At 54.2% G+C, this 57,671-nt stretch carries 54 protein-coding genes (2 of these 54 cut by a window edge); 22 read left to right on the top strand and 32 right to left on the bottom strand.

Features of this window, described 5'->3' with window-relative positions:
- The 17 genes from ispG to trmJ all read right to left on the bottom strand — a co-directional run.
- Positions 1–609, bottom strand: partial view of a flavodoxin-dependent (E)-4-hydroxy-3-methylbut-2-enyl-diphosphate synthase gene (ispG, locus tag ACQ66Q_RS13370; RefSeq protein WP_430457261.1) — the 5' portion only. Its footprint begins 504 nt before the window's first position; only the first 609 of its 1,113 coding nucleotides appear in the window; the start codon lies at positions 607–609; its stop codon lies beyond the left edge, outside the window.
- 1 nt (position 610) lies between these two features.
- Positions 611–1,663, bottom strand: a complete 1,053-nt coding sequence (locus ACQ66Q_RS13365) for a RodZ domain-containing protein (protein WP_430457260.1) — start codon at positions 1,661–1,663, stop codon at positions 611–613.
- The gene (gene pilW / locus ACQ66Q_RS13360) at positions 1,660–3,087 is read right to left on the bottom strand and encodes a type IV pilus biogenesis/stability protein PilW (RefSeq protein ID WP_430457259.1); all 1,428 of its coding nucleotides are present in this window, start codon (positions 3,085–3,087) and stop codon (positions 1,660–1,662) included. The genes ACQ66Q_RS13365 and pilW overlap by 4 nt, the downstream gene beginning before the upstream one ends.
- 24 nt (positions 3,088–3,111) lie before the next feature.
- Positions 3,112–4,239 carry a bifunctional tRNA (adenosine(37)-C2)-methyltransferase TrmG/ribosomal RNA large subunit methyltransferase RlmN gene (locus tag ACQ66Q_RS13355; RefSeq protein ID WP_430457258.1) on the bottom strand — a complete coding sequence of 376 codons (1,128 nt, stop codon included), beginning with the start codon at positions 4,237–4,239 and terminating at the stop codon, positions 3,112–3,114.
- Positions 4,240–4,454: 215 nt separating this feature from the next.
- Positions 4,455–4,886, bottom strand: a complete 432-nt coding sequence (gene ndk / locus ACQ66Q_RS13350; RefSeq protein WP_208931762.1) for a nucleoside-diphosphate kinase — start codon at positions 4,884–4,886, stop codon at positions 4,455–4,457.
- A gap of 155 nt (positions 4,887–5,041) precedes the next feature.
- Complete coding sequence (locus tag ACQ66Q_RS13345) at positions 5,042–5,455, bottom strand: phosphate ABC transporter substrate-binding protein (RefSeq protein WP_430457257.1); 414 nt, start codon at positions 5,453–5,455, stop codon at positions 5,042–5,044.
- 14 nt (positions 5,456–5,469) lie between these two features.
- Positions 5,470–6,543: a porin gene (locus ACQ66Q_RS13340; RefSeq protein WP_430457256.1), complete on the bottom strand. Its 1,074-nt coding sequence runs from the start codon at positions 6,541–6,543 to the stop codon at positions 5,470–5,472.
- A 47-nt stretch (positions 6,544–6,590) separates the two neighbouring features.
- Positions 6,591–7,718, bottom strand: a complete 1,128-nt coding sequence (locus tag ACQ66Q_RS13335) for a porin (RefSeq protein ID WP_430457255.1) — start codon at positions 7,716–7,718, stop codon at positions 6,591–6,593.
- A gap of 227 nt (positions 7,719–7,945) precedes the next feature.
- Positions 7,946–8,284, bottom strand: a complete 339-nt coding sequence (gene fdx, locus ACQ66Q_RS13330; RefSeq protein ID WP_430457254.1) for an ISC system 2Fe-2S type ferredoxin — start codon at positions 8,282–8,284, stop codon at positions 7,946–7,948.
- 1 nt (position 8,285) lies between these two features.
- Entirely contained in the window at positions 8,286–10,142 is a 1,857-nt protein-coding gene (hscA, locus tag ACQ66Q_RS13325; protein WP_430457253.1) for a Fe-S protein assembly chaperone HscA, read from the bottom strand.
- A gap of 5 nt (positions 10,143–10,147) precedes the next feature.
- Entirely contained in the window at positions 10,148–10,672 is a 525-nt protein-coding gene (gene hscB, locus ACQ66Q_RS13320; protein WP_430457252.1) for a co-chaperone HscB, read from the bottom strand.
- A 12-nt stretch (positions 10,673–10,684) separates the two neighbouring features.
- Positions 10,685–11,008: an iron-sulfur cluster assembly protein IscA gene (iscA, locus tag ACQ66Q_RS13315; RefSeq protein WP_208931769.1), complete on the bottom strand. Its 324-nt coding sequence runs from the start codon at positions 11,006–11,008 to the stop codon at positions 10,685–10,687.
- 5 nt (positions 11,009–11,013) lie between these two features.
- Positions 11,014–11,397, bottom strand: coding sequence for a Fe-S cluster assembly scaffold IscU (gene iscU / locus ACQ66Q_RS13310; RefSeq protein ID WP_377244026.1), 384 nt, complete (start codon positions 11,395–11,397; stop codon positions 11,014–11,016).
- A gap of 43 nt (positions 11,398–11,440) precedes the next feature.
- Positions 11,441–12,655 (bottom strand): IscS subfamily cysteine desulfurase, encoded by a 1,215-nt coding sequence (locus tag ACQ66Q_RS13305; protein ID WP_430457251.1) that lies wholly within the window; start codon positions 12,653–12,655, stop codon positions 11,441–11,443.
- A 19-nt stretch (positions 12,656–12,674) separates the two neighbouring features.
- Positions 12,675–13,157, bottom strand: coding sequence for a Fe-S cluster assembly transcriptional regulator IscR (gene iscR, locus ACQ66Q_RS13300; protein ID WP_377244032.1), 483 nt, complete (start codon positions 13,155–13,157; stop codon positions 12,675–12,677).
- A gap of 118 nt (positions 13,158–13,275) precedes the next feature.
- The gene (gene cysE, locus ACQ66Q_RS13295) at positions 13,276–14,085 is read right to left on the bottom strand and encodes a serine O-acetyltransferase (protein ID WP_430457250.1); all 810 of its coding nucleotides are present in this window, start codon (positions 14,083–14,085) and stop codon (positions 13,276–13,278) included.
- A gap of 15 nt (positions 14,086–14,100) precedes the next feature.
- Complete coding sequence (trmJ, locus tag ACQ66Q_RS13290; RefSeq protein ID WP_430457249.1) at positions 14,101–14,838, bottom strand: tRNA (cytosine(32)/uridine(32)-2'-O)-methyltransferase TrmJ; 738 nt, start codon at positions 14,836–14,838, stop codon at positions 14,101–14,103.
- 222 nt (positions 14,839–15,060) lie between these two features.
- Between trmJ and ACQ66Q_RS13285 the strand changes: the two genes are divergently transcribed.
- The 3 genes from ACQ66Q_RS13285 to ACQ66Q_RS13275 all read left to right on the top strand — a co-directional run bounded on the left by ACQ66Q_RS13285 (position 15,061) and on the right by ACQ66Q_RS13275 (position 19,050).
- Positions 15,061–15,885, top strand: a complete 825-nt coding sequence (locus ACQ66Q_RS13285) for a class I SAM-dependent methyltransferase (RefSeq protein WP_430457248.1) — start codon at positions 15,061–15,063, stop codon at positions 15,883–15,885.
- Positions 15,886–15,897: 12 nt separating this feature from the next.
- Entirely contained in the window at positions 15,898–17,187 is a 1,290-nt protein-coding gene (gene purD / locus ACQ66Q_RS13280; protein ID WP_430457247.1) for a phosphoribosylamine--glycine ligase, read from the top strand.
- A 90-nt stretch (positions 17,188–17,277) separates the two neighbouring features.
- The gene (locus ACQ66Q_RS13275) at positions 17,278–19,050 is read left to right on the top strand and encodes an ExeM/NucH family extracellular endonuclease (protein WP_430457246.1); all 1,773 of its coding nucleotides are present in this window, start codon (positions 17,278–17,280) and stop codon (positions 19,048–19,050) included.
- Positions 19,051–19,095: 45 nt separating this feature from the next.
- On the opposite strand, the gene ACQ66Q_RS13270 is transcribed toward ACQ66Q_RS13275, so the two are convergent.
- Positions 19,096–19,488 (bottom strand): MAPEG family protein, encoded by a 393-nt coding sequence (locus tag ACQ66Q_RS13270; protein ID WP_377244050.1) that lies wholly within the window; start codon positions 19,486–19,488, stop codon positions 19,096–19,098.
- Positions 19,488–20,372: a hypothetical protein gene (locus ACQ66Q_RS13265; protein WP_430457245.1), complete on the bottom strand. Its 885-nt coding sequence runs from the start codon at positions 20,370–20,372 to the stop codon at positions 19,488–19,490. Before ACQ66Q_RS13265 ends, ACQ66Q_RS13270 begins: the two co-directional genes overlap by 1 nt.
- 104 nt (positions 20,373–20,476) lie before the next feature.
- Between ACQ66Q_RS13265 and ACQ66Q_RS13260 the strand changes: the two genes are divergently transcribed.
- Positions 20,477–21,370, top strand: a complete 894-nt coding sequence (locus ACQ66Q_RS13260; RefSeq protein WP_430457244.1) for a phosphoribulokinase — start codon at positions 20,477–20,479, stop codon at positions 21,368–21,370.
- Positions 21,371–21,416: 46 nt separating this feature from the next.
- Here the strand turns inward: ACQ66Q_RS13260 and ACQ66Q_RS13255 are convergent, their stop codons facing one another.
- The 9 genes from ACQ66Q_RS13255 to ACQ66Q_RS13215 all read right to left on the bottom strand — a co-directional run bounded on the left by ACQ66Q_RS13255 (position 21,417) and on the right by ACQ66Q_RS13215 (position 29,977).
- The gene (locus ACQ66Q_RS13255) at positions 21,417–21,911 is read right to left on the bottom strand and encodes an arsinothricin resistance N-acetyltransferase ArsN1 family B (protein ID WP_430457243.1); all 495 of its coding nucleotides are present in this window, start codon (positions 21,909–21,911) and stop codon (positions 21,417–21,419) included.
- Positions 21,912–21,956: 45 nt separating this feature from the next.
- A complete protein-coding gene (gene speD / locus ACQ66Q_RS13250) occupies positions 21,957–22,748 on the bottom strand; it encodes an adenosylmethionine decarboxylase (protein ID WP_430457242.1) in 792 nt (263 codons plus the stop codon).
- A 67-nt stretch (positions 22,749–22,815) separates the two neighbouring features.
- The gene (locus ACQ66Q_RS13245) at positions 22,816–23,259 is read right to left on the bottom strand and encodes an OsmC family protein (RefSeq protein ID WP_430457241.1); all 444 of its coding nucleotides are present in this window, start codon (positions 23,257–23,259) and stop codon (positions 22,816–22,818) included.
- 86 nt (positions 23,260–23,345) lie between these two features.
- Entirely contained in the window at positions 23,346–23,696 is a 351-nt protein-coding gene (locus tag ACQ66Q_RS13240; protein WP_430457240.1) for a DUF3802 family protein, read from the bottom strand.
- 167 nt (positions 23,697–23,863) lie between these two features.
- Positions 23,864–25,333, bottom strand: coding sequence for a succinylglutamate-semialdehyde dehydrogenase (gene astD, locus ACQ66Q_RS13235; protein WP_430457239.1), 1,470 nt, complete (start codon positions 25,331–25,333; stop codon positions 23,864–23,866).
- A 23-nt stretch (positions 25,334–25,356) separates the two neighbouring features.
- Positions 25,357–26,373: an arginine N-succinyltransferase gene (gene astA / locus ACQ66Q_RS13230; RefSeq protein WP_430457238.1), complete on the bottom strand. Its 1,017-nt coding sequence runs from the start codon at positions 26,371–26,373 to the stop codon at positions 25,357–25,359.
- 260 nt (positions 26,374–26,633) lie between these two features.
- A complete protein-coding gene (locus ACQ66Q_RS13225; RefSeq protein ID WP_430457237.1) occupies positions 26,634–27,851 on the bottom strand; it encodes an aspartate aminotransferase family protein in 1,218 nt (405 codons plus the stop codon).
- 316 nt (positions 27,852–28,167) lie between these two features.
- Positions 28,168–29,313 carry an HDOD domain-containing protein gene (locus tag ACQ66Q_RS13220; RefSeq protein ID WP_377244080.1) on the bottom strand — a complete coding sequence of 382 codons (1,146 nt, stop codon included), beginning with the start codon at positions 29,311–29,313 and terminating at the stop codon, positions 28,168–28,170.
- Positions 29,314–29,389: 76 nt separating this feature from the next.
- Positions 29,390–29,977: an anthranilate synthase component II gene (locus ACQ66Q_RS13215; protein WP_377244083.1), complete on the bottom strand. Its 588-nt coding sequence runs from the start codon at positions 29,975–29,977 to the stop codon at positions 29,390–29,392.
- A gap of 196 nt (positions 29,978–30,173) precedes the next feature.
- On the opposite strand from ACQ66Q_RS13215, the gene ACQ66Q_RS13210 reads away from it, so the two are divergent.
- Genes ACQ66Q_RS13210 through ACQ66Q_RS13195 form a run of 4 tightly spaced genes read left to right on the top strand, consistent with a single transcriptional unit; the run spans position 30,174 to position 34,763 of the window.
- Positions 30,174–31,445, top strand: coding sequence for an efflux RND transporter periplasmic adaptor subunit (locus tag ACQ66Q_RS13210; RefSeq protein ID WP_430457236.1), 1,272 nt, complete (start codon positions 30,174–30,176; stop codon positions 31,443–31,445).
- A gap of 59 nt (positions 31,446–31,504) precedes the next feature.
- A complete protein-coding gene (locus ACQ66Q_RS13205) occupies positions 31,505–32,215 on the top strand; it encodes an ABC transporter ATP-binding protein (protein WP_430457235.1) in 711 nt (236 codons plus the stop codon).
- Between the two features lie 9 nt (positions 32,216–32,224).
- Positions 32,225–33,535, top strand: coding sequence for an ABC transporter permease (locus tag ACQ66Q_RS13200; protein ID WP_430457234.1), 1,311 nt, complete (start codon positions 32,225–32,227; stop codon positions 33,533–33,535).
- A 10-nt stretch (positions 33,536–33,545) separates the two neighbouring features.
- Positions 33,546–34,763, top strand: coding sequence for an ABC transporter permease (locus tag ACQ66Q_RS13195; RefSeq protein ID WP_430457233.1), 1,218 nt, complete (start codon positions 33,546–33,548; stop codon positions 34,761–34,763).
- 226 nt (positions 34,764–34,989) lie between these two features.
- Here the strand turns inward: ACQ66Q_RS13195 and ACQ66Q_RS13190 are convergent, their stop codons facing one another.
- A complete protein-coding gene (locus ACQ66Q_RS13190) occupies positions 34,990–35,859 on the bottom strand; it encodes a LysR family transcriptional regulator (protein ID WP_430457232.1) in 870 nt (289 codons plus the stop codon).
- A gap of 164 nt (positions 35,860–36,023) precedes the next feature.
- On the opposite strand from ACQ66Q_RS13190, the gene ACQ66Q_RS13185 reads away from it, so the two are divergent.
- The 9 genes from ACQ66Q_RS13185 to ACQ66Q_RS13145 all read left to right on the top strand — a co-directional run bounded on the left by ACQ66Q_RS13185 (position 36,024) and on the right by ACQ66Q_RS13145 (position 47,796).
- Positions 36,024–37,133, top strand: a complete 1,110-nt coding sequence (locus ACQ66Q_RS13185; protein ID WP_430458557.1) for an S-(hydroxymethyl)glutathione dehydrogenase/class III alcohol dehydrogenase — start codon at positions 36,024–36,026, stop codon at positions 37,131–37,133.
- Between the two features lie 64 nt (positions 37,134–37,197).
- Positions 37,198–38,034, top strand: a complete 837-nt coding sequence (gene fghA, locus ACQ66Q_RS13180; protein ID WP_430457231.1) for an S-formylglutathione hydrolase — start codon at positions 37,198–37,200, stop codon at positions 38,032–38,034.
- Between the two features lie 160 nt (positions 38,035–38,194).
- Positions 38,195–38,368 carry a hypothetical protein gene (locus tag ACQ66Q_RS13175; protein WP_430457230.1) on the top strand — a complete coding sequence of 58 codons (174 nt, stop codon included), beginning with the start codon at positions 38,195–38,197 and terminating at the stop codon, positions 38,366–38,368.
- Positions 38,369–38,793: 425 nt separating this feature from the next.
- Positions 38,794–39,255, top strand: coding sequence for a helix-turn-helix domain-containing protein (locus tag ACQ66Q_RS13170; protein ID WP_430457229.1), 462 nt, complete (start codon positions 38,794–38,796; stop codon positions 39,253–39,255).
- 503 nt (positions 39,256–39,758) lie between these two features.
- Entirely contained in the window at positions 39,759–42,167 is a 2,409-nt protein-coding gene (locus tag ACQ66Q_RS13165) for a zinc-dependent metalloprotease (protein ID WP_430457228.1), read from the top strand.
- A 177-nt stretch (positions 42,168–42,344) separates the two neighbouring features.
- Positions 42,345–43,049 (top strand): alpha/beta fold hydrolase, encoded by a 705-nt coding sequence (locus tag ACQ66Q_RS13160; protein ID WP_430457227.1) that lies wholly within the window; start codon positions 42,345–42,347, stop codon positions 43,047–43,049.
- A 140-nt stretch (positions 43,050–43,189) separates the two neighbouring features.
- Positions 43,190–44,710, top strand: coding sequence for an acetaldehyde dehydrogenase ExaC (gene exaC, locus ACQ66Q_RS13155; protein WP_377245710.1), 1,521 nt, complete (start codon positions 43,190–43,192; stop codon positions 44,708–44,710).
- A 105-nt stretch (positions 44,711–44,815) separates the two neighbouring features.
- Positions 44,816–45,964: a nitric oxide-sensing protein NosP gene (gene nosP / locus ACQ66Q_RS13150; RefSeq protein ID WP_430457226.1), complete on the top strand. Its 1,149-nt coding sequence runs from the start codon at positions 44,816–44,818 to the stop codon at positions 45,962–45,964.
- A 2-nt stretch (positions 45,965–45,966) separates the two neighbouring features.
- Complete coding sequence (locus tag ACQ66Q_RS13145) at positions 45,967–47,796, top strand: ATP-binding response regulator (RefSeq protein WP_430457225.1); 1,830 nt, start codon at positions 45,967–45,969, stop codon at positions 47,794–47,796.
- Here the strand turns inward: ACQ66Q_RS13145 and ACQ66Q_RS13140 are convergent.
- Entirely contained in the window at positions 47,793–48,446 is a 654-nt protein-coding gene (locus ACQ66Q_RS13140) for a response regulator (protein ID WP_430457224.1), read from the bottom strand. The genes ACQ66Q_RS13145 and ACQ66Q_RS13140 overlap by 4 nt on opposite strands.
- Before the next feature lie 138 nt (positions 48,447–48,584).
- On the bottom strand, positions 48,585–49,037 hold the full coding sequence (locus ACQ66Q_RS13135) for a DUF4826 family protein (protein WP_377244125.1): 453 nt from the start codon (positions 49,035–49,037) through the stop codon (positions 48,585–48,587).
- A gap of 248 nt (positions 49,038–49,285) precedes the next feature.
- Between ACQ66Q_RS13135 and ACQ66Q_RS13130 the strand changes: the two genes are divergently transcribed.
- From ACQ66Q_RS13130 to ACQ66Q_RS13110, 5 genes are all read left to right on the top strand, one after another.
- A complete protein-coding gene (locus tag ACQ66Q_RS13130; protein ID WP_430457223.1) occupies positions 49,286–50,362 on the top strand; it encodes an HlyD family secretion protein in 1,077 nt (358 codons plus the stop codon).
- Positions 50,363–50,365: 3 nt separating this feature from the next.
- Positions 50,366–53,122 carry a ribosome-associated ATPase/putative transporter RbbA gene (rbbA, locus tag ACQ66Q_RS13125; protein ID WP_430457222.1) on the top strand — a complete coding sequence of 919 codons (2,757 nt, stop codon included), beginning with the start codon at positions 50,366–50,368 and terminating at the stop codon, positions 53,120–53,122.
- Complete coding sequence (locus ACQ66Q_RS13120; protein ID WP_430457221.1) at positions 53,119–54,246, top strand: ABC transporter permease; 1,128 nt, start codon at positions 53,119–53,121, stop codon at positions 54,244–54,246. Before rbbA ends, ACQ66Q_RS13120 begins: the two co-directional genes overlap by 4 nt.
- Positions 54,247–54,327: 81 nt before the next feature.
- Complete coding sequence (locus ACQ66Q_RS13115; RefSeq protein WP_430457220.1) at positions 54,328–57,177, top strand: diguanylate cyclase; 2,850 nt, start codon at positions 54,328–54,330, stop codon at positions 57,175–57,177.
- Positions 57,178–57,204: 27 nt separating this feature from the next.
- The gene (locus ACQ66Q_RS13110; protein ID WP_430457219.1) at positions 57,205–57,363 is read left to right on the top strand and encodes a hypothetical protein; all 159 of its coding nucleotides are present in this window, start codon (positions 57,205–57,207) and stop codon (positions 57,361–57,363) included.
- A 3-nt stretch (positions 57,364–57,366) separates the two neighbouring features.
- Here ACQ66Q_RS13110 and ACQ66Q_RS13105 read toward each other — a convergent pair whose 3' ends face one another.
- A protein-coding gene (locus ACQ66Q_RS13105; protein WP_430457218.1) for a PepSY-associated TM helix domain-containing protein crosses the window boundary here: on the bottom strand, positions 57,367–57,671 show its final stretch. The gene runs 1,141 nt beyond the window's last position; only the last 305 of its 1,446 coding nucleotides appear in the window; its start codon lies off the right edge, out of view — the gene reads right to left on this strand; the stop codon is at positions 57,367–57,369.

The following is a 57,671-nucleotide window of genomic DNA, read 5'->3' as shown; positions in this document are numbered from 1 at the left end:
CAACGGTTGCTCGATTTGTTTGGCCAATAACCGATAGGCGCCGACGGCCAGAAAAACGTCGGACGCTTTGACGCTGACTTTAAACTGATCAAAGTTCAGCCGATCCAGAATGTCGACATGGCGCATCGCCGATTCGACTAACGCGGCTGGGTTAGGCTCGCCATATTTTTCCTGAATGTCAGCTTCCAGCGAGCCGCCGTTCACGCCGATACGGATTGGAATATTGTGAAAACGGGCGGCATCTACCACCGCGCGGATCCGATCTTCCCGACCGATATTGCCTGGGTTAATCCGCAAACAATCAGCGCCGTATTCTGCGACCTGCAACGCAATGCGGTAATCAAAATGGATATCAGCCACCAGCGGGATTGGCGATTGTTGCTTAATCAGCTTAAAAGCTTCAGCGGCGTCCATCGTCGGCACCGATACCCGGACCAAATCAGCTCCGGCCGCTGCGATGGCCCGAATTTGTGCCACTGTGGCGTCAACGTCGGTAGTTCGGGTGTTGGTCATCGACTGCACCGCAATCGGGGCATCGCCGCCGATCAGCACAGTGCCAACACGAATTTGTTTGGAGACACGACGGATAATTGGATTTTCAGCGTACATCTTATTCGGATCCGGTTAGGGTCAGGCGCGCGACCTGACCTTGCTTATAGCCTGATAAATCAATTGGTTTGCCAGCAAGGCTGGCAGTCACTGCCGCGGGATCGCCCAGCGTGACCTTTAATGGTCCGATGCCGGTTAATGTCAGCGTCTGACCACTGTTTTGCATGTTATACGCCAGGCGTTTGCCGTTGGCGTCAATCACCGCGACCCAACACTGTGCACTAAACTGCAATTGCAGTTGTAACTCACCTGCGGTGGGCGCTGCTGGTGTGATGTCAGTGGCTACCGGTGTTGGCGTGGCGGCCAAAGTGGCGGTGGCAGGATCTGCTGCTGCCGTCTGTGGCGCTTCAGTACCGGCAACGGCCGTTTCAACAGGTGCAACAGGACTGCTCTGAGCGGTGGCCGTTAATGCGGCAGTCACTGCGGCCGAAACCGGGGCTTCTGTCACTGCAGCGTCTGTAACCGCAACCTCTGTAACCGTGCTTGTTGCGCCTGCCTCCACTGGTAATATTTCGGGTTCCTTGACCGTATCACTGATTGTTTCAGCGCTCGGTTCGGCGACCACCGTCAATGCCGGCATTGTCGACACAGCAGGCGTTTTCGCGCCAGGTGCAGTCGCGGTTTCCAGTTCAGGCATCATCGATACCGGCTGGTCATTGAGCATATGCGTTTGCCAGAACCAGACCAGAAACAAACCAATCAGCAATACCAGCAAAAAATACGTCGCCAGCATAAACCGGCTTTCAGCGGCATCCCGGCTGGTTTTTTTCGAAAAGCTGTGCATCGGCGTTGGCTGTGGCATTGCACTGATCAACTGGTCAAATTGTGCCAGGACGTCGGTCTCATCAAGTTTGAGCAACCGGGCATAGTGGCGCAAATAGCCACGGATAAAAGTCGGCGCTACCCGGGCGTCCCATTGCTGCGACTCAAGCTGATGGATCACTGCAGCTTTCAGGTTCAGTTGCGCGGCGGCCTGTTCTAGACTCATGCCGAGTGTTTCCCGCCGCTGTTTCAGCATGGCGCCGGGGCCGGAGGTGGCAACAGACATCGTCATAGTGCTGGCTCCATCGGGTCATGCAACAGGATAGTCTGGCCATTGCTGAGTGCCGCATCAGTCGCCAGCTGATTCCAGCCAGCCAGTTGTGCCAGCGCCAGATTAAATTTGTACGCGATGCTGAACAGCGTATCGCCATCCTGCACTTGGTATTCACGTGGCAGCGCGGACGCTTCGGATAGCTTCAGCACCTGCCCGGCTCTGAGGTCGGCCGGATCAGTCAGCTGATTCAGCCGTTGCAGCTCAGATACACTCAGCCGGTATTTGCTGGCGATGCGAAATAAGGTTTCTCCGTACAGCACTTTATGTGTGCCAGGTTGCGACGGGACGGATGTAGCGGTGACAGGATCTGTCGATGGCGCGCTACCTGGCGTGATTGCCGGAGCAACAATCGCCTCAGCCGGCGGCAAATCCTGTGGCGTAACAGCTGGCTCTGGCGTGACAGCCGGCTCTGTGGCGGTCGTTTCCATTCGTGGCAGACTGCGGTCAGTGGTCAAGCCATAGGCCTGTGATTCAGGTTCAACGCCGGTTTTGCGTTTCACAATTTTGATTTTTGGGCTGCTGGTGGGTGCGCCAGCCAAAACCGCTGGATCTACACCAAGCAGGCTGGCTTTATATTGCTGTCGTAATTTTTCCGGCTCTGAGGAACTGAAATCCGCTGACAACATCCAGGCCGTTTCCGGACTGGTCTGGTATACCGACAACATAAATTTTTCAGCGGCCTGTTGTTCAGTTTTATCATCAAGCTGGTAGGCAATCATATAACGCAACAGAGTCGCCTGCGGCGACACTTGCCCCAACTCTTGCAGGCGTTTTTGCCAGATCCGGGCTTTTTCCATATCACCCTTGGCGTAATTCAGCACCGACAGGTTGTAAACGATGGAGTGTTTCACGCCGTTGTGGCGTAGTGCTTGTTCCAGATATTGTTGATATTTATCAAAATCTTTGCGGCCTAGCGCACAAAAAGCCAAATTTTCGTAGCTCTCGGCCACCCGGATGTAGCCCGGGCGTTTCACCGCAGCTTGCAGCAGTTGTTCAGCTTCGTCGAACTTGTTGATTTGGCACAGAAAGGCGCCGAAGTTATTGTAGGTATCGGCGTTATCATTGTCTTTACGCAGGGCATCGCGGTAGGCGTCTTCAGCCTGATCAAACTCGCCAACCTGTTGATAGTAATAGGCCATGGCGTTGGATACTTCCGGCAGTTCCGGCGCTAGTTCGCGGGCTTTTTCCAGATTAAACCGGGCTTGAGACGTTTCACCGCGTTGCAGGTAATTCAGCCCCAGCGACAGGCGGGTCCGGGCGATCTGTTTGTTATCGGTCTGACGTTCACCCTGCCGCTTGCTGTCGACAATAGTCGACTCGGATACGCAACCGAATAGCAGCGCACTGCAAAGCCCAACGCCAGCAAGCCAACTCAAACGCATAACTGATTGCCTGTCCTTGTCTTTTCAGACCATTTTTACTGAAATTTCCTCACCTTTCATCTGTTTTTTTACCAGACGTTTGGTGCGGTCGATTACGTCACCGACCAGCTGCCCGCAAGCGGCATCAATATCATCACCACGGGTCTTGCGCACTATGACAGTAAAGCCATATTCCTGCAGAACTTTATTAAAACGATCGATACGTGAATTGCTGGATCTTTTATATGGCGAGCCCGGATAAGGGTTAAACGGGATCAAATTGATCTTGGATGGGGTGTTTTTCAGCGCCTCAGCCAGTTCATGCGCCTGATCAGTGCTGTCGTTGATCCCTTCCAGCATGACATATTCTACGGTCACCTTATCATTGGCGCGGGAACCATCGACATAACGTTTGGCCGCAGCGAGGAATTCTTCCATCGGATATTTTTTGTTTACAGGAACCAGCTCGTCGCGCAGCGTGTTATTTGGCGCGTGCAGGGAAATCGCCAACGCCACATCGATTTTGTCTTTCAACAGGTCCAGTGCCGGCACCACGCCAGAGGTAGATAAAGTCACGCGACGCTTGGACAGACCAAAGCCATAGTCTTCCATCATCAGTTCCATTGCCGGAACGACGTTATTGAGATTCAGCAAAGGCTCGCCCATGCCCATCATCACGACGTTGGTCACCGGTTTTTCGCCGGTATCACCATAACTGCCAATGATCTGGCCGACTCGCCAGACCTGACCGATGATTTCAGAGACTGTCAGATTGCGGTTAAAACCCTGTTGCGCAGTAGAACAGAATGAACAATCCAGCGCACAACCAACCTGTGAGGACACACATAAAGTACGACGGTCTTTTTCCGGGATCCAGACTGTTTCAACTTCCTGGCCGCCTTTGAGTCCCATCACAAATTTGATAGTGCCGTCAGCGCTGTCCTGCCGGGTTACAACCACAGGCGCGTCAATCACGGCATGGCGTTTAAGCTTCTCGCGCAACACTTTGTTGATATTGGTCATTTTGTCGAAGTCATCGACACAGAAGTGATAAATCCATTTCATCAGCTGATCAGCCCGGAAGGCTTTTTCGCCAAGCGACACCAAAAATTCTTTCATCTGCTCACGGGTCAGATCAAGTAAGTTGATTTTCTGTTCAGGGCTGGTGGTCATGATTCACTCCGATGGCAGCAGGGCTGCAATCTAACTTGCTGGATTGGTGCGGCGATTTTGTCTGGTATATCGGTCCGGCATGCTGATGCAGTGGCCGAAAGATATGACAGAAAAAATCGTCTCTGGTTCAAGACAAGAAAGGGGCCAAGGCCCCTTTCTGTCCGTATCCTGATGATGTGGCTGGCGTGAAAAGCCATCCCTTCATCTGTAACGGATTAACGCGTACGGCCACACAGTTCAGCATCGCTGAAGAAGAATGCGATTTCACGGGCAGCTGATGCAGCAGCATCAGAACCGTGTACTGCGTTTTCATCGATGCTAGCCGCGTAGTCAGCACGTAAAGTACCGGCTGTTGCGTCTTTTGGATTAGTAGCACCCATGATTTCACGGTTCTTACGCACAGCGTCTTCACCTTCCAGCACCTGGATCATTACCGGGCCTGAAGTCATGAAAGAAACCAGTGCATTGAAGAATGGACGCTCTTTGTGTTCGCCGTAGAAACCTTCAGCTTGTTCACGGCTCAGGTGCAGCATTTTCGCTGCAACGATACGCAGGCCTGCAGATTCAAAACGGTTGTAGATAGCGCCGATCACGTTTTTGGCAACTGCATCTGGTTTGATGATGGAAAAAGTACGTTCTAAAGCCATGTCAGACTCCCTTTAAAATAACGGTTGAAAATTTAGCGGTCGCGAATTATACGCTATCGCGCTTTGCTTGCCTATGTTTTCTGTTTGTGCTGACAGCCTGATGACATCCCCATAAAAAAACCCGGCAACAGCCGGGTTTTTCCAAGGATCATACTTCAGAACTTGCCAACCACTTTGACCGTAGCATCGACTGATGCAGCATCAATATAGCCAATCGCCCCAGGGTCTGCCGCCACTGCAGCTTTCACGTCAGCATCTGTTGCCAGCTCTTTTGGCGGCGTGCCTTTGCCGGTAAATACCAGCTTTGACCAGTACGCTTTCATTTGGCTGGACGACTTTCCTAACACTTTCGTGTCAAATTCGGCCCGCGCCGGTGCTGATTCGGCCAGATTTAACGGTGTGGCTTTGCTACCGTTGTTAAAAGCACTGCCACGCCCGGTAAACAATCGGCTGATCTCAGCCTGATCCAGGCTGGCAGCATTAGACGGGTGCACGACCACTGCGACTTCAGCGGAGGCTGCTGTCGCTGATAAAACCAATGGAATAGCTACAAATTTCAACCAGTTCATGGTTTTCTCCACACTTAGAATACTAAATCAATGCCAAACGTAATGGCTTTACTGTCACCCGCAACCATTTGGCCATTTATGCCGTCATCGGTGACATCGTCGTATTGCACTTTAAATGCTGCTGAACTATGGAAATCCCAGCGCGCGCCAATACTGCTGGTGCTGTGCATCTCAGATTCCGAGTCAAAATCAGCGAAGGAAACAAAAGGTGTCCACTGCCCAACACGATACCCCGCCGACAATAGATAGGTATCAAAATCGCCGCCATCGAGGGTCAGCCGGTTAAATTCGGTCAACACCACCCAATTGTTGTAATCGATGTTGGCCGACAAACCGGCAAACTTACCGCGACGCGAATCATCCCCATCCCAGGTGACTTTCACGCCGTTGCGATAACGTTCATTCTGGTAGGTCATGTAGGTAAAGCGTAAATCCAGCCAGTCACGGTTCAGACTCAGCACGCCACCAACAATATTTTTCCAGATTTCGCGGATTGGCTGCGAACCAAAAAACTCTGATAACAGCTTGTTCTCGGTGTCATCTTCGCGGCCGGTATAGATATTGCCGCTGACGGTCCAATCATTAACCTGATAGTTAAACTGCGCATTCACGCCGTTGTAGTTAAAGATCTGCCAGGTGTAGTTATCCGCCGCCGGGCGGATCCACAGATAGGCGTAGCTGACATCAAAAAAATCAGAATAATAATACAGCGGCAGGCGCTTTTTACCGGCTTGCAGGGTCCAGTGTTCATTCAGCGTGTATGACAAATAAGCCCATTCGAATTCGGCATTAAAATCATCCGCACCGCGGCCAACCACCTGAGCCGTTGCTGTCAGACCTTCCGTCAGGTCCGCGCTGATTTGCAAACCGTACTTCGAATCTGGCTTGAAACTCCAGTCTTCTTCATAAAAACCGACGATTGGATAGTTGGCCAGAAAAGTAGGCTCAAGGCCAAACTCCGGCACCCCTTCCCCACTGAGAACCTTGCCACCGACTACGGATGCAAAACCAGAGATATCAACATCGGCATACACACTGCCGCTGACCATACTTGCAGCCAGTGCGGCTGCAATCAGGGATGTTTTCATCACAAAACTCCTCTCATATTTTCTGCTGCTCCCCTGCCGGGGCTTCATTAAAATACCAGATCAACACCCATCGTCAGCAGACGATCTTTTTCCAGCGTGTAATTGTCCTTTGCTGAGCTTAATTGCACTTTAAAGGCTGCGGACGGGTGGAAGTCATAGCGCATACCAAAACTCCAGGTGTCGCGGTCAGCACGCTGGCTTTCCACTACTGCAGCGACAGTCGCTAACAGTGGCACTTGTGGCGGAATAGCTTTGTAAATGGCTGATTTGCTTACGTCGTCATCTTTTTCATAAGAGATGTATGGGGTGATGCTGTCAAAACGACGACCAACTGAAACGAAATAAGCATCGCGATCAGCCATGTAGGAGTTTTTCACTTTGACGTTGGTATATTCGGTAACAGCAACCCAATTGTTCCGGTCGTAACTCAGACCAAAACCAAAGAAAGTACCTTCATCTTCATTGAAGTCTATCTCTCGGGCTACAGCACCAAAACCAAAAGTGTTTAATGCGCTGAGTAAAGGCGTAAAGGCTGTCGCATTGATCGTCACGTCAGCCATAAAATAGGCGACACGGGCACTAAGCCAGTCATTCGATAACTCCCAGGAGCCACCGGTAACATCCTGTACTTTGCTGCGAGATAATGCGCCGCTCACAGAAATATCCCCTTCATAAGCACCGTATACAAGCTGGATGTTTGACGTCATATCGGCGATTGAGGTGGAGTGATAGAATGAAATACCATCCATAGTGTCGAACTCAACGTCATACACCGCACGTGGCGTGCGGGCCCAGTCAAAGGCATAACCAACGTCGAGGTAATCAGAATATTTGTAGAATGGGATACGGAAACGGCCGGCATTTAACCGCCAATTATCACTGAGCTGATAACTGAGAAATGCCCAGGCAAACTTGGCATCGTAGTCATTGGCACCTTTTGCCATTAGCTGGGCAGTGACCGATAACTTTTCCCCGAGATCAGATGAAAGTTGTACTGCAAACAGCGATTCTTCTTTAAATTCAAGGTCATTGGTATAACCATATAAAGTGTCATCTTTGCCTGTGGTCATGCCACCTTTAATTGAGGCAAAACCATTGATATTTACTTCAGCCAATGCGGTATTTGACGTCACACAGGCTGCAGTCACCACCAATCCAATCAGAGTCTTTTTCATTCACACACGCTCCAGACTTACCACGACATTTTTCAACCAGCTTAGTTCACCGAAGTAAAAAAACCAGAAAATTCAGAACTATAAATTTAAGTTCCGTTGCGTAGAAAAAAATTTGGAGCGGACTTTATATTAGATTTCAGCAACTTACAAGAAATGACACTGATAGACAAAAAAAGCCTGCGACTGCAGGCTTTTAGAGTGGGAATACATCAAGATTCAGTTATAAATCAATGGCCTTCGCTGACCATATTGATCGTATATTTAGGAATTTCAACGACCAGATCAACATCACTGACCCGCGCCTGACAACCGAGGCGGGATTCCGGTTCAAGCCCCCAGGCCTTATCCAACATGTCCTCTTCCAGTTCATCACTTTCGTTCAGTGAATAAAAACCTTCACGCACCACCACATGACAAGTGGTACAGGCGCAGGATTTTTCGCAGGCATGCTCGATAGAAATGCCATTTTTCAGCGCGACATCCAGAATCGTCTCACCGGTAGTGGCTTCTAGTGCAGCACCATCGGGACATAATTCCGGGTGTGGTAAAAAAATAATCTGGGGCATATCAGACCTCGTCGACCTTGTGACCCTGCAACGCCATCCGGATAGACATATCCATCCGTCGCGCCGCAAAATCATCAGTTAAATGATTGGTATGTTCGATAGCTGCTTTGATTGCAGCGGTATCTTCACTGTTGGCCAGCTGCAACAGTTGATGCAACGCCAGTTCAATCTGGTGTAATTCGCTGGCAGACAATAAATGTGCATCCGCGCTAATTGCCGCAGAAACGGCTTCGTGTACCCGATTCGCTTCCACCTGCTGTTCACGCAACAGCCGCAACTGCATATCCTGCTTGGCGTATAGCATCGAGTTTTGAATCATCTGCGCCACCTGGTCATTGCTCAGACCATATGATGGCTTCACTTCAATGGACGCACTGACGCCACTGGATTTCTCTTGTGCAATCACACTGAGCAAACCATCCGCATCGACCTGGAACGTAACGCGGATATGCGCGCCTCCGGCAGCCATCGGCGGGATCCCGGTCAAATCGAAACGGGCCAGTGAACGGCAATCGCTAACACCTTCCCGCTCGCCCTGCAGCACATGGATCGCCATTGCGGTCTGACCGTCTTTAAAAGTGGTAAATTCCTGCGCCCGTGCGACCGGGATCACGGTATTACGTGGAATAATTTTTTCCACCAGACCGCCCATGGTTTCAATACCGAGCGACAGTGGGATCACATCTAGCAGCAGAGTATCGCTGTCCGATTTATTGCCTACCAACACGTTGGCCTGGATGGCCGCACCGATGGCAACCACTTTATCCGGATCGATCGATGTCAGCGGTTCTGTTTCAAATAATTCTGCTACCGCCTGGCGTACCAATGGTACACGGGTAGATCCACCGACCATCACCACTTTGGCGACGTCGGACACATCAAGGCCAGCATCACGCAGCGTCTGTTTACAGGCTCGCAGCGTGCGGCGCACTAAAGGTTGCACTAATTCTTCAAACTCAGCACGGCTCAGGCTGAATGTCGTGGCGATGCCTGCAACATCCAGCTGATAGCTATAGCTATCGACGCTACTGATGGCTTCTTTGATTTGGCGGGATAACTGCAATAACTGGCGCAATTGTTGATGGCTCAGTTCAGTCAGACCTGCCTGCTGTTTAAGGTGACTCAATACCAGGTGGTCAAAATCGTCACCGCCCAATGCAGAATCGCCGCCGGTAGCCAGTACTTCAAATACGCCACGGCTCAAACGCAGGATAGAGATATCAAAAGTGCCGCCACCGAGGTCATACACCGCAATCACGCCTTCCTGACCAGAATCCAGGCCATATGCCAGCGCCGCAGCTGTAGGTTCGTTTAATAACCGCAAGACATTCAGACCGGCCAGACGTGCCGCATCTTTGGTCGCCTGACGCTGGGCATCATCAAAATAAGCCGGCACAGTGATGACGACGCCAGTCAGTTCGCCACCCAGTGTCTGACTGGCTGTATCTGCCAGCGTCGCGAGAATTTCTGCTGACACTTCCACCGGGTTTTTCACGCCTGCGATAGTCTCCAGCGCGACCAGACCTTGCTGATCGACCAGCTGATACGGTAAATCCGCAGCATGCGCCAGCGTTTCCTGATAACCACGGCCCATCAGGCGTTTGACCGAAACAATAGTATTATGCGGATCCAGTGCTGCGTCCGCCTGCGCTGCTTTCCCCACAATCACCTTGTCAGCGGTGTAACGCACGACCGATGGCACCATGTCATCACCCTGCTTATTTTGCAGCGTTCTGGCTTCACCACTGCGTACCGTGGCAACTAATGAATTGGTGGTGCCAAGGTCAATACCGGCAGCGAGTTTGTGTTGATGTGGCGCGGCGCTTTGGCCGGGTTCAGCAATTTGTAATAAGGCCATGGCGTTTAGTCTTGTGTCTGCTGTGCAATAAACTCAAGCTCTTGCTCGAGTTTGAAGAAAAATTTGAGTTTGCGGATTATATCAGCCGCAGCTAAATCCTGCTCGTGTGTGTCATGGCCGAAGGCGGCACTTAATGTGGCCAACAGCTGCTTTTTCTGCAAACGGATTTGCCGCTCCGCGTCATCAATCAATGCATCAGGATCCGGCGCGTCGGCGATCTCGGCCAGCAACTCGCGCAATTCCATTTGTTGTAGCAGAAAAACCGTATCGGTGAAGCTGCGTTGCTCGGCACTAATTTTGACACCGCGCAGCGCCAACAGATGCTCGGCGCGTAGTAAAGGCTGTTTCAGACTGTGGTAGCCATCATTGATATTGGCAGCTTGTTGCACCGCCAACAAACGGTCCCGTTCTGAAGCGCTGGCGAAGTTATCCGGGTGGAATTGCTTCTGCAGCGCCAGATAACGCGTGCCCAGCTCGGTCAGATCCACATCAAACTGCGCAGGAAGCTGAAACAGCTGGTAATAATTCATCGATGTACCTGTCTAAACGGTAAAGCTCTCACCACAACCGCATTCGCCATTGACGTTTGGATTGTTAAACTGAAAACCTTCGTTTAAGCCTTCTTTGACAAAATCCAACTGCGTGCCGTCGATGTAGACCAGGCTTTTGCCGTCGACGATGATTTTTAAATCGTCTTGCTCAAAAACCTGATCATCCTCGTTAAGATCATCAACAAATTCCAGCACATAAGCCAGGCCAGAACAACCTGTGGTCTTAACGCCGACACGCAGGCCCAGGCCTTTGCCACGGTTAGTCAGAAAACTACGCACTCGATCTGCGGCTGCGCTTGTCATCGTGATCGCCATCGCAATTAACTCCCGTGACGTTGCTTGTAATCTGCAATCGCCGCTTTAATCGCGTCTTCTGCCAGGATAGAACAGTGAATTTTCACAGGAGGCAATGCCAGTTCCTGCGCGATGTCGGTGTTTTTGATTTGTGCTGCTTCATCCAGGCTTTTGCCTTTGACCCATTCAGTGACCAGGCTGCTGGACGCAATAGCGCTGCCACAACCGTATGTTTTGAACTTGGCGTCTTCGATAATGCCCTGTTCATTCACTTTGATTTGCAGTTTCATCACGTCACCACAGGCCGGAGCACCGACCATGCCAGTAGCGACCGTTGGGTCGTCTTTGGCAAATGCGCCGACGTTGCGTGGGTTTTCGTAGTGATCGATAACTTTGTTGCTGTATGCCATGATCTTTACCTCAATTCAAGCTGGGTTTGCGCCCCGCCTGTGCTTAGTGAGCCACCCAGGCCACTGTATTTAAATCAATACCGTCTTTGTACATGTCCCACAACGGCGACATTTCACGTAATTTGGCAATCGCTTCGTGCACGATTTTGATCGTGTGATCAATCTGCTCTTCAGTGGTAAAACGGCCGATACTGAAGCGAATGGAGCTGTGCGCCAGTTCATCGGACAATCCCAGCGCACGCAGCACGTACGAAGGTTCCAGACTGGCAGACGTACAGGCAGAACCTGAAGAAACAGCGATGTCTTTCAGCGCCATAATCAGTGATTCGCCCTCAACATAGTTGAAGCTGATATTGGTAATGCCCGCCACGCGGTGGGTGGCATCGCCATTTAAGAACACCTGTTCGATGTCTTTGATGCCATCCCACAACCGCTGACGCAGTGTGGCAAAGCGTTGATTTTCTTCGGCCATTTCCAGTTTTGCGATCCGGAAAGCTTCGCCCATCGCCACGATTTGGTGCGTCGGTAAAGTGCCTGAACGCATGCCGCGCTCGTGACCACCGCCGTGAGTTTGTGCTTCTAACCGGATCCGTGGTTTGCGGCGCACGTACAATGCACCAATCCCTTTTGGACCGTAAATTTTGTGGGCTGAAAACGACATCAGGTCAATTTTCAGTGCCTGCAAGTCAATGTCGACTTTGCCGGCAGCTTGGGCTGAATCGACATGGAAAATAGTGCCATTGGCCCGGCACAGCTCGCCAATCGCGGCAACATCCTGCACCACACCGATTTCGTTGTTCACCATCATCACGCTAACGACTGTGGTATCCGGCCGCAATGCAGCTTTAAATTTTTCCAGATCTAATAAGCCGTTGGCTTCTACATCCAGATAAGTCACTTCAAAGCCTTCGCGCTCCAGTGCACGCATAGTGTCCAGCACAGCTTTGTGCTCGGTACGCAGCGTGATCAGGTGTTTACCTTTTTTATGGTAAAACTGCGCAGCGCCTTTAATCGCGAGGTTATTGGACTCGGTGGCGCCTGACGTGAACACGATTTCGCGTGGATCCGCATTGATCAAATCGGCGATTTGACTGCGGGCGACTTCAATTGCTTCTTCCGCCTGCCAGCCAAACCGGTGTGAACGTGAGGCCGGGTTACCGAACTCACCATCCATCGTCAGGTATTGCATCATTTTTTCCGCAACCCGCGGATCAACCGGGGTAGTTGCGGCATAGTCTAAATAAATCGGTAACTTCATGCTGGGCTCCGTCTGAAGTCTACAACTGGCAATTGACTTCAATTTCGCTGATAGGATGTTTTAACTGCCGGCTATCCTGCCGCTTGGCCACGCGCTGAATTTCATGCTGGCTGACCAATTCACCCAGAGTGATCTGGGTCAGAAAATCTTCGATGCGACCGCTTAAATCGCTCCACAAACTGTGGGTCAGGCATTTGGCACCGCCCTGACAATCGGATTTACCCTGGCAACGGGTGGCGTCGACTGACTCGTCAACGGCGCTGATCACTTCAGAGACGCTGATAAGTGCTGCCGGTTTACCCAGCTGATAACCACCGCCGGGACCACGCACACTGCTGACCAGACCATGTTTACGTAAGCGGGCGAACAATTGTTCAAGATAAGATAAGGATATTTCCTGACGAACCGAAATGTCAGCCAAAGGTACCGGGCCGGAGCTGGCATGCAGCGCCACATCCAGCATGGCGGTGACGGCATAACGCCCTTTCGAGGTAAGTCGCATCTGAACTCCGGAGTCCGGTTGAGGGATGGCGCCGATTTTACATTCCTGACTGATTTAGTCAAGTATTAATCCTACTAAATTAGTCAGGTATTATTGCTGTTCCGGCGACATTCACGGACTAAATCGTCGGGTCAAACTCGTCCAGTTGCTGCTTGCGTTGTTCCGCCGCCAGCCGTTCCGCTTCGCGAAACGCCTCATCTTCAATATTCATCGTCGGCACTTCAGTGCAGACGTTGCCACCGAGCTGATTGACGCTCTGGCACAACTCCGCCACTTTGTTATCCAGGCAATGCATATGGTCCAGCATCCGGCCTATCGCATTGGCGACCGGGTCTGGGTTATCGCTGGCAACCGCGTACGCATCAAAACCAAATTTTTTCGCCAGCTGCTGGCGCTGCTCTGTCACTTCAACACCTTGTTTGGCGACAATACGGCCCGGGATCCCAACGACTGTCGCGCCGGCTGGTACATCTTTGACCACCACGGCATTGGAGCCAATGCGGGCATTTTCGCCGACATACAAAGGCCCAAGAATTTTGGCCCCGGCGCCAATGACGACGTTGTTGCCCAGGGTCGGATGGCGTTTGCCTGGGTTCCAGCTGGTGCCGCCAAGTGTCACGCCATGGTATAGCGTGACGTCATCACCGATCTCGGCGGTTTCGCCGATCACAACGCCCATGCCATGGTCAATAAAAAAACGACGGCCGATTTTGGCCCCCGGATGGATTTCGACGCCGGTCAGCCAGCGCGCAATAGTACTTAAAAACCGCGCCAGCCATTTAAAATTAGCGCGCCACAGCCGGTGGTTCATCCGGTGCCACCAAATCGCATGTAAACCCGGATAGTTGGTCAGTACTTCGATAAAATTACGCGCTGCCGGATCGCGTTCAAATACGCTCTTAATGTCTTCTCTGATGCCTGCAAACATAGCCCGATCCTTGTATTAATCGTCTTGCCGGCCCTGCCGGCCAAAGCGCTGCACTGAGGTTAAAATGCCGCGCAAAATATTCAGTTCAGTTTCATCGGGCCGCGCCCGGCTAAACAACCGGCGCAGCTTAATCATGATATGGCCAGGATGCTGGCGGATAATAAAACCGGTCTGGTCCAGCGTGGTTTCCAGATGCTGATAAAAACCTTCCAGTTGCTCTGCTGTTGGGTATTTCTCCGGCACATCGGCAGGCGGCAATGTTTGTTCACCTAACAACGCCATGCGGATCTCGTAACTGACGACTTGTACCGCCATCGCCAGATTCAGCGAGGTGTACTCGGCGTTGGTCGGAATACACAGATGAAAATTACATTGCCTGAGTTCATCGTTGGATAAACCATTACTCTCGCGGCCAAACACGATAGCTACCGGGCCCTGCGCCACTTCTGCGGCAACTTTAAGACCGCACTGACGCGGGTCCAGCACGGCCATATCCTGGCTCTTGGCTTTATGGCTGGTGCCAATCACCAGCGGGCAATCAGCGATGGCGGCGCTCAGACTGTCGACAATCCGGGCATTGGCCAATACATCACTGGCGCCGGCAGACAATGCATACGCCTGACCGTCGACTTCGGTTTTTGGCGACACCAGCACCAGCTGCGACAACCCCATGGTTTTCATCGCCCGCGCCACTGAGCCAATATTGCCGCTGTGGGTGGTTTCAATCAGGACGATGCGGATCTGTGCAAACATGAATAATGAGCCCGGGCTGCTGTCATGCCCAGAGAAAAGGCATAGCATTGTAAAAAAGAGCGGCATTTTAGCATAAGGCTTTCACTGTTGGGCAGGAAAAAAAGATGTCTGGCCATCTAAAATTCAAAGTCTGAAGCTGTGACTTCGACGTATTTGCCACTGCAAAGCCCTGATGGCTTTGCTAGAATAGCGCCCGTTTCCCCCACAATAAGGATAGATCGCATGAAAGCTCTGACTTCGCTCGTGGTTATTTCCAGTTTGTTCGCCCTTTCTTCCTTTAATGTTACTGCAGATACCGCCGCCATTCAGGCCGCAGTCGACAACCCGGTCCGCAGTGCCACCAACAAAGCCCGTGACCAATATCGCCATCCGGTAGAAACACTGAGTTTCTTCGGCGTTACGCCACAAAGTACTGTGGTAGAAATCTCTCCCGGCGGTGGCTGGTACACTGAAATTCTGGCGCCGTTGCTGCAACAACAAGGCAAATATTACGCCGCACATCAGCCAAAAGATGCCAAATCTGAATATGCGCAAAAAAGTCGCGCTGACTATCTGGCAAAACTCGCCGCCAATCCGGTCTACAGCAAAGTCGAAGTGACTGAATTTTCCGCTGCTGGTGGCAAACAAATCGCACCGGCAGGCAGCGCAGATGTCGTGCTGACGTTCCGCAACCTGCACAACTGGTACATGGCCAAAGGCGATGAAAGCCTGCTGACCGCATTTAAATCATTCCATGCCGCGTTAAAACCGGGTGGCGTGCTGGGCGTGGTAGAACATCGCCTGCCAGAGAGCAAACTGAATACTGACTGGCAGAAATCCGGTTATATGCCGCAAAGCCTGGTGATCAAGCTGGCAGAACAGGCCGGTTTTGTTTTAGACGGCAGCAGTGAAGTGAATGCCAATCCAAAAGATACCGCCGACCATCCGGGCGGCGTCTGGGCATTACCGCCTACATACACCAATAAAGAGCAGGATAAAGCCAAATATCAGGCGATTGGTGAAAGCGACCGGATGACTCTTAAATTCCGTAAACCTGCAACTAAATAAGTGGATAAACCGATGAAAGTTCTTGTGATTGGCGGCGGTGGCCGTGAACATGCGCTGGCCTGGAAAGCGGCACAATCGCCAAAGGTTAGTCAGGTGTTTGTGGCACCGGGTAACGCCGGTACTGCACTGGAAAGTACTTTAACCAACGTCGCCATTGCGGCTGATGATGTCCCGGCGTTGCTGGCGTTTGCCAAGGCTGAACAGATAGCATTGACTATTGTTGGCCCTGAAGCACCCCTGGCGCGCGGCGTGGTCGATGCGTTTCGGGCTGATGGCCTGGCTATCTTTGGCCCCACCAAAGGTGCAGCGCAGCTGGAAAGCTCTAAGGCATTTGCTAAAGACTTCCTGGCCCGGCATCAAATCCCGACGGCCACTTACCAGACTTTCACCGATATCTCGGATGCAAAAGCATTCGTAACTGAAATGGGCACACCTATCGTGATCAAGGCTGATGGCCTGGCCGCCGGTAAAGGCGTGATCATTGCCCAGACTGAAGCCGAAGCTTTTGCTGCCATTGAAGATATGCTGGCCGGCAACAAGTTTGGCAGCGCCGGTAGCCGTGTTGTCATCGAAGAATTTCTGGTCGGTGAAGAATCGTCGTTTATCGTCATGGTAGACGGCCAGCACGCGCTGGCTTTTGCCTCTTCACAAGACCATAAAGCCCGCGATGATGCCGATAAAGGCCCAAATACCGGTGGTATGGGCGCTTATTCACCGGCTCCGGTAGTCACACCTGCGGTGCACGATTGGGTGATGCAGCAAGTGATCTATCCAACGGTGCAGGGTATGGCAGCAGAAGGCCAGGTCTATACCGGCTTCCTTTATGCTGGTTTGATGATCGCGCCAGACGGCACGGCCAAAGTACTGGAATTTAACTGCCGCTTTGGCGATCCGGAAACACAACCAATCATGCTGCGCCTGCAGTCGGATTTGGTTGAGCTCTGTGCAGCTGCCTGTGAGGGCAAGCTCGATACACAGCAGATCCAATTCGACCAACGTGCCGCAGTCGGCGTGGTACTGGCTGCCGGTGGTTATCCGGATGACTATCGCAAAGGCGATGTGATTTCTGGGCTACCGACCGACGATAACCTGGAAGCCAAAGTGTTCCATGCCGGCACTGTACTGAAAGACGGCCAGGTACTGACAGCTGGTGGCCGGGTGTTGTGTGCGACCGCCTTAGGTGCCAATGTGACTGCTGCACAGCAAGCCGCTTATCAGCTGGTGGATCAAATCCACTGGGATGGCGTATTCAGTCGCCGTGACATCGGCTATCGTGCCGTGGCGCGGGAACAGCAGAAGTAAAAGCTCAGTTTTGTATTGACCTTATAAAATGCCGGCAGTTGCCGGCTTTTTTTCCGGCCGGTTTTCCGGCGGCTAACCAGGATAAGCATCATGCGTTTGACCTTGACCCCAATTGCGCTGCTGCTCAGCAGTCTCAGTGCCCCGCTGCTGGCCGCAGAATGCACCACACCTTTTATTGCCATCCATGATATTCAAGGCCCTGGCGATAAAAGCCCAAAGGTGGGCACCACCCTGACCACCCGTGGTGTGGTGTTAGCGGTGTTATATGCCGACAGTAAAAACCCGCAGTTACTGCTTGGCAGCATCACCGCGGACCAAAACCCGCTGAGCAGTGAAGCATTGCTGGTCACCGACAGCCAACAAGCCAAACAACGCCAGGCCGGTGATGTGATCCAACTGACCGGTACCGTGCGCGAAATGGCCGGCATGACCGCGCTGACCAATATCACGCAAGCCGAATACTGCAGCCGGCAGCCGTTACCTGCCGCCACAGCGTTGACCTTGCCTGTCGCATCACCAGAGGCGTTTGAGGCGCTGGAAGGCATGTTGCTGAGCTTCGCCCAGCCGCTGATCGTCAACGATAGTTATGGCCTGTCGCGTTATGGCGAACTGGTGCTGGCCAATGAACGCCTGCCGGTCGCGACCGAAGTGGCGTTGCCAGGCGATGCGTCAAAAGCGCTGATGGCCAAACAAGCGTTGCAGGAAATCACTATTGATGATGCCAGCATGAAACAGAACCCGCAGCCCGTGCGCTTTCCGACCGGCGATCTGTCGGCCAGCAATACAGTGCGGGTTGGCGATACCGTTAATAAGCTGCAAGGGTATTTGCTGCAAACCAAAGTGGGCTATCGTGTCGTCGTCAGTCAGCAACCTGAATTTGTTGCGACCAACCCACGTCCGGCCGCGCCTGCCGCGAAAAAAGCCGGCGAGCTGCGCGTTGCCAGCTTTAACGTGCTGAATTTCTTTACCGGCGAAGGCAACAGCCCGCGCTTCCCGACCAAACGCGGCGCGACCGATGCGAATGAATTGCAGCGCCAGCAAGCCAAAATGTTGGCGGCACTGGCGGCGATGGACGCCGATGTGATTGGTTTATTAGAAGTCGAAAATAACGGCTTCGGGCCCGGCAGCGCTTTGGCCACCATAGTGCAAAGCCTGAACCAGCAACTCGGCAGCGAAGTCTATGCCTTTGTTCAGCCCAGCGAAAAGCCGGGTTCTGACGATATCATGGTGGCGATGATTTACCGTAGAGCCAATGTCGAGCCAATCGGCACCACGGCGGTCTACACCAAGGCGCCGTTTGACAAAGGCAGCCGGCCACCACTGGCGCAAAGCTTCCGCGATCTGACGTCCAAACAGCAGCTGACCGTCAGCATTAATCACTTTAAATCTAAAGGCAGTTGTCCGAAACAAGCAGGACCGGATTCAGACCTGAATGACGGTCAGGGTTGCTGGACGCCGACCCGGGTCGCGGCAGCAAAAGCACTGACCGAATGGCTGAAGACCGAACCGACCGGCATCGATACGGACTATGTGCTGGTGATGGGTGACTTAAACGCCTACCGCAAAGAAGCGCCGCTGCAATATCTGGAGCAAAACGGTTGGCAGCATCTGGCGCCCAAAGATGCCGTGCATTCGTCATTTGTTTATCGGGGCCGCTCTGGCACATTGGACCATGCCCTGGCCAGCTCGCAGCTGAAAGCCAAGCTGCAGCAATTCCACCATTGGGGAATTAACGCTGACGAGCCGGCAGTGCTGGATTACAACACTGAGTTTAAGTCCAAAGCACAGCAACAATCATTGTATGCCCCGACGCCTTACCGCTCGTCGGATCATGACCCGCTGTATATGGACTTTAAGTTCTAAATAGCACAAAGCCCCGCTCGCGGGGCTTTGTTTTCAGCAATGCACTCAGACACTGAGTGCCGCACGGACTATCATGCTGAACACTGCGCCGACGCCAACAACCCAGACTATCGATCGCAGCAGAGCGTAATCCAGCAGATACAACAAAATAAACGCCACCCGGCAGCCTACATACAACCAGGCCAGCACCTGCATCGTTAGATCGTAATTTCCGCTGACAACACAACCAAGCACCGCCGCCAGAAACAGCTGCAACGCTTCAAAACTATTGTAATGCGCTGCGTTGGCGCGGGCGCCCATCCCTTCCAAACGCGCTTGTTGCGCCCGCGGCAGGTGATTGTCGTAACCACCGAGTTGATTCATCGCGCGTGCAACCGGCAGTCGTGCCAGATAAGGCAACAAAGCGACGGCAAATAGTGCCCACAGAATAACGGCCATTACCCCTCCTGTTCACAAACAAAGGCCAGCACTGGCTGTACCGGATTAAGTTTAAAACGGCTGACTTTGCCGTCACACTGTTTGGATAAATCAGCCCAGGGCAACCAATGATCGCCACTCAGCTGAAAAACATATTTGCCGGCGCTGACCAGCACAGTGCCTTGACTGGTGATGGCCAGATCCTGTCCATTGGCCGGCATCGGCAACAGTGCTTCGGCTTTTTTGCCGCCGGCCTGATAACGCCACAACCACAGCGGGCTATCGGCTGGCTGGCCAGGTCTTGGTGCGGTAAAGAAGAACCGGTCGCTATTGGCCTGATATAACAGCGCACGGCCAATATGGCCGGCCAGCGTGGTCAGTTCGCCATCTTTGGTGCGATACACAGCGCGATTTGGCCCGGTGCTGTCTTCGAGTAAAAACAACAGTAAATCCTGATCAGAGCCCCAAACGTGGTAACCGACGCCTTTTAGTTCCGGATACAGCAGCTGCTCAGTCTGGCTGTTAATTTGCCATAAGCGCTGCGTGCCATCGGCTTCAACCCGCACCACCGAGTAGTCGCTATCTGAACCCGGCACTGGCGTGGCGGAAAATTCGCCAAAAGTGGTGGCGCGCAGCGCTTTGCCGACTCCGCCCTCGCTTAGCAGTAGCCAATGAATATCGGTCGCCATCGGACCTGTACCGGCCTGCGCCGTCCACAATAACCGGCTGCCGTCGCGGCTGAATGCCGGTTGATTCTGATAACCTTTTTGCTGAATAGTGCCAAGGACTTTGCTGATCGCAACGCCCCGTTCGGCGCTCTGATACTGTGCATAATGAATGACGTACTGCGGGTCCGCGCTGGCGCTGACAGCCAGAAACAACGCGGCAAGACTGAACACTTTCATGAAATTCCTGTTGAATAAGTCGAAGACGACATCCGCTGCCGCTTGCTGTGACTTCACTTTATCCTTTATGGTAAGACCAAAGCAAATTACAGCGGAGTGCGCGGATGTCACAAAAAAACCCGATTATTGCCGTGACCGGCTCCTCCGGAGCAGGCACCACGACCACGACCAATGCCTTTTCCCATATTTTCCGCACCCAGGGCATTGATGCGGCTTTTGTGGAAGGCGATTGTTTCCACCGCTACAGCAGACCGGAAATGGACGTCGAAGTTCGCAAAGCCAAAGAACAAGGCCGGCATATCAGTTATTTTGGTGCCGAAGCTAACGATTTCGGCGCATTGGAAAACTGCTTTGCCAATTATGCCGAACACGGCAGCACCAAAATCCGTAAATACCTGCACACCTTTGACGAAGCGGTGCCGTTTAATCAGCTGCCCGGCACTTTTACGCCCTGGCAGGAGATCCGGCCTGAGACAGATTTATTGTTTTATGAAGGCCTGCATGGCGGCGTGGTCACCGACAATCATAACGTCGCACAACATGTCGATTTGCTGATTGGCATGGTGCCGATCATCAACCTCGAATGGATCCAGAAGATCATGCGGGACACCTCGGAGCGCGGCCACTCGCGCGAAGCGGTGATGTCCAGCATCGTACGCAGCATGGATGATTACATCAACCATATCACGCCGCAGTTCTCGCGCACCCATATCAACTTCCAGCGCGTGCCGACGGTGGACACCTCCAACCCGTTCAGCGCCAAAGATATTCCATCGCTGGATGAAAGTTTTGTCGTGATCCGTTTTCGCGGCATCAAACATGTCGATTTCCCGTATTACCTGCAGATGCTGCAAGGGTCTTTTATGTCGCGGGTCAATACGCTGGTGGTGCCGGGCGGCAAGATGGGGCTGGCGATGGAACTGATTTTAACACCGCTGATTGAAGAGCTGATGGTCAAACGCCGCCAGGCGCGTGGTCAGGTCAACTGGTTGGAATGAGTGGTTGGAATGAGCGGCTGGAATGAGATGCCGGCACGGCGGTGTACTACAGCAACAACTGCCAATAACCGACACTGTGCCACTGGCCGAACTTAAAACCTATATCGGGCAACAGCGCCACCTGAGTCATGCCACATTTTTCATGCAGGGCCACACTGCCCGGATTCGGCTGCACGATGCCGCCCAGGGCGGCGTGATAGCCGGCGGCTTTGAGTGCGGCAAACAACTGCTGATACAGCGCATAGCCGAGCCCCCGGCCCTGCGCAGACGGTTTCAGATACACAGTCACTTCCACTGAATAGCGATAAGCAGCGCGGGCTTTCCACGGCGTGGCATAACAATAGCCGACCACATCTTCATCAAGCACCGCCACCAGATAAGGCAAACCTTGCTGCAGTACGGTGGAGATCCGGCTTGCCATCTCATCCACCGGCACCGCCTGCTCTTCAAAGCTGACGGCCGTATGCTCAACATAATGGTTATAAATCGCTGCAATTGCCGCGGCGTCAGTCACTTCAGCCAGTCGAATGAAATCACTCATTTTGCGGTTGGTTCCATCACTACTCTGCGGCAAATACCGGCTGATTTAGCCTAAATCCGGCAGATTGCGGCCATAAAAAATCTCGCGCATTTCGCGTTTGACCTTTTTCGCGATGTTCTGCTGTTCGTCAGTTGCCACAGATTCAACACCAGCACCAAAGATGTAATTGTCCAGCTCGAAGTCTTTTAACATCATTTTGGTGTGGAACAGGTTTTCCTGATAAACGTTGACGTCAATCATCTGATAAGCATTTTTGGTCGCGTCATCCATAAAGTTCTGGATCGAATGGATTGGGTGATCGATGTAATGCTTCACACCGCTGACATCACGGGTAAAACCCCGCACGCGGTAATCGATGGTGACAATGTCCGACTCAAAACTGTGGATCAGGAAATTCAGCGCTTTCAGTGGAGAGATCACGCCGCAGGTTGACACTTCGATGTCAGCACGGAAAGTACAGATGCCGTCATGCGGGTGGTGTTCCGGATAGGTGTGCACGCAGATGTGGCTTTTATCCAAATGAGCCACTATCGCATCTGGTGTTGGGCCTGCAGCATGCTCTTCCATCGGTTCTTCACAGACCAGAATGGTCACGCTGGCGCCTTGCGGGTCATAGTCCTGCCGCGCAATATTGAGGATATTGGCGCCGATGATATGCACCACTTCGGTCAGGATGTCGGTCAGCCGGTCGGCGTTATATTGCTCATCGATATAGGAAATATATTCCTGTCGTTGCTGATCGGTCTGCGCGTAGCAAATGTCGTAAATACTGAAACTCAGGCTTTTGGTTAAATTGTTAAAGCCATGCAGCTTCAATTTTTCAAAAGGTTTTACCACGGTATTCGGCTCTCCGCTGAGTGACGTGCACTCAGTATAGGTTAGTCAACTGCAGAACTGGCAACTGTCAGCCCTGTGGCTGCAGCTCGCTTGGGATCACAGCGAAAGAATGCGTTACTGTCATCGCTTTTTGCAGCATGATCGACACTGAACAATATTTCTCGGCCGACAAATTGACTGCGCGCTCGACATGTTTTTCACTGACGTTAAAGCCCGTCACTTCAAAATGCAGATGGATTTTGTCAAACACCCGTGGCACTGAATCAACCCGCTCACCACTTAACACCACACGACAATGCGTGACCTGTTGTTTGGCTTTTTGCAGGATGCTGACCACGTCAACTGACGAGCAGGCACCGGCCGACATCAGTAACATTTCCATCGGGGTTGGTGCGACACCATCGTCTTTATTTGAGTCAAATACTACGGCATGGCCTGAACCAGAACGGCCAATAAAATTGCTGTCACCTGCCCAACTGACGGTGGCGTGAAGTTGATTATTCTCAGCCATGAAAGGCTCCTGCTGTCCGGGGGAAAAGGCTATTCTAGCGAAAAAAGTGCTTCGCCTGCCAGCAGTTATGCCGATGTCGGACCGACTTAGTCCATCAAATGCGCGATGGCGGTATCAAACAGATTTTTAATCAGTAAGGAAACTTCATTAATCAGTTCAATTTGCTCTTCGGTGGCTGGCTTTTCGATAACTGAGGCCAGTACTTCCTGAAAGTCGTACATGATGCCATCCACTTCGCGGATGATTTGGCTGCGGTGGATCGTTTCCAGCTCCGTGTGCTGCAGACATAACTGGATAATTTGCTCGGCAATCAGCTCTTCAATGATCACACCCAGCGTTTTGCGATGCGACGTCGGCGTGCCTTGTTGCTCGAATAACGCTAAATGTTCGGTTAAAAACTGGATCAGATGTTCATAACCGGGTTTGTCCGTGACCATAGCTCTGCGTACCGGGAATTAATGAGGGACTTCAATCTGCCACAGATTGCATTTCAGCGTAAAGCGCTGAGCTTAAAAATATATCTGCGATGGCTGAAGGGCAAGTCAGCAAGCAAATTCGTTGCATAAAGTTTGTGCTTTATGCAACGAAACAGCCGGTGCCAGCGTCAGAACTGCAAACCCGGTGACAACTGCACCGGCAGTTCAGTGCGCGCCAGTTCTACCGAGGCTACCGGATAAGCGCAATAGTCTGCCGCATAATAGGCACTGGCGCGGTGATTGCCACTGCCGCCGATACCACCAAAAGGCGCGGCCGAGCTGGCGCCGGTGATAGGCCGGTTCCAGTTGACAATACCAGCGCGGATGCGGCGGAAGAAACGCTGGTACAGCGCTTCATTGTCCGATAGCAAACCCGCCGACAACCCAAAACTGGTCTGGTTCGCGGCCGTGATGGCTGCATCAAAATCAGTGAAACGGAACACTTTTAACAACGGGCCAAAATGCTCTTCATCCGGCAACGCCTGTGCGGCCGAGCAGTCCAGGATCCCCGGTGTCAGTAAGCCGGTGTCCGCCGCCAGCAAACGCATCGGCAGCAACACGCGGGCGCCAAGTTCGGTTAGTTGGTCCTGCACGGCCAACATGCCCAGCGCGACTTTATTGGATATCATCGAACCAATAAACGGCTGCTCTGCAGCATCGTATAACCCGACGCGGATATTGGCGCTGACTTCGAGTAACCGCGCCAGGATCGCGTCACCAACCTCACCTACCGGTAAATACAGACGACGGGCACAAGTACAACGCTGACCGGAAGAAATAAACGCCGATTGGATAATGTCATGCACAGTGGCATCGATATCACTGACATCGGCCACGATCAGCGGGTTATTGCCGCCCATTTCCAGCGCCAGAATTTTGTCCGGCCGGCCGGCAAACTGTTGATGTAAAAAATGGCCGGTGCGCGAGCTGCCGGTGAAAAACAGCCCGTCCAGCTCCGGATGCGCGGCGATGGCTTTGCCGGTCACCACTTCGCCCTGCAATAAGTTCAGCACGCCAGCCGGTAAGCCGGCCGCTTGCCATAGTTTCACCGTGGCTTCTGCTACCTTCGGCGTCATTTCACTGGGTTTAAACACCACAGTATTGCCCGCCAGTAACGCCGGAATAATATGGCCGTTGGGTAAATGCCCCGGGAAGTTATAAGGACCAAATACCGCGACCACGCCATGCGGTTTGTGCCGCAGCACAGAGCGGCCTTGTGGCATTGGGTTTTCTTTTTCACCGGTGCGTTCCTGATAGGCCCGGATCGAGATATCGACTTTACCAATCATCGCCGCCACTTCGGTGCGGGTTTCCCACAGAGGTTTACCGGTGTCTTCAGCAATGCAAAGCGCTAATGCTTCTTTGTGTTCATTCAGTTGCTGGCCAAAGGCGCGGATATAATCGGCGCGCTGATGGAAAGTAAGATCTGCCCAGGCATCAAATGCAGCGCGGGCTGCCCGAAATGCTTGATCAACCTGTTGTTCTGAGGCGGCCTGACCTTGCCAGATTTGCTGGTTTTTCGCCGGATCTATTGAACTGAAAACTAGTCCCTCGCCCGCAAGCCACTGACCGTTAATAAACTGCACTTGTTGTGTCATCACACTATTCCTTCAAAACGGGCTTATAAACGGGCTAAACGCACCCAGTCACCATCACTGACCTGCAGCGCTTCGGCAAACTCTGCCGGCAGATTCACCTCAGTGGCGGTCTCTGCGACATGCAGGTGCGTCCAGCTGGCGCGGAAATTCTCGCGGTCGGTATTGCAAACCAGATAAGGCTGACCACCGCTGACCGGCGCGATCCGCACCTGCAGACGGCGGCTGTTGCGCGCAGTCCGGATATGCTCGAGCTTGGCTTCGACCGTTGGGCCGGCATCAAAAATATCGACATAACCGGTGGTGGAGAAACCTTCAGATTGCAGCAGTTGTAGCGCCGGCCGGGTTTTTTCATGCACTTTGCCAATCACCGCCTGCGCTTCTTTACTGAGCAGGCTGACGTAAATCGGGTATTTCGGCATCAGCTCGGCGATAAAGACTTTCTGCCCAATGCCGGTCAGGTAATCGGCTGTTGGAAAGTCGACCGAAAAGAAGTGTTCCTGCAACCATTCCCAGAATGGGGAGTTGCCGTTCTCGTCCGACACGCCACGCATTTCGGCGATGATACGATCTGAAAAACGCTCGCGAAATTCCGCCATAAACAAGAAGCGAAACCGCGACAACATCTTGCCGCTGTTTTTCTCGCGGCGGTGTTCGCGCAGGAATAAAGTACAGAGCTCAGTGGCACCGGTGTAATCGTTACACAGCGTCAGGATATCTACCGTTTTGTAGACGCCTAAAGCCCGCGACGTATGGACAACCTTACCCAGATGATAGTTATAAAACGCATCATCCAGACCTACAGCAGCTTCTATGGCACTGGTGCCACAGATTTCGCCGGTCGCAGTGTCTTCCAGCACAAACAAGTACCCCTCATCGCACGGGGTACTGACGGCTTTGCGAAAACTCTGTTCCGACCGCTTAATTTTGCGCTGCAGCAGCTCATCATTGACCGGCAATGAGGTAAATCCATGGCCGGATTCCACCGCCATTTCATAGAGCACCGGGAAATCTGCGGCGCGGATTGGACGGATCACCATCATAGGTCGCTTCCTCGGAGTTGTGCGGGGGCTTCAATCCCGCAATGTTTTGCTTTATCCGGCGGCTTGTTATTGTTGTTCGCGGCCGCCGTTGCTTCGTTTTACCCTTCATCCTTGAAGATTCGGGGGTGTTGGCCGCCTTCACTCACACTAGTCACATAGCTATCTATGTTCCTAGCGCTTCGTTCAGTTGCCGCCTACCCGAATCTTCAATGCTTTTGGGTAAATAACTTACATCCCTGAATATTCGGGGTATTTGATACTTAACCCTGCACCACTTTCGCTACAGCACGGTCAAACCGGGCCATGCCTTCGATAATGTCTGCATCCGGGATCACCAGACTTGGTGCAAACCGCACTACGTCATAACCGGCCATCAGCACAAACAGCCCTTCGGCTGCAGCGGCTAACAGGAAATCACGCGAACGGCCTTTGTATTGCTCGTTTAACGCAGCGCCTAATAGCAAGCCCTGGCCACGCACGGCGCTGAACACATGATATTTGGCGTTAATTTTCTCAAGCTCAGCACGAAACAGTGCTTCTTTGGCTAAAACGCCGTCTAACACTGCAGGCTGATTGATGGTGTCGATGGCGGCATAAGCCACAGCGCAACCCAGCGGATTGCCGCCATAAGTAGAACCATGGGTACCGACTTTCAGGTGCAAAGCAATCTCAGTGGTGGTCAGCATGGCGCCGATTGGGAAACCACCGCCGAGTGACTTGGCGCTGGTCAGAATGTCCGGCACCACCGGCGTATGCATATAGGCATACAGTTTGCCGCTACGGCCAACACCGGTTTGCACTTCATCAAAAATCAGCAGGGCATTGTGCTGGTTACAAAGTTCACGCACGCCTTGAATAAACTCGGCTGTGGCCGGGATAATGCCGCCTTCGCCTTGTACCGGTTCCATAATCACGGCGCAGGTATTGTCAGAAATCAGCGCTTTGAGGCTATCGAGATTGTTGAATTCAGCATGCAATACAGCCGCAGGCTTTGGCCCGAAACCATCTGAATAGGCCGCCTGACCGCCAACGGTCACAGTGAAAAAAGTCCGGCCGTGGAAGCTTTTGCCAAAAGAAATGATGTCTTGTTTGTGCTCACCGAATTTCTCCAGTGCCCAGCGCCGCGCCAGTTTTAATGCGGCTTCGTTGGCCTCAGCGCCTGAGTTGGCAAAGTATACTTTGTCGGCGAAGGTATTATCGACCAGCTGTTTTGCCAGACGCAGCGCCGGCTCGTTGGTCATCACGTTGCTTAAATGCCACAGCTTGCCGGCTTGTTCTGTCAGCGCATTCACCAGCGCCGGATGGCAATGGCCTAATGAACTTACCGCAATACCGCCGGCAAAATCGACATATTCGCGGTCATCCTGGTCCCAGACACGGGAACCCTGGCCACGCACCGGAATAATTGGCGCCGGTGCGTAGTTTGGCACCATGACTTCATCAAACAAAGCGCGGGTAACGGGTAAAGCTGCTGACATGGTAAGTTCCTCTGAGTGCGGGAGGCCGTGATTGGCTTATGCAATTATGCAAAATTACGGCAGATTTTTATTCAGAATTATTTGGCAGTATTACAGAAAAAAACCGCGAAGTCTCGGGTAAAAATCGCTGAAAAGCGCGAAAATAAAGGGCTGCAGATAGATTTGCATTTCAGGTGAATAACTAAGCAACTCATTGTTTCCGTATGCAGGCGCCGACTCAGTGCTGGCGCGCTACAGAACGACAACAGCCGGCAGAGCCGGCTGTTGCATGAATATGGTGAAAATAATCTGGTCTGATCTGTATCAAGCAGGCAATTTAGTCGATATCCAGCCGATCTAAGCGGGTTTGTTGCAACAATTGCCGATGTTCCGGCCGGATCTGTACTTCCTGCATCCATTGCAGCTCTTCCGCGTCGGTCAGTAATTTGTATTTGCGCAAAGTCTGCGCCTGCACAAAATACACGGCCTGATGCACGATCTGTGTCAGACGGCTGGCACCGCTATAACCCACACCTTCGGCGAACTGATCCAGCACCTGGCTGAGCGGGACGCGTTTTAAGCCCCACTTCGCGACCAGGTCGGCGCTGATATTGGCGGAAAATTCCTGAAAACAAGAATTAAGGAAACTGGCATCCGCATCCAGGCTATCCAGTGCATCTGTCAATTCCGTATCCCGGGCGTCACGGGATTTCAGCATCGCGGCCTGTTTAACTTGCTGATAGGTGCGCAAATAAGTGCGTGCCACCACCAGATATCCCAATGAATGGAACAAGCCGGCGCAATAGGCGACAAATGGATTTTCACCGGTTTCCTCGGCCAGCCGCTGCGCCGCCAGCGCGACTGCAATGCTGTATTGCCAGATTTGGCCTTTAAAACCAGTAAAAGGATCGGTGGCATGGGGCAAAGACCGTTTGAGAGCAAACACCGGCAGAATTTGCTGCATCGCTTCCAGTCCCAACAATCCCAGAGCAGGCTTAATCTCTTTAATAAAATTACCGGACGGGGTTTTATTGCGGTACTGCGGCTGGTTTACCAGTTTCAGTAAATCTTCTTTCAGCCAGTCCACCGGGCTTATCAGATTTTCCAGCTGACTCAGTGTCAGCGCCCGTGCACTCAGCACATCTAACACCGCCGGAAATCCATCCGCCAGGTTAAATACGGTGCTGGCGATAGTGTCATATTTACCGAGCTTCAGAAACAGTTCTTCGGCCACCTGATCGTGCAGATGCGCCTGAGTAAATTCAACAAATTGTTGTTTGGCGATTGCGCCGGCCTGACGGTTAAAGGCGGCCTGCTGTTCAATATCGAGCAGAGTGCGGCCCGCCGAAGCCTGTTGAGGCTGTGCTGCTGCATTGGCAGCTTTTTGTGCCTGACGCTTGTAACCATAACGTGTTTGATCGGGTTTTATTTCGAGGATGCAATCAAAAAAACGCTGTTGTTGCACTTGAGCAATTGACGACATGGAACCGCTTAATACTTTTATTCTGATTCCGGCAGTTTGCGGTGGCACAGGCTGCGCTGTCAATGCGTGCGCGCCTTTAGCGGCGGTGTTCGGCCAAAAAATTAGCGAGTAACTGATGACCTTGTTCGGTCAGAATGGCTTCGGGATGAAATTGCACGCCATGCAGCGGCAAATGGCGGTGCGCAATGCCCATAATTTCATCGATTTCACCGTCGGCAGTCTCGGTCCAGGCGGTCAGACGAAAAGCGGCCGGTAATGATGTTTTGTCGACGATCAGCGAATGATAACGGGTAACACTAAGCGGATTATTCAGGCCACTGAAAACCGAACTATTGTCATGGCGGATCAGCGAGTTTTTGCCATGCACCACCTGGCGGGCACGGATGATCTTTGCGCCAAACGCTTGCGCTAACGCCTGATGGCCCAGACAGACGCCCAATATCGGTAACTTGCCGGCAAACTCAGAGATAGCAGCCAGCGAAATGCCAGCCTGATCCGGACTGCAGGGGCCTGGCGAAATCACTAAGTGATCCGGCGCCATCGCTGCGATGCCGGCCAGATCAATTTCATCATGCCGTTTGACCACGACCTGTTGCCCCAGCTCAGCAAAATACTGCACCAGATTCCAGGTAAAAGAGTCGTAGTTGTCGATCAACAGCAGCATGGTGGGGCGTTTCTCCTGAAGCCGGATAGAGCAAAGGCGGCGGATTCTACCGCAACTGAGCGGCCGACGCACAGTCCCGCGGTGAACATCGGGCTGAAATGACCAGATACACATTCAGTTACATGTTTTTGTGCCCGGCATCCCAACCATTTTGGCGCTCACCCTGACTCATTGGCATTGATATAAGGAATTGCTGATGAAAATAGCTGATACCAGCGCGCAAGATGAAGTTCTGCGCCTCACCCACTCGAAACCCCGCTGGCTGCTGCCGCTTACTGCTGTTACCGGTATTGGCTTGTTGCTCTGGCTGGTCTTGCCGGCAGTACAAAGCTGGTCAGCGTCAGATATCTCCGTGCCGCTTTCGCGCGTGCGCATCGATACGGTGAAAACCAGCGATTTTACCCGCGATATTTCCGCACAAGGCCAGGTGGTGGCTGCAGTCAGCCCGAAACTGTATGCACCGGCTGAAGGCACAGTAACGTTGTTGCTTGATGCCGGTACTGAGGTGAAAAAAGGTCAGATCCTCGCCACCCTCGACAGTCCGGAACTCAATAACAAGCTGCAGCAGGAACAAGCGACGTTGTTCAGTCTGCAAACCAGCTATGACCGGCAGAAAATTCTGGCGAAAAAACAACAGCTGACCGACCAAAAAGCCGTCGATATCGCCCAGGTCACTCTCACCACTGCCGACCGGGAAAAACGCCGCGCCGAACAAGGGTATGCGCTCAAAGCCATCAGTCAGATTGACTATGAAAAAGCGCGCGATGATTTGGAAACCGCCAAAGTGCAGCATCGCCATGCGGTGGAAGACGCGGTGCTGAACAAAGAAAACCTCGAATTTGAACTGCAAAGCCTGGCGCAGGCGCTGCAACGTCAGCAGCTGCTGGTTGGTGATTATCAGCGTCAGGTCGACAGCCTGAACGTACGCTCGCCGGTCGATGGTCTGCTCGGTAATCTCGCAGTGGAAAACAAAACCTACATCATCAAAAACCAATTGATTTTGTCGGTGGTTGATTTAAGCCAGTTCGAAGTGGAAATCGCCGTACCGGAAAGTTACGCCAATGATTTGAGCATCGGCCTGCCGGTTGAGGTCACTGTGGAAAGCCAGGTTTATGCCGGCAAGCTCGTCACGATTTCACCGGAAGTGTTTGAAAACCAGGTCAAAGGCCGGGTGCGTTTCACCAAGGATGCGCCGACCGCCTTGCGGCAAAACCAGCGCCTCGCCAGCCGCATTTTGCTGGAACAGCGCCCTGCAGTGCTGCAGGTAGCACGGGGTCAGTTTTTGGATAGCAGCAACGGTCGTTTTGCTTATCTGGTGCGCGATGGTCTGGCGGTGAAAACGCCGATTGAGACCGGCGCCCGCAGCATCAATGCCGTCGAAATTCTGTCCGGCCTGAAAAGCGGCGACCAAATCATTACCTCTGGCACTGACATTTTTCAGGGCGCCAGCACAGTGCAATTGAACTAATCCAGCTGTACGCAAACAGCCACGAATCATCAAGCCGGGCAGCGCCCACAGGAGAATCTATGCTCAGCATGAAAAACATCAGTAAATCATTCGCCACCGACAATGTGGTCACACACGCACTGCGCGACATCAATCTGGACCTTTGCGAAGGCGATTTTGTCAGCGTGACAGGCCCGTCCGGCTCCGGCAAAACCACCTTCCTCAACATCGCGGGCCTGCTGGAAAGCTCCACGGCCGGCGAATACTGGCTGGACGGTGAGGACATCAGCAAGCTGGACGACAAAGGCCGTTCGCGGATGCGTAACCAGAAAATTGGCTTTATCTTTCAAAGTTTTAACTTAATTCCGGATTTAAACCTGTTCGACAATGTCGACGTGCCGCTGCGTTATCGTGGCTTTAACGCGAGCGAACGGAAAAAACGCATCGAATATCATCTGGACCAGGTTGGCCTGGCGTCAAGAATGAAACATCTGCCGTCACAACTGTCCGGTGGCCAGCAACAACGCGTTGCGATTGCCCGTGCGCTGGCCACCTCGCCACGTTTTTTACTGGCGGATGAACCGACCGGGAATCTGGATTCGAGCATGGCGCAATCGGTGATGAGCCTGCTTGAAGACATCAACGCCAATGGCACCACCATTTTGATGGTCACACACGACAACGGCTTAGCCGCGCGCGCCAAACGGCAGATCTTTATCAAAGACGGCCATGCGCAGGAACTGCTGCAGGGCCAGCAACACCACAATATTCACAATCTGGCTGCGGTCTGAGGAGGCAGGATGTTCAGTTATTATCTGAAGCTGGCACTGCTCAGCTGTAAAAGAACCTGGGGCATGACGCTGCTGATGGTGCTGGCAATTGCACTGGGCATTGGCGCCGCGATGACCACAGTCACGGTCAATTACCTGATGTCAGCCAACCCCATTCCGCAAAAAAGCGACCAGCTGTTTTATGTGCAACTCGACAACTGGGAGCCGAATAATCCATTTTTTGACAATGGCGATCCGCCGGACCAACTGACCTACCGTGATGCCACCTATCTGTGGCAGGCAAAAAAAGCGCCGCGTCAGGTGATCATGAGTGGCATGTCCGCGGTGGTGGAGCCGAAAGATAAAGATGCTCTGCCGTTTATGGTGACAGGTCGCGCCAGCAGCGCTGATTTCTTTCCGATGTTTGACGTGCCGTTTTTATACGGATCGGGCTGGGACGGCGCAGCCGATGCGAAAAAAGAGCTGGTCGTCGTGATTAATGCCGAGCTGAACGAACGGCTGTTTGGCGGCCGTGACTCGACCGGTGAAACCCTGCGTTTGGCCGGCAAAGACTTTCGCATCAGTGGCGTGATGGCGCGCTGGGATCCGAAACCAAAATTTTATGACATCACCACCGGCCCTTTCGAAGATGTCGAAGAAGTCTTTGTGCCCTTTTCACTTATCACTGAGCAGTTCTTTGACCGTTCCGGCAATACAAATTGTTGGAAACCAACTGAGTCTGGCTTTCAGGCATTTCTCGATTCTGAATGTATCTGGACTCAGCTATGGGTGGAATTACCCAGCAGCGCGGATCGTGAGGCTTATCAGAGCTTTATCAACGCCTATACCGCCGAGCAACACAAATTCGGCCGCTTTGCCCGGCAGGACAATAACAAACTCAGCGATGTGATGACCTGGCTGGAACAACGGCAGGTGGTATCGGACGATGCCAGCATGATGATGGCAATGGCGCTGATGTTCCTCGCGGTCTGTCTGCTTAATACAGTCGGCCTGCTCTTGGCAAAATTCCTTGGTAAAGCCAGTGAAATTGGCGTGCGTCAGGCGCTCGGCGCCAGCCGGAACGATTTGTTTTTGCAACATCTGGTGGAGTCCGGCGTGATTGGTCTAGCCGGTGGCGTGCTGGGACTGCTGCTGGCCTGGCTGGGGCTGGAAGCGGTCAAAGCCATGTATGGCGACTGGATCCGCGACCTTGCCGTATTGGACCTGAATATGGTGCTGCTGGCCATCGCGCTGGCGATAAGCTCCAGCATTCTGGCCGGCCTGTACCCGACGTGGCGCGCCTGTCAGGTGCAGCCATCGCAACAATTAAAAGCGCAATAAGGAGCTTCTCATGTTAGAACTCGGACCTATGCTGCGCGCCTTAATGCGCAACAAAATCGGTGCGTTGTTGATCGCACTGCAAATCGCGCTGACGCTGACCATTATGGTGAACGCCATTTTTATGATGCTGGCGCGTAGTGCTCAAATGGCCAGACCCAGCGGCCTCGATGAACAAAATACCTTTTACCTGACCAACACTGTGTTTGCACCGAATTACAACCTGCAAGCCGCCCTGGCGCAGGATTTACAACGGATCCGGCAGACGCCCGGCGTGGTGGCAGCGACACAAATTAACGCCATCCCACTCAGTGGCGGCGGCTGGTCGATGAGCCTGCAGAATAAACCCGGTGATGACATCGACGGCACCGGCGTCGCGGTGTACATGGTTGATGAGCAAGGCATTGCCGCGATGGGGCTCGAACTCATCGCCGGCGAAAACTTTGCGCCCAGTGACGTGATCTGGCGTGATCAGGGTGCGACCGAATGGCCGGCCAAAATCATTCTGTCGCAGGCGATGGCGGCACAGATGTTCGACGGTGACTGGAAAAAGGCGCTGGGGCAGACGCTGTACATCAACAACCATGAGCCGATGCAAATCACCGGGATCATCAAATCACTGCAGGCGCCCTGGAACGGCTGGGATAACGTCGAAAACGCTATGTTGGTGCCACAACAGCTGGACAGCCGTAACAGCCGCTTTTTTATCCGCACTGAGCCGGGCCGGCGCGACGCGCTGATGCCACAGCTGGAAAAAGCGTTGGCAGAGAGCGATAAAGGCCGGATTGTGCGTAATATGAAAACCATGGAGCAAACCCGTGCCGACAGTTATCGCGAAGATTTGGCGACCTACAATATCCTGCTGACCGTCATTATCGTGTTAACGCTGATCACCGGTTTTGGCATTGTTGGCCTCGCCATGTTCAGCATCAATCGCCGCACCCGGCAGATCGGCACCCGTCGCGCACTCGGTGCCAGTCAGTGGCAAATCATGCGCTATTTTATGCTGGAAAACCTGCTGATTAGTGGTCTTGGTGTGTTACTTGGCATTGGCGGCGCGGTCGGCCTGAATATCTGGCTGGTCAGTACCTTCGCCATGAAGCCGCTGACGCCAGGCCTGCTGCTGGTTGGCTGTGCCGCACTGCTGGCCGTCGGGCAACTGGCCGTCAGTTACCCGGCACTGATCGCCGCCCGCATTTCACCGGCCACCGCGACCCGAGGTCGGGCTTAAAGCAGCCGGCACAGGCGCTGTGAAAGCGGCGCCTGTGCTGATTGGTGTCAGATGCGGAAATTTGCAGATATATGCGGATAACCTGTACGGCGGCGCTATCGCTTGCGCGTACCTACTTGCTAATTGAGATCGTAGGTACCGGCAAGCAACGCGTCGCCGTACTATTTTCGTTGAAATTTAAACGACGCAATTCGCCCACGGCTTAGATTCAAATCTCAGCCTCCCATCAAGCCAACTGCTGTTGCAGGTAATCCAACAACAACCGCACTTTCTGTGGCAAATGCTGATTGAGCGGATACAACGCCCAGATGCCGTCATCTTTTGGTTGTAAGTCTGGCAATAGTTCGACCAAAGTGCCCTGTTGCAGATGTGGCAACAGGTAATAATCCGGCAGTTGCGTGACGCCGAGGCCCTTCAGCACCGCGTCGGTCAGCGCCACACCGCTGTTACATTTGATATAAGGCGTGGGCCTGATCTGCAGTTTCTGGCCTTGTTGCTCAAAACGCCAATACTCGACCGAACCCACCAGACAACGGTGCTGACTCAAATCGCTAAGCTGCGCCGGCACGCCCTGCTCGGCCAGATAGGCCGGACTCGCGGCCAGATAAGCGCGCCGGCTGCCAAGTTTTCGCGCCTGCAAACCGGAATCACTGAGCTGGCCCAATCGGATGGCACAATCAAAACCGCCTTTGACCAAATCGAGCTGGGCATTGGTTAAATCCAGCTCCAGCTGCAAACGCGGATACTTTTTCAAAAAGTCATGCAGCAGCGGCGCAATCACAGTTTCACCATAAAACACCGGCGCCGTCAGTTTAATCAGGCCAGATGGCTGGCCCTGTAAATCCAACAGCTGCTGATTGGCCTGCACCAACCCATGTAACAAAGGCCGGCACTGTTGCAAATACAAAGTACCGGGCTCGGTCAGATGCACCTGCCGCGTGGTACGTTGCAGTAACAACACCTGCAGCCGTTGCTCCAGTTCGCGCACATTGCGGCTGACCTGCGCCACGGACATGCCGAGCTGACGCGCCGCCGCAGAAAAACTGCCCAGTTCCGCCACCGCGACAAACTCGGACACGCCCTGCCATTCTTTCATTTATGCAAAACTCATTTTCATTTTTGCCTGATTATCTTCGATTAAGAAAAAATTACAATGCACCGTACTCTGTCGTCGTTTACTGGGCCATCTTTTATTGGGTTGCCTATTATTGGCTATCGTGATGACCCCGCCATCTTTACAGGAACCGTACCATGCAAATGATTAAAACCCGCGCCGCCGTCGCCTGGGGCCCAGGCCAGCCACTGTCGATTGAAGAAGTCGATTTAATGCCACCACAACAAGGCGAAGTGCTGGTCCGTATTATTGCCACCGGCGTCTGCCACACCGATGCGTACACGCTGTCGGGGCAGGATTCTGAAGGTAAGTTCCCTTGCATCCTCGGCCATGAAGGCGGCGGTATTGTTGAAGCCATAGGCCCTGGCGTCACCAGCGTGGCGGTCGGCGACCATGTGATCCCGCTATACACGCCGGAATGCGGCAAATGCAAATTCTGCTTATCCGGTAAAACCAACTTGTGTCAGGCGATTCGCGCCACCCAAGGTCAGGGCCTGATGCCGGATGGCACCACGCGTTTTTCCAAAGACGGCAAGCCAATTTTCCACTACATGGGCACGTCAACTTTCTCTGAATACACAGTGCTGCCAGAAATTTCACTAGCCAAAATCAACAAAGCCGCACCTTTGGAAAAAGTGTGTTTGCTTGGTTGTGGCGTCACCACCGGCATGGGCGCGGTGATGAACACCGCCAAAGTGAAGGCAGGCGACACAGTGGCGATTTTTGGCCTTGGCGGCATTGGTTTGTCGGCGGTGATCGGTGCTGTGATGGCCAAAGCCAGCCGCATCATCGCCATTGATATCAACGAATCCAAGTTTGATATCGCGCTGAAATTAGGCGCAACCGATGTGGTCAATCCGAAAAACTTCAGCAAGCCAATCCAGGAAGTGATCGTCGAGATGACCGACGGCGGCGTGGATTTCTCGTTTGAATGTATCGGCAACGTCAATGTGATGCGCTCAGCGTTAGAGTGCTGCCATAAGGGCTGGGGCGAGTCGGTTATTATTGGCGTAGCACCAAGCGGTGCGGAAATCTCCACGCGGCCATTCCAGCTGGTGACAGGGCGCGTCTGGCGCGGCACTGCCTTTGGTGGTGTCAAAGGCCGCAGTGAACTGCCGGATTACGTTGAACGTTATCTCAATGGCGAGTTTGAGCTGGATACTTTTATCACGCACACCATGCCGCTGGAACAAATCAACGAAGCCTTTGATTTGATGCATGAAGGCAAATCGATCCGCACCGTGATCCATTTTTAATCTGTTGACCCGGCGCTGCCTTGCACTAAGAGCCAGGCGCTGGGTGTTTTAAAAGGATGTGAGTATGTCGTTGACGCAACTGGCCGAGTCCCGTCTGTTTGGCGGACGCCAGCTGAAGTTTGAACACTTTGCCAATACGCTCAGCTGCAAAATGCAGTTATCGGTGTATTTGCCGCCGCAAGCTGAAAGCGAAAAAGTGCCGGCGCTGTATTGGTTGTCCGGCCTCACCTGTACCGATGAAAACTTCTCGGTGAAAGCCGGCGCCCAGCGCATAGCGGCAGAGCTTGGCATCGCGCTGATTATTCCGGATACCAGCCCGCGTGGTGAACTGGTGGCGAATGATCCGGCCTATGATTTGGGTCAGGGTGCCGGTTTTTACGTCAATGCTACTGAAGCCCCCTGGACTGCGCACTACCGGATGTACGATTACATCAGCCGCGAATTACCGGCGATTTTACCGGCTGCGTTACCGCTGTCGCAGGTTAAATCGATCAGCGGGCATTCGATGGGTGGCCACGGCGCCTTAATACTGGCGCTGCGCCAACCGGCGGCTTACCGCTCTGTCTCTGCCTTTTCGCCGATTTGTCAGCCAAGCCAATGTGAATGGGGCCGCAAAGCCTTTAGCAATTACCTTGGTGAAAATGTTGCTGATTGGCTGGAATATGATGCCAGCGTCTTATTAGCCAAAGCGGCAATGGTGCCGCCGATGCTGGTAGATCAGGGTGATCAGGACCAGTTCTACCCGGCACAACTACGCACAGAAGCCTTGATTGACGCGGCCGCCAGCAGTGGTGCCAAAGTCGAAATCCGCTTTCAGCGTGGTTACGATCATTCCTACTACTTCATCAGCAGCTTTATTGAAGAACATCTGCGTTTTCATGCGCGTTATTTGTTTGAATAAGTTGCTGTAACACCTGTTAAGCCTCGCTGGCCGCCAGCCCTGCAATGTTGGCCGCCAGCTTTTCCCCACGCCGGCGGAGCCGGCGTTTTTTTATCTCCATTTCCGGAAAAACCCGCTATAGCTTAATAAACCCTTTGCAGTTCCCGTTGGAGTATCAGCCATGCAGCAGCAAGACAAAGTTAAAACCCCATTCGAGACCGCTTCGCAACCAGACGCAGCCACACAGGATTTCCTGTTCCAACCCGATTATTTCCACGGCGAACTAAACGCCAGCGAAGACAGCTTTGAGTGGCAGGAGTTTGCGCTGTTGCAGCAGCATGGTAGTGGGGGCTGAGCGCTGACTTCGGACCATACCTGCTCGGTCTACTACAGCAGACCGGGCGTCACACGCAAGCCGTGAATACTCCCAGATCTGCTTTTGTAATCGTCCGGCCGTTTTGAGAGTTCATTGGAATCGTCACAACGTGCCAGTTGCAGACGCTTGAAAAATATATGCTGATTTTCTGTACGGCGGCGCTCACGCTTGCACGTACCTACTCACAGAATGAGACTGTAGGTATCGGCAAGCGCAGCGTCGCCGTACAGATCGAAGCTAACTTCGATCCTTGCATTGAAGCCGAAACGGCCTCAACTAATGCCCATGTCGGGTAACTGTCGGGTCGTAGCCCGCCAAATGTCAGGTGAATGCCGGGTATGTGTCGTCACCGTCAGGTATGCTAAAACGCTAAGTTGCTGCTGCACTGTCTGCAAGGTGAATCCATGATTCTGAAACAATTACGTTTGAGCCGTTTGTTGTCGCAAGAACAATTGGCGCAGATGTCCGGATTAAATGTCCGGACTATTCAGCGCATTGAAAGTGGTCATAAACCCAGCACTGAGACGTTAAAGTGCTTGGCAGCAGTGCTGGAAGTTGATGTGTTAACACTCACAAAGGAGCACTTTGTTATGGATAAAAAATCCACCGATTGGCAGCAATTACCGACCGGACTGAAATGGCTGTTTGCGCTGAATTTCTTCAGCTTCAGACCCAGTCGCAGCGCAGCCTGCCGGGTCGAAATCATCTCGCACGGTTTTGGCTTTGTGTTTTGTTTACTCGGGATTTGGAGTGAACCGGCGCTCGCTGGAGGGCTGTTATTGCTGGCGAACGCTTATCTGTTTCGCTTGCATTTATGGCTCGGCGATAAATACGGCGTCTGGTACGACGCGGATGGCCTAGGCTGAGTTTTGCCGATGAACTGGTTGGTGGCAATTGCAGGCGCTTGATGAATCGTAGGGGTAGGCCTTGTGCCTACCCGAATTGCCCAAATTCCGCGGATGGCGGGCAGGGACAAGCCCTGCCCCTACCGACTTTCAGAATTCTGCTTCTCGCCCATAGCCACGCCCCCTAAAATCCAACAAAGCCAGCATCGGCAGCCACGGAGTGAGCGGTTAAGAGTGAGCGCGGGAGGCGCGAACGGGCGAACGCAGTGGTGGCGATGTTGGCTTTGCCACGCTAAGCAGGCTATTTGCACCAAGCCACAATTCCAAACTCCGGCAAAAAATGAACCGGCATTTTCCGGTGGACTGTGGTGATAAGCATGCCCCACTGACCGCCACTGAACCACCATTCACCGAAGCCCTTCATTTAGCGGTTGTTTTTTCTGCAACTGAGCTTGTATGTTAACTGCACTCTCAGGCGACGTGATGTGCGACGCCGCCCTGCCATATAACTACAAGGATGCCCGATGAAGCCTGTTAAATTGACCCACTTGCTGTGGCTGCTGCCTGCCCTTTGCCCTGTGGTGGCGCTGGCCAATACCGCCGCTGCCGAGCCCGCAGCAGTGACGCAAGCCGCCAGCAAAAAATCTGCGATTGCCGCTTTTACCAAAGGCATGGTGCAGCAACAGGGTTATTTTGATTTCTATTACGATGCCAAAACCGACAAAGTCTATTTGCAGGTCGATAAATTAGAGCAGCCGTTTATTTTCCAGAGTTCGTTGCCGCGCGGCGTCGGTTCTAATGACATCGGCCTGGACCGCGGCCAGCTGGGTGAAACCCGGCTGGTGCAGTTTGAACAATTCGGCAATAAGGTGATGCTGAAACAGCTGAACACTTATTACCGCGCCAATTCCGCCAATCCGGCCGAACGTCAGAGCATCAACGAAGCTTTTGCCAGTTCAGTGCTCGCCGGCTTGCCGGTGGTGGCTAGCGACGGTAGCAAGCTGCTGGTCGATTACACCGCATTTTTGCACAGCGATATGCATCAAATCAGCGCTAAATTAGAGGCGCAGCAACAAGGCAATTTCAGCCCGGATACCAGCCGCAGCGGTGTCTATTTAAAACGCAGCAAGGCGTTCCCGCGCAATACCGAACTGGAAGCGATGGTGACGTATACCGGCACTAAAGCCGGTGAATTTGTCAAACAAGTCACGCCGGCGCCGGAGGCGATCACAGTGCATCTGCACCATTCACTGGTGGCGTTGCCGGAAGATGGTTATCAAGTTCGCGCCTTTCATCCCTATTCCGGCTTCTGGAAAGTGGAATACATGGATTACGCCACCGCCTTTGATGCGCCGATCGTGCAGCGTTTATTGCCCCGCCATCGCTTACAGAAAAAAGACCCGGCAGCCGCGATTAGCGAAGCGGTTGAACCAATTGTCTATTACCTCGACCCTGGCGTACCGGAGCCGGTGCGCACGGCACTGAAGCAAGGTGCGGGCTGGTGGGATCAGGCTTACCAAAAACTCGGGTATAAAGATGCATTTCAAGTCAAAGACTTACCGGCAGATGCCGACCCGATGGATGTACGCTACAACGTAATTCAGTGGGTGCACCGGGCAACGCGCGGCTGGTCTTATGGCTATGGCGTGACCGATCCACGCACCGGCGAAATTATCAAAGGTCATGTCACTTTGGGCTCGCTGCGGGTGCGGCAGGATTTCCTGATCGCAACCGGCCTGACCGCGCCTTATCAGGCAAACGGCAGTACCGAAGCGGCCAAAACGATGGCGCTGGCGCGTATTCGTCAGCTCGCTGCGCATGAAGTGGGCCATACGCTGGGGCTTATTCATAACTTTGCCGGCAGCGCCAATGGCCGCTCGACGGTGATGGATTATCCGCATCCACAAGTAGACCTGCGCAATGGCAAATTAGCGCTGGATCAGGCCTATCGTGAAGGTCTTGGCGAATGGGACTTGTACGCAATTGCCTATGGTTATGGCGACCACAGTGACAGCGCGCGCGCAGCTCTGGTGCAACAAGCCAGACAACAAGGCCTGCAATTTATGGCCGATGAAGATGCACGGCCGGAAGCTGGCGTCAGCGCCATTGGCCATTTGTGGGACAGCGGTGCCGATCCGGTCACAGAACTGAACAGGCTGAGCCAAGTCCGCGCCGCTGCACTCAAACAGTTTGGCCTCGATAACATCGCAACGAGCCGGCCTTTGTCGGCGCTGCATGAAGCCTTAGTGCCGATTTATGCGCTGCATCGTTATCAGGTCGAAGCGGTCAGCAAACTGGTCGGCGGTGCCCATTATGAATATGAATTAAAAGGTGATTACGACCAACCGAAAGGCTTTCAGTGGGTAGAAGCAAAACAACAACAGGCAGCGTTGGCGGCGTTACTCGATACGCTGACACCCCAATTTCTGGCGCTACCAAATGAGCTGCTGGCGCTTATCCCGCCCAAAGCCTACGGCGATGCTGACGGCCGCGAGAGTTTTCAGGGTCGCGTTGGTTTAGCCTTTGATCCGCTGTCGGCGGCCGAAGCCTCGGCCAACCATACGCTGAGCCTGTTATTGCATCCGCAGCGGCTGAACCGCTTAAGCAGCCAGCAACAACTGGATGCATTGCTACGCACTGTGCTTGACCAGACGATTTTGGCCGACAGCAGTAACGATGCCACAGGTCTGCTGCAGCAACGCGTCAGTCACGTGGTCTTCTACCAGCTGATGCAAAATCTGCTCAATGCCGAGTTAGCACCGGAAGCGCGCGCCACGCTGCGTGAGCGCATGACCGACCTTGGCAAACAACTGCAAAAACGCGACGACGGCACCGCACAACTGCTTTCCAGCCAATGGCAACAGTATCTGCAGCACGGCAGCTGGCAACCGGTGTTTGTGCCAAAACAACTGCCACCGGGTGCACCGATTTAACCGGCATCCGAGCACAGCATCGGAGAACAGAACACAGGGCGGCTTAAACCGCCCTGTTTGTTTTGCTAAGCCTGCCATAAGCCTTCGCTCGATACAGCACCAAAGTGTTATGTCGATTTTTTGCACAGCCTCTTATGGTAGATGTCTCTCCCCCCTGCAACTGAGTGAGCACCTGCTATGCCTTTATACCAACGTTTAATGTCCCGTGTTTTTACCGTCGGATTCCTGCTTGGCACTGCAACAGCCCAGGCTGCCTGCCTGGATAATGTGGTGTTGGTGCATGGTAATACCGCCACGCCCGCCAGCTGGAACAACACCTACAATCTGTTGCTGAGCAAAGGCTACAGCACCGCGCAGATTTTCCGCCCGGCTTGGGGCAGCACCAGCTGCGCCGCTTGTAACGACCATAACGGCAGCGAAGAAACACCGGTCCGCAGCGCGATCCAAAATGCGCTGGCCAGTTCCTGTACCGGAAAAATCGATGTGATTGGTCATTCGATGGGCTCCACGCTCGCCGCGCAGCAAATCAACAAACTGGCGGTGGCGAGCCAGATCGATGCCTTTGTTGGCGTCGCCGGAGCCTTTCGCGGCTTGCTCAGTTGCGGCGTCTATCCGTTTAACGTCGTGACCTCAACCTGCGGTAGCGCTGGTCTGTCCGTCGGCAACCCTTTTCTCGACAGCCTGTACGGCGTGCGTTTTGGCGCCCGGGTCTATTCAATTAAAAGCAATATCGACCAGGTGGTCTGCAACACCGGCTCTTGCCTGATTTATGGTGTGCATAGCAGCAGTATCTGGAGCCAGGATGCGACCTACACCTATGCGCTGGGGCATTTTGGCCTGCAGACGGATACCGCCGCCAAACAATATGAACTGATCCGCTGACAGGCAAAATTACGACTTTAGTACTGGTTTTTCTGTCCGTCCGGCGAATGTTCAGCACCGGACGGCAGGCATAACATCAGAGTGGACAAGGCAGATGGCAACGACCATTTGACCATAACAACAAATCCACGGGGTAGATGATGATTTATGCAAATCCTGGGCAAGACGGCGCCCTTGTTACCGTCAAAGCACAATATGGCAATTACATTGGCGGCGAGTGGCTGGCCCCGGTGAAAGGCCAGTACTTCGATAATATTTCGCCCGTGACAGGACTGCCGTTTTGTCAGATCCCACGTTCAACTGCAGAAGATATTGAACTGGCGCTGGACGCCGCCCATGCCGCTAAAGCGAGCTGGGGCAGCACTTCTGTGACCTTCCGTTCGAACTTATTGCTGAAAATTGCCGACCGTCTGGAACAACATCTGGAACAAATCGCCGTGGCCGAGACCTGGGACAATGGCAAGGCCGTGCGGGAAACCCTGAACGCAGACGTACCGCTGGCCGTTGACCATTTCCGCTATTTCGCGGCGGCGATCCGGGCGCAGGAAGGCAGTATTGGTGAAATCGACCAGCACACTATCGCTTATCATTTTCACGAGCCACTGGGTGTGGTGGGTCAGATCATCCCATGGAATTTCCCGCTGTTAATGGCGGCGTGGAAGCTGGCACCGGCGCTGGCCGCCGGCAACTGTGTGGTATTAAAACCGGCCGAACAAACGCCGTGGTCCATACTGAAATTTATTGAAATTATTGAAGATTTGCTGCCTGCCGGTGTACTCAACGTCGTCAATGGCTATGGCCGTGAAGCAGGCGAAGCGCTGGCCACCAGTAAACGCATCGCTAAAATTGCCTTTACCGGCTCCACGCCAACCGGTTCACATATCCTCAAATGCGCCGCTGAAAACATCATTCCATCGACGGTTGAACTGGGTGGGAAATCGCCGAACATCTTCTTTGCCGATGTGATGAATTTTGAAGACAGCTACTTAAGCAAATGTATTGAAGGCGTGGTGCTGGCGTTTTTTAATCAGGGCGAAGTCTGCACATGCCCGTCCCGCTTGTTAGTGGAAGAAAGTATCTACGATGCCTTTATCGCCAAGGTCATCGAACGGACCAAAGCCATCAAACGCGGCAACCCGCTGGATACCGACGTGATGGTTGGCGCGCAGGCATCCGCGCAGCAATTCGATAAAATCATGAGCTACTTAACTATTGGCCGCGAAGAAGGGGCGCAGGTGTTAATTGGCGGCGATAAAGAAGCGCTGACCAACGATTTAGCCGGTGGCTTTTATATTCAGCCGACGCTGCTCAAAGGCCACAACAAAATGCGTATCTTCCAGGAAGAGATTTTTGGCCCGGTCGTCGCCGTCACGACCTTTAAAACCGAAGCGGAAGCCTTGGCAATAGCGAACGACTCCGAATTTGGCTTAGGCGCCGGCTTGTGGACCCGCGACATGAATCGCGCCTATCGGATGGGCCGCGGCATTGAGGCAGGCCGTGTCTGGACCAACTGCTATCACCATTATCCGGCCCATGCCGCTTTTGGTGGTTATAAAAAATCCGGGGTTGGCCGCGAAAACCATAAAATGATGCTCAATCACTATCAGCAAACCAAAAATATGCTGGTCAGTTACGACGTCAACCCGCTGGGCTTTTTCTAAGCCCGGCTGTCACGGCGCCGGACTTGCGTCCGGCTTGCCTGTGACAGGAAAATCCTCCTACAATCCGGTCCATCTCTGCCGCCCAACCTGCACCGAGGCGAAGCAATGTCCTGCCGTTCCGATCTGATTGTCGCTGCCATGTCCGCAGCCGCTGATGCCCGCGTGGCCGTTGCCGAACTTGCCGCGCAGTTATTACCGGCCAAACCCGGTTTTGTGCTGTTTTTTTGTTCGGCCGAATATGACCGTTCTGCGCTCGAACACGCCTTTGCTCACTTTTTTGCCGGTGTGACGCTGGCCGGCTGTACCACGGCCGGTGAAATCACCCCACGCGGTTACGATCAGGGCACTATTTGTGCTCTGGGCTTTAGTGCCAGTCATTTTCAGGTGGCACAGGCTTGCATTCAGGACTTGGCTGCTTTTGATTTGTTGCAGGCACAACAGCTGGTTGATGGCCTGTTACAACACAACCAGCCGCAAGCCCTGCCCCCAACAGCCCGGCCTTTTGTGCTGACCTTACTCGATGGATTATCCGCGCAGGAAGAAATGGTCTTGCTGGCATTAGAAGCCGCGCTTGGCAACATCGCCCATTTTGGCGGTTCGGCCGGCGATGACAACCTGCTGAACGCCACACATATCTTTGTCGACGGCCGGTTTTATCAGGGAGCGGCCGCTGTCATTATGCTACACACCACGTTGCCTTTTGAGGTGTTCAGCACCCATCATGTCAGTGCACTGAGCGATAAACTGGTCGTCACCGCCGCGTCTGCGGATATGCGCACAGTGCATGAGCTCAATGCGGAGCCGGCGGCGCTGGCCTATGCCGCCGCCATTGGTTGTCAGGTGACTGATCTGAATGCCACCGTATTCGCCCTGCACCCGCTGGCTGTCAGAATTGGCAAAGATTATTATGTCCGCTCCATTCAGCGGGTTCATGCCGACAACAGCCTGACTTTTTATTGTGCCGTGGGTCAAGGCGCGGTCCTCACGACGATGCAGCCCCAGCCTATTTTGCCTGACTTACAGCAGCGCTTTGCCGAGATTGAACAGCGGATTGGCGAGCCGCTGATCACCATTGGCTGTGATTGTGTGCTGCGCCGGCTGGAAAGCACCGAGCGTCAGACATTGCAGCAAGCATCAGAGTTTTTCCGCGCGCACCGCGTCTTTGGCTTTAACACTTATGGCGAGCATTTTCAGGGCGTGCACCTGAATCAAACCTTCACCGGCGTCGTCATCGCACAACCGGCGGAGGGCTGACGTTGAGCCATCACGACTCGCCGGCAGATGAAGGTTTGCCGCAACAGCTGCTGGCGCTGCAGGTCGAAAACCTGAAGCTGCGCAAAATCAATCAGGCCCTGATTGAACGGGTCGAAGCAGGCCATGTGGCACTTAATACCGGCCCCGCGGCGCCTTATGCCGCCTTTCAACATGCGGCCGTGCTGGCAGAACAGGTGCGCGAGCGCACCGCCGAGTTATCCCGCGCCTATGACGAGCTGCGCCGCTCTGTGCGTTACTCAGAAACTCTGGCCGAAAGTGAACGCTGGATCCGCACCATTACCGACCATGTGCCGGCCATGATTGCGTATCTGTCGGCGGCGGGGATCTATTTGTTTACCAACCGGGGTTATGACGAATTTTATGGCGTGCCGGCCGGCAGTTTACTGAACCAGACGCTGGACGCTGCGCATGGCCCGCAGGGTGCAGCGCGGCTGGCGCCTTATGTGCAACAGGCACTGTCCGGCGACAGTGCCATTTTTGAAATCGACGAACAAAATGCTGCCGGTGAATGGCGGCATTTGCTCAAAACCTATGTACCGCATCGCGACGAGCTACAGCAAATCAGCGGTTTTTTTGTGTTAACCCGTGACATCACCGAACGAAAACGCACGTCAGAAGCGCTGCGGCAGGCGAATTTGCATCTGGAACAGCGGGTCGCTGAACGCACCGCGGCCCTGACGGCACTGAACCAACAATTGCGGGACGCCACGGCAGCGGCAGAACAGGCCAATCAATCGAAAAGCCAGTTCCTGGCGGCAGTGAGCCATGATGTGTTGCAGCCGCTCAATGCTGCCCGGCTGTTTAACGGGGCTTTGCTGGAACAACCGCTGGATCAGAACCAGCAACAGCTGGCGCAATCCGCCGGACGGGCACTCGATGACGTCGGTGATTTGCTGCGCACGCTGGTCGATTTATCCAAACTGGACGCCGGCCAGCTACAACCGGATTGCAGCAGTGTCGCACTCGGGCCTTTGCTGGCGGCGCTCGCGAGTGAATTTAACGCGATGGCAAGCAGCAAGGGGCTGCGTTTTCGCGCAGTGCCGACCACCGTCACGGTGCGGACAGATCCGGCCTGGCTGGCGCGGATCCTGCGAAATCTGCTGACGAATGCGCTACGTTACACCCCGCCCGCTGGCGCCGTGTTGCTGGGATGCCGGCGGCGCGCAGCGGGTCTGGAGATCCAGGTGCTCGATAGCGGTGTGGGCATCGCAGCCGAGCATCTCAGCCTGATTTTTCAGGAGTTTCAGCGCTTGCCACAAAGCCGGGCGACTGACGCCGGGCTCGGCTTAGGTCTGGCGATTGTCGAACGCTTAAGCCGGTTATTGGCGCATCCGCTGCGGGTGCAGTCAGCGCCTGGTCGTGGCTCCGTTTTTGCGCTGCAACTGCCGATCACCACACCGCTACCACAGACGCCACCAGCGTTTCTATCGGTAGCGGAATCGACGGGCGGCACCATCTGGGTGATCGATAATGACCACACGATTTGTCAGGCGATGACCACTTTGCTGGCAAGCTGGGGTTATCAGGTGTACAGCGGCGCCGATGCCACAGCCTTTACCGGTCAGGAAAAACCCGATCTGTTGATTGTCGATTATCATCTGGCTGATGGCCTGACAGGCACAGTGCTAGCGCAACAATTCACAGCGCAACCGGGCTGGTCACAGCTGCCGGTGTTGATGATCACCGCCAACAGCCAGCAGCAACTGGCGGTTGAATTAAAACAACAGGGGTATCAGGTGTTATACAAACCGGTACGGCCGCTGCAGTTAAAAACGCTGCTGCGGCATCTGCTGGAACGAAAAGTGATTTAGAGATACAAACTGAAATCGAGGTCACGCGCTAACAAAATGGCCTGCACCCGGCTCGGTACGCCCAGTTTGGCCAGCACAGCCGAGACATGCGCCTTCACTGTGGTCTCGGCGATACACAGGGCTTCGGCGATTTGTTTGTTCGACTCGCCACTGACCATCCGCTGCAATACTTTGATCTGCTTTTTGGTCAGCCCGCGCAGCAGCGCTTGCTCGGCTTTATGTTCAATGGCGTGGTTGCTCAGAACAGGACTCTGACGGAAGGTATCGGCCGGCAAATAAATATCACCGTTGAGTAATTGCCGCAGTGCACTGACAAGTTGCTGTCGTCCGGCCGCTTTGGAAATAAAACCTGCTGCACCAAACGCCATCGCTTGCAACACGGTCTGCTTGTCGTCTTCAGCGGACAACATCGCCACCGCAATCTGCGGGAATTGTTGCCGTAACTGCACCAGACCATTTAATCCGGCCATGCCCGGCATATTCAGGTCCAGCAAAATAAAGTCCAGAGCGCTGTAGCGCGTGGCCATTGCCTGAACTTCAGCCAAAGAGCCGGCTTCAAGCACGGTCAGGTCGCTGAAGTGCTGGGTCAGCACGTCTTTGAGCGCATCCCGGTATAACGGATGGTCATCGGCTACGCAGATATATTGCATCGGATCCAGCTTTGAACGGGTGTTGCAGCAGAGTAAAGACTGGCGCCATTTTGTGCAAGCGCTCGCACAGCAGCCGGTGCCGACAGGCCTTTTTGCTGTCAGGCAAACGCACTGGGCCCGTGAAACCCGCTGAAAAAACTAGTCCTCTGCCCACAGATCTTCGTCCTGCGCCCACATCGCCAGTAATTGCGCTTGCCGAGCCAGTTGTTTCGCCTGAGCCGCCACATCGCCAGCCAGAACTGGGCTGCCTTGCCAGGCCTCGCCTTTGCTGGCTTTTGCTGCTAATGCCGCCCAGCGTTTGGCAAATGCAGCCATGGCGTCACGGGGTTCAGTCAGGTCTTCGGCCGGCAAATGATCAAAAGGCACTGGCTGTGGCTGCGCACCTGTGCTGTCGCCTGCCAAAATCCAGTGGCCGGCATACCCCGGATCTTGCGGATCTTCGACCACCCATAAGCCGACATAAGGTGCGGTATACCACTCAGGCCAGTCACAGATCAGGCCATGCGGAATTTGTTGCGCCGCCACATAACTTTGGATCGCTGTAAACTGCTGCTCACACCAGTCAAAATCAGCACTGTCATCCCACTCCATTGCATCCGCCCTGTTATTTCTTGTTGCGCAAAGAGCGCTATTGTCGGAACTCGCACCCACGATAGCAAGCAGCATTTGCACTGTGCATGCAGCTCGAAACGCAGCAGCAGAACCCGCGTGCGCCGGTAAATTTTTCTTTTCCTTTGCGCTACATCAAATGACGGTGAATTAACACAACCTGGCGGCGAAAACAGGCGTAAAGTACCGATTATCGCCATAAATTGACGCGTTTCAGACAGGATCTTCACATGCTCAACACTCTGACAGGGAAGCAAAGGCTGCAAGCGGCCGTGATCGCCGTGGTGGTTTTGGCCGGCGCCGGGCTGTTCTACCAGAACTACCTGCAACGACCGGCACTGGACGGTTTGCTGCAAAGTAATGGCCGGATTGAAGCCACTGAAATTGCCATTGCCGCCAAGACCGCCGGCCGGATCAAAAATATTCTGGTGAACGAAGGCGACTTCGTCAGTGCCGGCCAGTTGCTGGCCGAAATTGAATCCGATGCGTTGACCGCACAGCTGACGCAAGCCCAGGCCCAATTGCGTCAGGCACAAGGCGCCGCAGTGACAGCGCAAAGCCAGTTACAGCAAAGGATCAGCGAAAAAGCTGCGCAATCCGCCCTGTTGGTGCAGCGTCAGGCGGAGCTGGCTGCAGCAAAAAACCGGGCAAAACGCACCGGCACTCTGGCCAAGACAGGCTCGGTATCAAAGCAACTGGCCGACGATAACGATACGCTGGTGGCAAGCGCCAATGCTGCTGTCAGTGCTGCACGGGCCCAAATCAATGCTGCAGATGCAGCAATCGCCTCCGGCGAGGCACAAATTTTGGCGGCGCAATCTGCCGTCGATGCGGTCGCCGCGACCGTGGCCAGAGTCCAGGTGGAGCTGGCAGATAATCAGCTGACCGCGCCACGCGCTGGCCGGATCCAGTATCGGATCGCCCAAAGCGGCGAGATTGTCGCTGCCGGTGGCAAAGTGCTGAGCCTGATCGACCTGACCGATGTGTATATGACGTTTTTCCTGCCTTCCGGCCAGGCCGGACAGGTCGCGCTGGGCACTGAAGTCCGGCTGGTGCTGGATGCGCTGCCACAATATGCCATCCCGGCGCAGCTGTCTTATGTCGCAGATGTCGCACAGTTCACACCCAAAACCGTCGAAACAGCCAGCGAACGGGAAAAACTAATGTTCCGGGTCAAGGCGCGCATCAACAGCGCGTTACTGGAAAAACACATCACAAAAGTGAAAACAGGTTTACCCGGCATGGCGTATCTGCGGCTTGACCCCACGACACCATGGCCGGCCAGCCTGCCGCCGCTGGTGCAATAAATCATGGCAGTGACCCGGCAAGCCGCTCTTGTAGCCAGTGTGCGGCAGTTGTCGCAGCACTATGGCACCACTGTGGCACTCGACCAGTTGGATTTAGATATTCCGGCCGGTCAGATGGTCGGACTGCTGGGTCCGGACGGCGTCGGTAAATCCAGCCTGCTGGCGATCCTGGCCGGTGCACGGCAGATCCAGCAAGCCGCCAACGGCAAGACCGAAGTCACAGTGCTTGGGGCCAATCTGGCAAAGGCAGGCGAGCGTAACCGCGTCTGTCCGCAAATTGCCTATATGCCGCAGGGCCTGGGTAAAAACCTCTACCTGAGCTTGTCGGTGGAAGAAAATCTGCAGTTTTTCGCCCGGTTGTTTGGGCATGACGCATCAGAGCGGCGCCGGCGCATCGACGAACTGACCGCCGCCACCGGCCTGTCGGCCTTTCTGGCGCGGCCGGCTGGTCAATTGTCCGGCGGTATGAAACAAAAACTCGGCTTGTGCTGCGCGCTGATCCACGACCCACAGCTGCTGATCCTGGACGAACCAACCACCGGCGTCGACCCACTGGCGCGCAGTCAGTTCTGGCAGCTGATCCAGCGGATCCGCGCACAAAAGCCCGACCTCAGCGTGATTGTCGCCACCGCTTATATGGATGAAGCCGGGCGTTTTGATCATCTGCTAATCATGCATGGCGGCCGGGTGCTGGCCAGCGGCTCGCCGGCGCAACTGCACCAGCAAACCGGTACCACCGACCTCGACGCGGCATTTATTGCGCTGTTGCCGGCGGAGTTGCGGCAGCAGCACCATCAGGTCGAGGTGCCGCCGCTGCAGACCGATGCAAACACTGCTGTTGCCATTGCGGCAGAGCAGCTCAGTATGCAGTTTGGCGATTTTACTGCGGTGGACCGGGTCAGTTTTCAAATCCGCCAGGGCGAGATCTTTGGCTTTTTGGGCTCCAATGGTTGTGGCAAATCTACCACGATGAAAATGCTGACCGGTTTGTTGCCGGCCAGCCATGGTCAGGCCTGGTTATTTGGTCAGCCGCTGCGGCCAGACGATATTTCGACCCGAACCCGCGTCGGTTACATGTCACAGGCCTTTTCGTTATACAGCGAGTTGACCGTGCGGCAAAACCTGGTGCTGCACGCCCGGCTGTTCCACGTGCCGGCAGCCAGCATCGATGCAAGGGTTGCGCTGATGCTGCAACGCTTTGGCCTGACAGCACAGCAGGATGCGCTGCCGGAGCAATTGCCACTCGGGATGCGGCAGCGCCTGTCACTGGCGGTTGCGATGGTGCACCAGCCGGAGCTGCTGATTTTGGATGAACCCACTTCAGGTGTTGATCCGGTCGCCCGGGATCAGTTTTGGCAACTGTTGGTTGATCTGGCGCGGCAGGACAAAGTCACCATTTTTATCTCGACCCATTTTATGAACGAAGCCCTGCGCTGTGACCGTATCTCGCTGATGCATGCCGGTAAAGTGCTGGTCAGCGACACCCCGGCCGCCATTATTGCCAGTCAGCAGGCCACAGATTTAGAACAAGCCTTTATCCGTTATCTGCAACAGGCCGGTGCCGGCGAACAAACGCAAAACGCCGCAGCCAGCACCGCAGCGCCCACAGTTGCGGCCGCGCCGGCATCGCGTCACTTTAGCTGGCGCCGGCTGTGGAGCTATGCCAGCCGCGAAACGCTGGAACTGCGGCGTGACCCGATCCGGGGGGCACTGGCGCTATTAGGCAGTCTGGTGCTGATGCTGTTTATCGGCTATGGCATCACGATGGATGTGGCCAACCTGAACTTCGCCGTACTGGACCGTGACCAGTCATTGCTGAGTCGCCATTATGCGCAAAACCTTGCCGGCTCACGCTATTTTATCGAGCGGCCGGCATTGCAGAGCGGTGCAGAAATCGACCAAAGGATGCGCAGCGGTGAACTGGCGCTGGCGCTGGAGATCCCGCCCAATTTTGGCCGCGACATCAGCCGTGGCGACCCGGTACAAATCGGCGCCTGGATCGACGGCGCTATGCCCAACCGTGCCGAAACGATTAAAGGTTATGTACAGGGCATGCATCTGCACTGGCTGAGCCAGCAGGCCCGCGAAGCGCTCGGGACCAACGTCAGTTTCAGCGCCGGCGTGGAAACGCGTTTTCGCTACAACCCGGATGTGAAAAGTCTGGTGGCCATGGTACCGGCCATGATCCCGCTGTTGCTGCTGATGATCCCGGCCCTGCTGACGGCCCTGTCCGTCGTCCGGGAAAAAGAACTGGGGTCCATCATCAACCTGTATGTGACGCCGGTGACCAAACTGGAATTCCTGCTGGGTAAACAGCTGCCGTACATTCTGCTCGCACTGCTGAACTACCTGCTGATGTTGCTGGCGGCGGTGACTTTATTTGCCGTGCCGCTGACCGGCAGTTTTGTTGCGCTGACGCTGAGCGCGCTGGTTTATGTGGTGTTCGCGACCGGTTTTGGCCTGCTGGCATCCACATTCACTAAATCGCAGATCGCCGCCATCCTGGTGTCTGTGCTCGGCACTATTATTCCGGCAGTGCAGTTTGCCGGCATGATCACCCCGGTATCGGCACTGGAAGGCAGTGGCCGCTTGATCGGCCTACTGCATCCGGCTAGTTATTTCCTGTCGATCAGCCGGGGACTCTTTAATAAAGCGCTGAATCTGCAGGATATTTATCCGGCGCTGCTGGCGATGAGCCTGGCGGTGCCCGTGGTGTTGCTGCTGGCGCTATGGTTATTACCGAAACAGGAGCGCGGATGACCTCTCATCGCAGTAATATCTGGCGGCTCGGCCAAAAAGAACTCTGGAGCCTGTGGCGCGACCCGGTGATGCTATTGCTGATCTTCTACTCGTTTTCGCTGAATATTTACGTGGCAGCGACGTCGATGCCGGAAACATTGCACAAAGCGCCGATTGCGATTGTAGATGAAGACCAGTCGCCATTGTCGGGCCGGATCCGCAGTGCCTTTTACCTGCCATATTTTTTACCGCCGGCGCAGATCAGCCTCAATGACGTTGACCAGGCCCTCGATGCCGGCACTTACAGCTTTGTGCTGAACATACCGCCGGATTATCAGCGCGACGTATTGGCCGGCCGGACACCGCAAATTCAGCTGAGTGTGGATGCCACGCGGATCAGTCAGGCCTTTAGCGGTGCCGGTTATATCAGCCAAATCGTCGCCAGTGAATTAAATGAATATAAGCAACATCACCGCATCAATACTGTGCTGCCGGTCGATTTAGTGCTGCGTGCGCGCTTTAATCCGAATCTGACTTCGAGCTGGTTTGGCTCTGTGATGGAGGTCATCAACAGTGTCACGATGATTTCGATTGTGCTGACCGGTGCAGCGCTGATCCGCGAGCGTGAACACGGCACTATCGAACATTTGCTGGTGATGCCGGTGACACCCGGCGAAATTATGCTGTCTAAAGTGCTGGCGATGGGGTTGGTGGTGCTGGTAGCCACCGGACTATCGCTGACGCTGGTGATCCGCGGCGCTTTGCACATCCCGGTGGAAGGTTCAGTTCTGCTGTTTCTGACCTGTGCTGCGCTACAGCTGTTTGCCACCACGTCGATGGGGATCTTTATGGCGACCGTTGCGCGTTCTATGCCGCAATTTGGCCTGATGCTAATCCTGGTCCTGTTGCCTCTGCAGTTGTTGTCCGGCGGCATCACACCGCGCGAGAGCATGCCGGAACTGGTACAACAGCTGATGCTGGTGGCACCAAATACCCATTTTGTCATGGCATCTCAGGCCATTTTATACCGCGGCGCCGGGCTGGATGTCGTCTGGCCGCAACTGCTGGCGCTGGCCACAATTGGCACTGTACTTTTTATCTTGTCGCTGCGTCGTTTCCGCGCGACATTAAGCCAGCTGGCGTGAAAGCTTCGTAGTATCTCTGACTGGTAAACCGGTGGCAATTTCGATACATTAAGCCCGCTGTTGAGATCACGGAGTTGGATTTTGCCCAGGATTTGGTTGCTGTGTTGTTATATCTGCATCGTGCTGCTGCAGCCCGCTCCGGCGCTTGAATTAAACGCCACGCCAGTGGAAAAACTGCAAAATGTTCCCGGTATCGTTTATGACGTGGCGCAGGACCAGCAGGACTTTCTGTGGCTGGCGGCAGAATATGACGGCTTATTACGCTTTGACGGCACCGAGTACCTGCGTTTTAGTCCGGCCAATGCAGGCCCGCCGTTCAGTTACAGTCATGTCGTCAACGACAGTCAAAATAATCTCTGGGTGGCGACCTGGGGCCATGGCCTGTGGCAACTCGACCCACAGCGCAGACACTGGCGCCAGGTCAGCGCGCCTGTACCAGCCGATGCTCGCATTCAGTTGTTACAGCATGACAAAGCGCAAAACCTGTGGATTGGCACGACCACAGGTTTGTACTTGCTGCGCGCCAATCACAGCACCGCTGAAATTGTGCTGCCACTGCGCGGTCAGCGGATTTGGCAACTGACCGAACAATCCAATGGCACCCTTTGGGTCGCAACAAGTAATGGCCTCTATCAGTTTAACCCTGTCAGCACAGCACCGGGCAGCTGGCTGCAAACCGCTGATTTAGCCGGTGCCGAGATCCGCGCCGTCGCAGTCCATGGCGACTATCTGCTCATTGGCCGGCGCGCCGGCATTGACTTGCTTGATTTGCGCGATGGCGTGATCCGTCACAGCTCCGATTTAGGTAATACCAACGTCTTTATGAGCGAAAACGCTGACCAATGGCTGGTCGGTTCTATTGATGGTTTGTACCGCCAGCGCCTGACACCGGCGGGTCTGGAATCTGAACTGCTATTGCCGGCGGTTGATGCAAGGAATCTGTACCGCGACCGACAGAACAATATCTGGCTCAGCACCCGTTACAACGGCATTATGCGCGTGCCGGAACCACCACTGAAAAGCCGTCAGCCAGCCGTCACTGCATTTATCAGCCCGACGCAGAAACACCGGCTGGGTCCGCACAGTGTCACTGCCACTGCCCGTTGGCAGCCACTGGAGAAATCATTGCTGCAGTTAAAAGATGGCCGCTGGCAGGAACTGATTTTTGCACCGGAGTATCAGGTGGCGTATGTACGTGACGTCGTTGAATTCGCCGGTCAGACGCTGGTTGGCACCGATCAGGGCCTGTACCGCTACCAGCCGGGAGCAGGACTGACGCCGGTCAATTTACCGACCACTGCTCCCCGACTAAATATTGAACGGATGGCACTGGCAAGCGATGACTCTTTGTGGCTAGGCCTTTGGGAACATGGCGTCTACCGCATCGCCGCACCTTCGGATGCTGCTGTCGTGTTGCCACCAGCGGTGCAGCTGCAAACGGAACTGCAGGCACAGGAAGGCGTCATCGACATCCAGCAAGATGCACAGCAGCAACTGTGGTTGTTAAGCCGCCATGGCAAAATTTATCAGGGTCTGCCGACCGAACTGAAACTGCGCTGGCAACCTCCGGCCAATCTGGCAACCGGTTATTTTCATTGTCTGCTAGCAGAAGCGGACATGTTCTGGCTTTGCACTGACCGCGGTTTGCTCCGGGTCAGTAAAGACTTCAGTCAGGCCGATTTACTCAGTCTTGAGCATGGTTTGCCGGATATCCGGGTCATTGGCATCACGCGCACTGAACAGTTTATCTGGGTGCTGACCCGCAACGGCGTGATGCTGATGCGACCGGATGGCAGTGATATCCGCTTGCTGAGCACACGGCAGGAACTCAATCTGGCCGCGGCGCAGTTACGCGGCATTGTGGCGCTGCCGTCCGACCAGGTCCAGCTGGCAACCAGCGATGGTTTATGGCAGCTCGCACACACCGATTTGACGCCGGTTCCGACCAACATGCAGCTGCATCTGACCGAGTTCAGGCTGAACCAGCAGCTGTTCAGCCTGAACGAATCCAACACCATCTTAAAGTTGCCAGAGCGGGTGCAGGAACTGCAGTTGAAGTTCCGGTTGCTTAGTTTTCAGCGCCATTTGCAGGTCAATTATTTTTTCCGCTGGAACGCACAGCAGCACTGGACGGCGTTTGGACCCGAGGCAGTATTAACACTGAGCCAGCTTGCGCCGGGTCGGCATCAGCTCGAAGTGATGGCCCAGGCCGGCGGTCAGTTTATCCATACCCGCCCATTGCAGCTGGATGTGCCGGTGCCCTGGTGGCAACGACCAGCCGGCATAGTGGTGCTGACGCTGGCCGGCAGCCTGTTGCTGTACCTGAGCTACCGGTATCGGGTGAACCGGCTGCAACAACGGGCCGAGAAGCTCGATGCTCTGGTCGCCGAACGCACGCAGGCACTGGAAGCGGCCAACCAGCAACTGCAGCACTTGTCCAATACCGACAGCCTGACCGGTCTGTTGAACCGGCGTGCCCTGCAATATGCCGCCGGATTGCTGCAGGCGCAGCGCAGCCGTCACGCAGCCCCACTGACTTTAGCCCTGCTGGACATTGATCACTTTAAACAAATCAACGATATGCACGGCCACGATGCCGGCGACGACGTGTTGCGTCAGGTTGCAACTTATCTGCGTCAGCGCCTGCGCAGTCAGGACTTACTGGCACGCTGGGGTGGCGAAGAATTTTTGTTGTTGATGCCAAATACCACGCTGCCGCAGGCGCAGCAACTGGTCGATGCGTTACGGCTGGGGATCCGCACGCTCGACACCAGCCCGCTTGATATCGCACTGAGTGCCACGTTTGGCATCAGCCCGGTGGCAACCTCGGCCCTTGCGCTGGAGCAGGCAATTAAAGCCGCCGACCTGGCGTTATATCAGGGCAAAACCCAGGGCCGTGACCAAGTGGTGCTGGCCGCTTTACCCGACTGACCAAGCTATTGTATACAAGCCTGGTCGATGCAAAACTCGCGCAGTCATCCCTGTCAGCAACAAGGCCTGCCGCTTGGAGCCGGTGCCGGTGGCTTTACCGGCACAGCCGTTGCCGACAATTCTGCCGATAAAGGCGCGCCAAAAAGCAGCGCATCCGCCAAGCTAACACATAGCGCTGAGCCCTGACTGTTAGGGCGCAGCAACGTGTTTTGGCCGCCACCACAACAACGCGTACAACCCCAACGCCAGCCACAACAACGGAAACAATAGCGCCAGCATCAGCAAACAGAGCTGCAGCGCCCGCGGTAAACGGTCAGTGTGCTGACGTGGCGGCAACCACCGTCCCGGCTGACGGCGCAGCCACCACAGCCTCAGCCCTGCAGCTATAGCGCCGATGGCGACGAGACAAAACAGCAAATTCAGCAGCTGATTCAGCACGCCATATTGCCGGCCCAGATGCGTCATCACGCCCCACTCGACTATCTTGGCAGCCA

Origin of the sequence: Rheinheimera sp. (assembly GCF_965283995.1) — a bacterium.
Taxonomy (GTDB): Bacteria; Pseudomonadota; Gammaproteobacteria; order Enterobacterales; family Alteromonadaceae; genus Pararheinheimera.
This window is presented reverse-complemented; position numbering and strand designations above follow the sequence as displayed.

What these genes read in the sequence shown, in the direction of transcription:
- ACQ66Q_RS13365 (WP_430457260.1), bottom strand. Translation starts at nt 1,663, where the DNA reads ATGACGATGTCTGTTGCCACCTCCGGCCCCGGCGCCATGCTGAAACAG.
- pilW (WP_430457259.1), bottom strand. Translation starts at nt 3,087, where the DNA reads ATGCGTTTGAGTTGGCTTGCTGGCGTTGGGCTTTGCAGTGCGCTGCTA.
- ACQ66Q_RS13355 (WP_430457258.1), bottom strand. Translation starts at nt 4,239, where the DNA reads ATGACCACCAGCCCTGAACAGAAAATCAACTTACTTGATCTGACCCGT.
- ndk (WP_208931762.1), bottom strand. Translation starts at nt 4,886, where the DNA reads ATGGCTTTAGAACGTACTTTTTCCATCATCAAACCAGATGCAGTTGCC.
- ACQ66Q_RS13345 (WP_430457257.1), bottom strand. Translation starts at nt 5,455, where the DNA reads ATGAACTGGTTGAAATTTGTAGCTATTCCATTGGTTTTATCAGCGACA.
- ACQ66Q_RS13340 (WP_430457256.1), bottom strand. Translation starts at nt 6,543, where the DNA reads ATGAAAACATCCCTGATTGCAGCCGCACTGGCTGCAAGTATGGTCAGC.
- ACQ66Q_RS13335 (WP_430457255.1), bottom strand. Translation starts at nt 7,718, where the DNA reads ATGAAAAAGACTCTGATTGGATTGGTGGTGACTGCAGCCTGTGTGACG.
- fdx (WP_430457254.1), bottom strand. Translation starts at nt 8,284, where the DNA reads ATGCCCCAGATTATTTTTTTACCACACCCGGAATTATGTCCCGATGGT.
- hscA (WP_430457253.1), bottom strand. Translation starts at nt 10,142, where the DNA reads ATGGCCTTATTACAAATTGCTGAACCCGGCCAAAGCGCCGCGCCACAT.
- hscB (WP_430457252.1), bottom strand. Translation starts at nt 10,672, where the DNA reads ATGAATTATTACCAGCTGTTTCAGCTTCCTGCGCAGTTTGATGTGGAT.
- iscA (WP_208931769.1), bottom strand. Translation starts at nt 11,008, where the DNA reads ATGGCGATCACGATGACAAGCGCAGCCGCAGATCGAGTGCGTAGTTTT.
- iscU (WP_377244026.1), bottom strand. Translation starts at nt 11,397, where the DNA reads ATGGCATACAGCAACAAAGTTATCGATCACTACGAAAACCCACGCAAC.
- ACQ66Q_RS13305 (WP_430457251.1), bottom strand. Translation starts at nt 12,655, where the DNA reads ATGAAGTTACCGATTTATTTAGACTATGCCGCAACTACCCCGGTTGAT.
- iscR (WP_377244032.1), bottom strand. Translation starts at nt 13,157, where the DNA reads ATGCGACTTACCTCGAAAGGGCGTTATGCCGTCACCGCCATGCTGGAT.
- cysE (WP_430457250.1), bottom strand. Translation starts at nt 14,085, where the DNA reads ATGTTTGCAGGCATCAGAGAAGACATTAAGAGCGTATTTGAACGCGAT.
- trmJ (WP_430457249.1), bottom strand. Translation starts at nt 14,838, where the DNA reads ATGTTTGCACAGATCCGCATCGTCCTGATTGAAACCACCCACAGCGGC.
- ACQ66Q_RS13285 (WP_430457248.1), top strand. Translation starts at nt 15,061, where the DNA reads ATGAAAGCTCTGACTTCGCTCGTGGTTATTTCCAGTTTGTTCGCCCTT.
- purD (WP_430457247.1), top strand. Translation starts at nt 15,898, where the DNA reads ATGAAAGTTCTTGTGATTGGCGGCGGTGGCCGTGAACATGCGCTGGCC.
- ACQ66Q_RS13275 (WP_430457246.1), top strand. Translation starts at nt 17,278, where the DNA reads ATGCGTTTGACCTTGACCCCAATTGCGCTGCTGCTCAGCAGTCTCAGT.
- ACQ66Q_RS13270 (WP_377244050.1), bottom strand. Translation starts at nt 19,488, where the DNA reads ATGGCCGTTATTCTGTGGGCACTATTTGCCGTCGCTTTGTTGCCTTAT.
- ACQ66Q_RS13265 (WP_430457245.1), bottom strand. Translation starts at nt 20,372, where the DNA reads ATGAAAGTGTTCAGTCTTGCCGCGTTGTTTCTGGCTGTCAGCGCCAGC.
- ACQ66Q_RS13260 (WP_430457244.1), top strand. Translation starts at nt 20,477, where the DNA reads ATGTCACAAAAAAACCCGATTATTGCCGTGACCGGCTCCTCCGGAGCA.
- ACQ66Q_RS13255 (WP_430457243.1), bottom strand. Translation starts at nt 21,911, where the DNA reads ATGAGTGATTTCATTCGACTGGCTGAAGTGACTGACGCCGCGGCAATT.
- ACQ66Q_RS13245 (WP_430457241.1), bottom strand. Translation starts at nt 23,259, where the DNA reads ATGGCTGAGAATAATCAACTTCACGCCACCGTCAGTTGGGCAGGTGAC.
- ACQ66Q_RS13240 (WP_430457240.1), bottom strand. Translation starts at nt 23,696, where the DNA reads ATGGTCACGGACAAACCCGGTTATGAACATCTGATCCAGTTTTTAACC.
- astD (WP_430457239.1), bottom strand. Translation starts at nt 25,333, where the DNA reads ATGACACAACAAGTGCAGTTTATTAACGGTCAGTGGCTTGCGGGCGAG.
- astA (WP_430457238.1), bottom strand. Translation starts at nt 26,373, where the DNA reads ATGATGGTGATCCGTCCAATCCGCGCCGCAGATTTCCCGGTGCTCTAT.
- ACQ66Q_RS13225 (WP_430457237.1), bottom strand. Translation starts at nt 27,851, where the DNA reads ATGTCAGCAGCTTTACCCGTTACCCGCGCTTTGTTTGATGAAGTCATG.
- ACQ66Q_RS13220 (WP_377244080.1), bottom strand. Translation starts at nt 29,313, where the DNA reads ATGTCGTCAATTGCTCAAGTGCAACAACAGCGTTTTTTTGATTGCATC.
- ACQ66Q_RS13215 (WP_377244083.1), bottom strand. Translation starts at nt 29,977, where the DNA reads ATGCTGCTGTTGATCGACAACTACGACTCTTTTACCTGGAATCTGGTG.
- ACQ66Q_RS13210 (WP_430457236.1), top strand. Translation starts at nt 30,174, where the DNA reads ATGAAAATAGCTGATACCAGCGCGCAAGATGAAGTTCTGCGCCTCACC.
- ACQ66Q_RS13205 (WP_430457235.1), top strand. Translation starts at nt 31,505, where the DNA reads ATGCTCAGCATGAAAAACATCAGTAAATCATTCGCCACCGACAATGTG.
- ACQ66Q_RS13200 (WP_430457234.1), top strand. Translation starts at nt 32,225, where the DNA reads ATGTTCAGTTATTATCTGAAGCTGGCACTGCTCAGCTGTAAAAGAACC.
- ACQ66Q_RS13195 (WP_430457233.1), top strand. Translation starts at nt 33,546, where the DNA reads ATGTTAGAACTCGGACCTATGCTGCGCGCCTTAATGCGCAACAAAATC.
- ACQ66Q_RS13190 (WP_430457232.1), bottom strand. Translation starts at nt 35,859, where the DNA reads ATGAAAGAATGGCAGGGCGTGTCCGAGTTTGTCGCGGTGGCGGAACTG.
- fghA (WP_430457231.1), top strand. Translation starts at nt 37,198, where the DNA reads ATGTCGTTGACGCAACTGGCCGAGTCCCGTCTGTTTGGCGGACGCCAG.
- ACQ66Q_RS13175 (WP_430457230.1), top strand. Translation starts at nt 38,195, where the DNA reads ATGCAGCAGCAAGACAAAGTTAAAACCCCATTCGAGACCGCTTCGCAA.
- ACQ66Q_RS13170 (WP_430457229.1), top strand. Translation starts at nt 38,794, where the DNA reads ATGATTCTGAAACAATTACGTTTGAGCCGTTTGTTGTCGCAAGAACAA.
- ACQ66Q_RS13165 (WP_430457228.1), top strand. Translation starts at nt 39,759, where the DNA reads ATGAAGCCTGTTAAATTGACCCACTTGCTGTGGCTGCTGCCTGCCCTT.
- ACQ66Q_RS13160 (WP_430457227.1), top strand. Translation starts at nt 42,345, where the DNA reads ATGCCTTTATACCAACGTTTAATGTCCCGTGTTTTTACCGTCGGATTC.
- exaC (WP_377245710.1), top strand. Translation starts at nt 43,190, where the DNA reads ATGATTTATGCAAATCCTGGGCAAGACGGCGCCCTTGTTACCGTCAAA.
- nosP (WP_430457226.1), top strand. Translation starts at nt 44,816, where the DNA reads ATGTCCTGCCGTTCCGATCTGATTGTCGCTGCCATGTCCGCAGCCGCT.
- ACQ66Q_RS13140 (WP_430457224.1), bottom strand. Translation starts at nt 48,446, where the DNA reads ATGCAATATATCTGCGTAGCCGATGACCATCCGTTATACCGGGATGCG.
- ACQ66Q_RS13135 (WP_377244125.1), bottom strand. Translation starts at nt 49,037, where the DNA reads ATGGAGTGGGATGACAGTGCTGATTTTGACTGGTGTGAGCAGCAGTTT.
- ACQ66Q_RS13130 (WP_430457223.1), top strand. Translation starts at nt 49,286, where the DNA reads ATGCTCAACACTCTGACAGGGAAGCAAAGGCTGCAAGCGGCCGTGATC.
- rbbA (WP_430457222.1), top strand. Translation starts at nt 50,366, where the DNA reads ATGGCAGTGACCCGGCAAGCCGCTCTTGTAGCCAGTGTGCGGCAGTTG.
- ACQ66Q_RS13120 (WP_430457221.1), top strand. Translation starts at nt 53,119, where the DNA reads ATGACCTCTCATCGCAGTAATATCTGGCGGCTCGGCCAAAAAGAACTC.
- ACQ66Q_RS13110 (WP_430457219.1), top strand. Translation starts at nt 57,205, where the DNA reads ATGCAAAACTCGCGCAGTCATCCCTGTCAGCAACAAGGCCTGCCGCTT.